Genomic DNA, 48975 nt, shown 5'->3' with positions numbered 1-48975 from the left:
CGCTCAGACTGGCAACCGAGGTTTTCTCCTTGATATATGCATGCAAAAAATAAACCCGACAGGTTTTCAAAACCTGTCGGGTTGCTATACTATAATATATATGTATATAAAATTACTTCTTATTTAAATCTTTCGCCTTTTGCTGCCACTTCTCTGATAGATCTTCATAATCTACAGGACTAGCTGGTTTCTGATTTACCAATCGGCCTGATTCAAATGCCCTAACTAAGATTGTTTCTATCAAATAGTCTTCGTTTACATCGTATGGCTTGTATTCTTCTTTTAAACTTATATCAAATAAATTGGCGGTTGTATTAGAAACAAAGGCTTTGAATCCACTTTTTAGAGTTTTAATCAACTCGTAAGTTGTAATTCCAGTTTGTCTATGAATTAACTTCACTAAAATCTGCCCTTGTTTTCTTGACAGTTTTTTTAGTCTTTCCTCAAATTCATTATTTAAATAGTCTTCTACTATTTTAAAATACTTCTTTTTTTCGCGACTAGTTTTCAAACGAGCCATTCCATTATTTAAAGCGGTTAATCTTTCTGAAGCTAATTTTGCATAAGGGTATACTTTATAAACTCTGTTTTGAAGAATTTGAAACTGTTTCATTTCTTCTGGACTCATCTTTTGTCCTTTTGTAATAATTATTTCGGGAAGCTGAATGGTATCACCCAAAATAGAATCTTTCTCAGTCAATATATACCCCATTTGTTCGTTCTCTTTTGGAGTAACTTGGGCTTTAGAAGAAAAACAGATTAATAATAAAAATAAAAAGGTGGTTAGTCTCATTGAATCATAATTTAAATGTAAAATTATATATTTATACACAACTCTGATACCAAATTTATATTTTAGCGAAAAAATATTTTTATGAGTACAAAATCTATCTTAAATGATACTTCTATAGCTTTTCTTGAAGGCTACCTAAATAACGCTTCTCCAACTGGTTACGAAAGTGAAGGACAAAAACTTTGGATGAATTATTTAAAACCTTACGTAGATACCTTTATTACAGATACTTATGGAACAGCAGTTGGAGTGATTAATCCTGACGCACCATATAAGGTTGTAATTGAGGGACATGCAGATGAAATTTCATGGTATGTAAACTATATTACGGAAGATGGTCTAATATATGTAATACGAAATGGAGGTTCTGATCATCAGATTGCTCCTTCAAAAAGAGTTAACATTCATACAAAGAATGGAATTGTAAAAGGTGTTTTCGGATGGCCTGCTATTCATACTCGTTTGCGTGACAAGGAAGAAATTCCTAAATTAAGTAATATTTTTATTGATTTAGGATGTGAAAACAAAGAGCAAGTCGAAGCGCTAGGCGTTCATGTGGGGTGTGTGATTACATATCCAGACGAATTTATGATTTTGAACGAGAATAAATTTGTTTGCCGCGCTATTGACAACAGAATGGGCGGTTTTATGATTGCTGAAGTTGCCCGTTTATTGCATGAAAATAAAAAGAAACTTCCTTTTGGCCTATATATTGTAAACTCTGTTCAGGAAGAAATTGGTCTTCGTGGAGCTGAAATGATTGCACATCGCATAAAACCAAATGTGGCTATTGTTACTGATGTTTGTCACGATACGACTACTCCAATGATTGATAAAAAGGTTGAAGGTGATCTTAAAATGGGTAAAGGCCCTGTTATTGGCTACTCTCCTGCTATTCAGAATAAATTACGCGATTTAATTGTAGATACTGCTGAGGAAAATAAAATTCCGTTTCAGAGACATGCTACTTCTCGTGCAACGGGTACAGATACTGATGCTTTTGCGTATAGCAATGGCGGTGTGCCATCTGCTTTAATTTCTCTTCCGTTAAGATATATGCATACTACTGTAGAAATGGTTCATAGAGACGATGTTGAAAATGTGATTCAGCTTATTTATGAATCTTTACTGAAAATTGAGAACAACGAGACTTTTTCTTATTTTAAATAATATACCTTTAATGTAAATCCGATTTGAGTTATTAAATCGGATTTACAAACTATAAAACCAAACATGAAAATATTACTGCTCGAAGACGATTTTACTTTATCAAAAGAAGTCTCCTCATTCTTTACTTCAAAAGAATTCGAGTGTGTTCCTTATTATGATGGTTCATTACTTTTAAAAAAATACTTTCCGTACGAGTATGATTTAATTATCCTCGACATCAATGTTCCAGGAATAAATGGAATTGATGTTTGTAAAGGCATTCGGGAAACTGATAAAAAAACTCCTATCATAATGCTTACAGCCTTTAGTGAAATTGAAGACAAATTATCGTCTTTTGATAATGGTGCCGATGACTATCTTGTTAAACCATTTCATTTTGATGAATTGTATGCACGAGTGCAATCACTTTTAAGGAGAAAAGAAGTTCCGCAACAGACAGAAAGTAAAATCGCTATTAAAGATTTAGAAATCTTTGAAGAAGATATGAAAGTTTTTAGGGCTGGAGGAGAAATTAAACTTACTCCAAAAGAATTTAAATTGATTTTGATTTTAGCACATGCTAAAGGAAAAGTGCTTTCTAAACAGTTTATAGCAGAAAAACTTTGGGATTATCATATAGAAACCAATCAGAATACTATTGAGGTTTATATTAATTTTTTAAGGAAAAAAATTGATAAAGATCACGACATCAAACTTCTTAGAACTAAAGTAGGTTACGGATATTATTTAAGCGATCAGGAATGACATTAAAAAATCGGATATCACTTTTAGTAAGTTTACTATTTACCATCCTTTTTGGATTGGCATCTACGGTGATATTCATTTTGTATTCTAATTACCGAAAAGAAGAGTTTCGGGATCGACTAGAAATCAAAGCTTTATCTAACATTAAGCTATTAGTTAATGTAAAACAAGTTGATAATCAGCTTTTAAAAATAATAGACCAAAATTCTATCAACAAATTGTATGATGAAAAGACTTTAGTTTTTGATTCTAATTACAAACTAATTTATAGCAGTATTGATGATGCAAAAATCAATTGGTCTGTTGATGATTTAAAATACCTTAAAAAGAATAAAACTTTTTTTAAACAGCAGGGAGATTATGAAGTTTATGGCGTATTCTACGACACAAACGACAAGGATTTTTATGCTTTAATTTCTGCCACCGATAATTATGGCAAGAAAAAGTTACTTTTCTTGAGGTATACTTTAATTATATCATACATCTTTTTTACTTGTGTTTGCTGGCTCTTAACTTCTTTTATGGTTAGAAAAGCTATGAATCCACTACATGCTTTTCATCAGAAAATAAAAAACATAAACGAAAATAATCTCGACACTAGAATTGAATCAAAGAGCACTAAAAATGAAATTGATTTAATTGCTGATGAATTTAATTTCATGATGGATCGCATTGAACTTTCGTATCAAAAGCAAAAGGAATTTACTGCTCACGCATCTCATGAATTAAGAACACCGCTTTCCAGAATAACTTCTCAGATAGAAAATGCTATGGCTGAACCAGAGCTTCAACAGAAAGATAAGTCATTCCTAAATTCAATTTTAAATGATGTCAACCATTTAAGCGAACTAATTAATTCTCTTCTTATACTTTCAAAAATTGATAACAGGAAAGCAGATCATCATGAAGAACAAAGAATCGATGAAATTTTATTTTCCTCGATAGAAAAAATAAATAGGGCTTTTCCTGATTTTGTTATTCTTTTTGAAATCGAAGAAAGTGATAATCTTGATACTGCTTTAGAAATAAAAGTAAATAAAAATCTTTTAGAAATAGCCTTAACTAATATTTTAAAAAATGCCTGCGTCTATTCAGATAACAAGCAGGCAAAAGTAAAAATAAGCACCGATCATTATCATCTTATTGTTTCTGTTTCAAATACTGGAGAGACTTTAAATGACGAAGAACAAAAGAACCTTTTTCAGCCTTTTATGCGTGGCCGTAACTCAAAAGGGACTTCTGGTTTTGGACTGGGTTTAAGAATCGTACAACGCATTCTAACTCTTCACAAAGCAAACATAACTTATTCAACTCCAAATATTAACACGAATTTATTTCAGTTATTTTTTAATTTGTAAGCAATTTTAAGCTATTTTTAAGGTAGATTTTAAGCTCTCTTAAAGCCTGTTGATAGCATATTTGTACAACTTAAAGATGATACAATGAAAAAGTTATTCGCATTGCTGTTATTTGCACTTTTAAATCAAGCTGCAATAGCACAAAAATCACTTACTCTCCAAGACTGTGAAAGTCAATTTTTGAAAAAAAATCTATTTTTATTGGCATCTCAATATAATATTGATGCCGCAAAAGCGCTCACTATTCAGGCTCGTATTTGGGACAATCCAATGATAACTGCAGAATTGAATGCTTATAATCCTGAAAGGGATAAGTTTTTTGATATTGGCAAAGAAGGTCAAAAAGCATTTAGCATTGAACAGCTCATTTATCTAGGCGGAAAGAAACGTAATGAAGTTAAGTTGGCGCAAACCAATACCCAGCTGGCAGAATTACAATTTAATGATGTATTACGTACGTTAAAGTTCCAATTACGTAAAAGCTTCTATACAGTATACTACAACACAAAAAATCTTGAAAACACTGATAAACAATTAGCCCACATCGAAAATTTAATTAATTCTTATTCTGTTCAGGCTCAGAAAGGAAATATTCCTTTAAAAGATGTTGTTCGATTACAGTCGTTATATCTGAATTTTAAAAATGAACGTCTAGAAGTTGTAAACAATAATATAGAAGAACAGGCTAATTTAAAACTTCTTTTAAATGAAACTGAAAATGTTATTCCTGTTGTAAGCAAAGATGATTCGAATAAATACTTAAAAATAATCGATTTTGACCTTAAAGGTTTTGAAGAACAAGCTATTGCAAATCGTCCAGATTACTTGGCCAAGCAAAAAGAAATTGATGCGAATGAATTGAATGTAAAATGGCAAAAATCACTTTCGGTTCCAGATCTTACTCTAGGCGCCAATTATGATCAGCGAAGCGGTGCTTTTAATAAAGAAGCCAATTTGAGTATTGGTATTCCGCTTCCTTTATGGAATAAAAACAAAGGGAATATTAAGTATGCCCAAACCATTTTAGAACAATCTAAAATTGAAAAGCAAAATTTTGAACTGCAGCTGCAAACAGAAATCACTTCGGCATGGACCAAATGGGACGAATCTAGACAAAACTATAGCGTAATCAAACCAACGGTAAATTCTGATTTTGAAGCAGTTTATAACGGAATGCTTACCAATTTTCAAAAACGAAATGTAAGTCTTTTGGAATTTACAGATTTTATGGAAAGCTACAATCAGGCGATAATTCAATTAAATGAATTAAAGAAAAAAGTAGTAATCGCAGGCGAAGAATTAAATAGTACCATCAACAAAGATTTATTTTAAAAAACTACAGAAATGAAACATATATTATTCATCGGAATCGCACTAGCAGGTTTATCTCTTACGAGCTGCAAAAAAGAAGTTGAAAATCCTGAGACAAATACCTCTTTTGTTTTGAGTGATAATATGCTTAAAAGCACTACAACAGCCGAAGCGAAAACTGAACCTTTAAAAAACGAACTTAGTTTTTACGGAAAGATCACTGCTGACAATAACAAAATGATTGATGTTTATCCGTTAGTCGGGGGAAATGTAATGAAAGTAAATGTTGAACTTGGTGATTATGTTAAGAAAGGACAAGTTCTAGCTACCATAAAAAGTACCGATGTTGCCGATTTTGAAAAACAATCCATTGACGCTAAAAGCGATTTGCTTGTAGCTAAAAATAACTTAAAAGTAGCGCAAGAATTATTTGATGGAAAACTGAATTCTGAAAGTGATGTGCTTCAGGCAAAATCTGAAGTAAATAAAGCGCAGTCACAATTAAGTAAAATTCAGGAAACATATAAAATTTACAACATCAAAGCGGGTTCAATCTATGAAGTAACGGCCCCGATAAGTGGTTTTATTATTCAGAAAAGCATCAATCAGGATATGCTTTTACGAAATGACCGTTCTGAAAACATATTTGACATTGCCGAAATCAGCGAAGTTTGGGCAATGGCTAATATTAATGAAATTGATATCAATAAAGTAAAATTGGGAACGAGTGCTACAGTAACCACTTTAAGTTATCCAGACAAAGCGTTTTACGGGAAAGTAGATAAAATCTACAATGTAATTGATCCAGAAACAAAAGCAATGCAAGCAAGAATTAAGCTAAACAATCCTGATTACATGCTTAAGCCTGATATGAATGCCAATATAAAACTTTCTTTTAACGAAAACCAGTCTATGATAGCCGTGCCTAGTAAAGCTATTGTATTTGATAAAAGTAAAAACTTTGTTGTGGTATTTAAAGACCGTAATAACATTGAAACCAGACAGGTTGAAGTTTATAGAGTGGTTGGAGATACTACCTATCTTTCAAGTGGTTTAAAAGAAAATGAAAAAGTAATCACAAACAATCAGCTATTTATTTATGGTGCTTTAAATAATTAAAATATGAACAAATTCATAAAAAATATTATTGCTTTTTCTCTAAAGAATAAAGCATTTACCTTCTTTTGGGTTGGATTATTGGCTGTTGCTGGATTTATTTCTTTCAAAAATATGCCTATTGATGCTTTTCCAGACGTTACCAATACACAAATCATTATCATTACACAATGGAATGGAAAAAGTGCTGAAGAAGTAGAGCGTTTTGTAACTTCTCCAATCGAAATTTCGATGAACTCCGTTCAGAAAAAAACGAGTGTACGAAGCATTACTATGTTTGGTCTGTCTGTAATTAAAATCATTTTTGATGATGGTGTAGACGATACTTTTGCACGTTTTCAGGTAAATAATTTACTGAAAAACGTTTCTCTTCCCGATGATGTTGAACCAGACGTACAGCCGCCATACGGTCCAACGGGCGAAATTTTCAGATATATTGTAAAAAGTGACAGCAGAGACAGTAGAGAATTGTTGACTTACCAAAATTGGGTTATCGATAAACAATTGCGTTCTCTTCCTGGTGTTGCCGATTTAAATGTATTTGGAGGACAAACTAAAACTTATGAAGTTGGGGTTGATCCAATCAAATTGGCAAAATACAACATTACACCTTTACAAGTTTATAATGCTGTAAATGCTGGCAACTTAAACGTTGGTGGTGACGTTATTGAGAAAAACGGACAAGCTTTTGTTGTTCGCGGTGTAGGTTTATTAAAGTCGAAAGAAGATATTGGAAACATTATTGTTGATGATGCTGGAGGAAACCCAATTTTGGTTAAAAATTTAGCTGATGTTTACGAAAGCTCAATGCCAAGAGTTGGACAAACGGGTATTGGAAATAATGACGATGCCGTTGAAGGAATTGTGGTAATGCGAAAAGGTGAAAATCCGCAGGAAACTCTTGCCTTAATCAAAGACAAAATCAAAGATCTTAATGATAATGTTTTGCCAAAAGATATTAAAATTGAAACATTTTACGATCGTGATAACTTGATGAATTTTACGACAGAAACTGTAATGCACAACTTATTTGAAGGTATTATTCTGGTTACTGTTGTTGTATTTCTTTTTATGGCCGACTGGAGAACTACTTTTACTGTTTCTATAGTTATTCCGCTTTCTTTATTATTTGCGTTCCTATGTCTTAAAATGATGGGAATGAGCGCCAATTTATTAAGCTTAGGTGCGGTCGATTTCGGAATTATTATAGATGGAGCCGTCGTGATGGTCGAAGGTTTATTTGTGGTTTTAGATCATCGAGCGCATCAGCTTGGAATGGAGAAGTTTAATAAAATTGCGAAAGGAAGTTTGATTAAGAAAACGGGAACAGAAATGGGTAAAGCTATTTTCTTCTCCAAACTTATCATCATTACAGCTTTACTTCCTATTTTCTCTTTCCAAAAGGTAGAAGGAAAAATGTTCTCTCCCCTAGCCTTTACATTAGGTTTTGCCTTATTAGGAGCGCTTATTTTTACCTTGACATTGGTTCCAGTTCTTTCTCATATCCTATTAAATAAAAATGTAAAAGAAAAGCATAATCCGTTTGTGAATTTTTGGGATAGAATTGTGGGCAAAGGTTTTAAATGGACATTCAAACATAAAGTACAAACTTTAATTGCGTCTTTAGGATTATTAGCAGCTGTTTTCTTTTCAGCTGGATTCTTAGGAACAGAATTTTTACCGCAATTAAACGAAGGTGCACTATGGGTTACAGCAGAATTACCAATGAGTACTTCACTTCCCGAAAGTGTAAAAACCGCAGCTATGATTAGAAAAGATTTGGAAAGTTTTCCTGAAGTCAAAAAAGTTTTATCTCAAACCGGACGAAGCAATGATGGAACCGATCCAAATGGCTTTGGATTTATCCAACTTCAGGTAGACTTGCTTCCAAAAAAAGAATGGAAACGTAAAATTTCTATGGATGATCTGATTAATGAAATGGATAATAAACTAAAAGTACATCAGGGAATTACATACAATTATTCTCAACCTGTAATAGATAACGTCGCAGAATCGGTAGCTGGATTTAAAGCTTCAAATGCCGTAAAAATTTATGGCGATGATTTGAATAAATTAGATCAGCTTGCCAATGAAGTTTTAGCCCAAATTAAAAATATTCCAGGAATAAAAGATGCCGGTATTTTGAGAAATGTCGGACAACCAGAAATAAGTGTAATTCTAGATCGTGAAAAAATGGCTGCTTACGGAGTAACTTTAAGCGATGCTCAAGCAGTTTTAGAATTAGCATTTGGAGGAAAAACAGCAACTGAAAAGTATGAAGATGAAAAGAAATTTGATGTTCGTGTTCGTTTTTCTAAAGAATACCGAAAAGACGAAAAAGATTTGGAAGAAATTAAAGTTCCAACAATTAGCGGAATCAAAATTCCTTTAAAAGAAATCTGCGATATTAAAACCATTACAGGGCCAGCGTTTATTTATAGAGATAATACCAAACGTTTTATTGGAGTAAAATTCTCTGTTCGCGATCGAGATTTAGGAAGTACAATTGCCGAAGCACAGCAAAAAGTAAATCAGCTTAAACTTCCTGCTGGTTACACAACTGGATGGACTGGTGAATTTGAAAATCAAGTTCGTGCAAGTGCGCGTCTGGCGCAAGTTGTGCCAATCAGTTTAATTGGAATTTTTGTGCTGTTGTTCATTTTATTTGGAAACTTTAAAGATTCTCTTCTTGTTTTAGCAAATGTACCTTTTGCAATTATTGGTGGTATTATAGCACTTCATATTACAGGAATGAATTTCGGAATTTCTGCTGGAGTTGGATTTATTGCTCTTCTCGGAATTTGTATTCAAAATGGAGTTATTCTAATATCCGAATTTCATCATAATCTGAAAGCGAAATATTCTCTCGAAGAATCCATTTTTAGAGGAGTAAAAGCCCGAACCAGAGCAGTTGTTATGACGGCATTAATGGCTTCAATCGGATTAATGCCTGCAGCAATTTCTACAGGAATTGGATCAGAATCACAGAAACCGCTTGCCATTGTAATTATTGGTGGACTTATGACAGCAACTGTTTTGACATTATTAGTATTTCCAATTCTATTTTGGATATTCAACAGAAAAAAACATGTGCCAATAGAATAAACATTTAAAATATTTAGTTTTAAATCAATTTGTTGGGATTTAAAAAAGAAGAAGCATCATTCTCGTAATGATGCTTTTTTTGCTTTAAAGTGGTTCCGCTCTAAACAAAAAAAATGACCTTTTGCTCAGAAAGGTCATTTTTACTAACTCAAAACTTTTAAACTGTTATTTCAAATCTTTCAAAAGCGCAATTGCTTCTGAAGCATTCGATCCTTGTGCATATTTTAATGCAGTATAACCTTTTTCATTTTTGACATTTGGATTTGCACCATTAGCCAATAAAATTTTTATGATTTCGTGTTTATTGTAAAGTGCGGCAGTCATCAAAGGAGTAAAATCTTCAGATAATTGGTTTACATCCGCGCCGTATTCAATAAATTTTTTAACGGTTTCAAGATCTCCTTTACTAATAGCAACGTTTAAAGGAGTTCCTACATAACTTTTAAGCTCAACTGGATTTTTAACAGTTGAATTCTCGTTTGAAGCCATTGCTACATTTCCAAATGTTACTAAGGCTAGTCCTAAATAAATAACTGATTTTTTCATAATGATTGATGTTTATTAAATGATTGATGATGATTTTAATTTGATGAAGTAAAGGTAATTTATTTCTTTCTATTATGCATTACAAAGTACCATGTTTTAACCAATTCTTAACAGTTACTTAATAAAACGATAATCAAAAGGCCCGAACGTTATCAAATTATTGATTTTACTATAATAGACTACTTAAAAGCAAAAATGTTACAACAAATCCTATTTTTTTTACTCTTTTTAAAACCAATATTCCCAAAACACATGAAATAATTTTTTAAATTTACTATATCATTAGAAATCAAAACGATAACATTATAGTTCTAAAACCTTATAATTCTGGACTTCACAAATAAAATCAACCAAAAAAAATACTAACCTCAAAACCACGAGTCATGATTTTTATTAAAAGAATTTTAGTTATTTTAATTTTGCTTATTTCGATTGTTTTAATTGCTGCTTATTTTATGCCGAAGGAATATTCGGTTGAAAGAGAAATTACAATCAATAAACCTGCTGATAGTATTTTTAAGTATGTCAGATCACTTAAAAATCAAAATGAGTTTAGCGTATGGGCCAATATGGATCCAAAAATGAAAGTTACATATAGAGGAATTGACGGTATGGTGGGTTCTGTTTCTTCTTGGGAAAGTAATGTAAAAGAAGTTGGTGTTGGCGAACAGGAGATAACAAAAATAACAGAAAACAGACGTTTAGATTTTGCACTTCGTTTTAAAAAGCCAATGGATGACACCGCTATCGGGTTTATGTCTACAGAACCTATTTCTGAAAATCAGACAAAAGTTAAATGGGGAATTAATGGTGTAATTCCATATCCAACAAATATTATGCTCCCAATGTTAAGAATGGATCAAATGATTGGAAATGATCTACAAAAAGGTCTTGAGAATTTAAAAGACAAAATGGAAGAAAATTAAATCTTCTCTTATAAAAAAAGCATCATTTTTTTAATGATGCTTTTCTTTTTCATAAAAGGTTTTCATCTCAACTTTTCCAGAATAGCTATGGATTCAGATGCTTTTGCATAATTAGCATAATCTAATGCTTTAAACCCTTGCTCATTTACAATTGACGATTTAGCGCCATTTGCCAACAAAATTTTAATGATTTCAACATGATTATAGCGAGCTGCCAACATTAAGGGCGTCATCTTTCTTGACATTTTATTGACATCTGCTCCATATTCAATACATTTTTTCACTTTTTCAATATCTCCACTACATATAGCTCTATGTAGAGGCGATGTCGAATAATCTGGATTTTCAATTTGATTTTTAATTGCCAACTCTTGATCAGAAACAGTGGCAAAACTTGCAAATACGACAAAAGCCGTCCCTAGAATAATTACTGTCTTTTTCATAATTGATTGTTTATTAAATGATTGATGACGATTTATTTATACTATAGACGACTGACAAATGAATTTGGTTGCAGATTTTTGAAAAAAAAAGAATAAAAAAAAGCATCACCCTTTAAAAAGATGATGCTTTTCATTTTTTTTCTCTTAAAAATTTTACCTAAGACCTTTTAAAATGGCCGCAGATTCAACTGCTTTTGCATATCTAGCATAATCTAATGCTCTAAGTCCATGCGCATTTTCAATTGAAGGTTTAGCTCCATTTGCCAATAAAATTTTTACAATTTCAACATTGTTAAAACGAGCTGCAAGCATTAAAGGAGTCATATTACGCACAATTTTATTTACATCTGCACCATATTCAATGCTTTTCTTTACGGTTTCAACATCTCCATTACAAACCGCTAAATGTAAAGGTGATTCTAAATCAAAAGGAAGTTCAATTTGATTTTTACTTTCTAACTTCAAATTCGAAGCTGTTGCAAAATTTGCAAATACGGCCAAAGCCGTTCCGAAAACGATTACTGTTTTTTTCATGATTGATTGCTTGTTTAATGATTAATGATTGTGATGATTACTTGTTAGACGCACATTATGCATAAAACGTTGCATTAAAAATGAAAAAAAACAATAAAATTCTGAAAATGCTCAATGAGAGAAGCAGAATTGTGTTTTTGTATAAATTTTAAGTTAGATTTTCTATTACAAATGATTTACATCAAAAGAAAATGCCCTACTGTAAGATATACAGCAGGGCATTTTTCATTATAAATTTTAAATCTTAAATTAGTTTAAATTCAAGTTTATTATTTTGAAGAAAGATATTCTAATACATTTTTTTCAATACGCTGATCAATATTGGCAATATCAGCTTTTACAAATTTCTCTCCTAAAATATTTTCATATAATTCAATATATCTTTCAGAAACTGACTCGATATATTCGTCTGTCATATTTGGAATCTGCTGTCCTTCTTGCCCTTGAAAACCATTTTCGATTAACCAACGACGAACAAATTCTTTAGATAATTGTTTTTGTTCCTCACCTTTTTCTTGTCTTTCAGCATAACCTTCAGCGTAGAAATAACGAGAAGAATCTGGAGTGTGAATTTCGTCAATTAGAACAATAACTCCATCTTTTGTTTTTCCGAATTCATATTTTGTATCTACTAAAATCAATCCGCGTTTTGCAGCAATTTCAGTTCCTCTTTGAAACAAAGCTCTAGTATATTTTTCTAAAACTAAATAATCTTCTTCCGAAACAATTCCTTTTGCTAAAATATCTTCACGAGAAATATCTTCGTCATGAGAACCATTATCTGCTTTTGTAGTTGGTGTAATAATTGGCTCAGGAAATTTATCGTTTTCTTTTAAACCTTCAGCCATAGTTACACCACAGATTTGTTTTCTTCCTGCTGCATATTCACGAGCTGCGTGGCCAGATAAATAACCGCGTATAACCATTTCAACTTTAAAAGGTTCGCATAAATGTCCAACAGCAACGTTTGGATCTGGAGTAGCAATCAGCCAGTTTGGAACGATATCTTGTGTCAATTCCATAAATTTTGTTGCAATCTGGTTTAAGATTTGCCCTTTATACGGAATTCCTTTTGGCAAAACTACATCAAAAGCCGAAAGTCTATCGGTAGCTACCATTACTAAAAGTTCGTCGTTAATATTGTAAACTTCTCTAACTTTTCCGCGGTAAACTGATTTCTGATTCGGGAAATTAAAATTTGTAGTTGTGATTGTATTACTCATTATCTAGTTGTGTTGTTTTTTTATGAAGGCAAATTTAAAACTATTTGGCAGAGCAAACAAAGAAAATATTACTTCAATTTTAGCGAATTATTTAAAACTCAAAATTCCTTTACCAAAAGATTTTATAGATGCATCAAGACTTCCAAGCGTCGTATCTGATAGTTTTTTAAAATCGGTCGATCTGACGATTAAAATTTGTCCTTGATCTTTAGCTGGCGCATTTGGAATAAAAATTACAGCTGAACCATTTTGATCTTCTTCAATTAAATGTGCGGGTTGCCAAAAATCTCCGTTTTTAAACAAAATAGGTAAATCTGTAACAGGTTTAGGCTCATGATTTCTTTTCAAAAGTTTTTCTTCTGCCTCTTTCTTATTTTTTTCATAACCTGGCAAAAAAATCATTAGCTTCTCATCTACCCAATTGGTAAATCTTTTTAAAATAGATAAACGCATCAAAAAGCCGCTTAAATAAATTAAAACCACCAAAATCATTCCGCCCACAATATCGGTCGCGTATTTTCCCAATATCAAATCCAAACGCAGGAAGTGCGCAAATTTTTCTCCATAATTCTGAAAAAACTTCCAGACTTTTCCCAATAGAATAAAAAAAACTAAAAGCGGTAATAAAACTAATGCTCCCGAAATCAAGTTTCGTTCAGCTTGAAGTAGAAATTTTTTCATGGTTAAATAATTAAGGTTAAAAAAATAAGAGCTAACTCTCTGTGAATTAGCTCTTATAAAAATAACTATTATTTAGTATTCAGCAACAATCTGAATGTAAAATACTATTAATTAACTTGTTGCAAATTCTTTATCTAAAATTTTAGACACAATATATTTTGCAACGCCATCTTCGGCATTTGTTTTAATTACCTCCAAATCTGGCAAAGCATCTTTTAAAATTGAAGGTGCATTTCCCATAATCAAACCTTTTCCGGTTGCAGACAACATTTGCAAATCATTAAAACCATCTCCAAACGAAATAGCTTCATCCAAAGTAAAGCCTTCTTTTTCTAACACTTTTTCAATTGCAACCGCCTTGTCTACAGACTTGTCCATAAATTCTAAACAAGTTGGCAAGCTAAAAGCGTGATGCAAATGTTCTGAAGAGTTTGCCAAAACAGCATCTCTAACTTTTACCAATTTTTCATGATTTTCACAAGAGAAGAAAATCTTGATCGCTTTAAAATCTTCTATTGTTTTGTAGTCGACCAATTCAGGGCGATATTTTAAATCGGCTTGAAAAGAGTTTAATCTTTCATTCCATTTATTAGTCTGCCAAACATTTTCTTTGAATAACACAACCGTAACATCTGGATCGATTTCTATATTTAATGCCGCTTTAACCACATCGCTGTCTAAATTAAAAGCAAAAAGTTCTTCTTTATTTGGCGAATGAATTCTTCCTCCATTAGAACTTACAAGGTAAACTGGCACTTCAAGTGTATCTATAATAGCCAATGCATCAAGATGATGACGTCCTGTAGCCACCACAATTAGATAACCTTGATTATGAAGTTCCTGAAAAACTGATTTGGTATATTCTGAAATTCTGTGTTGTGGGTTGAGTAAAGTTCCGTCAAGGTCACTTACAACCGCTTTTATATTTTTAAGTTTTGTCATATTAATTATCAAATTCGATGAAATGCAAATTTAAAGCTTTAAGACCGTTTAGCCAAAGATTACACGCTATGAAAGCTAGATTTGAGGTAAGTTTATTATTTATTTAACTATTCCGTTAAATTATACGTTTTAAACAATTAAATCTTAACAATTCCATTTTTATACAAATTTATCGCTTTCTGAATTACAGTTTCAATTTGTTTCAAAGGCAAATTTTCATTAACATCGAACATCATAATTTTCATTCTCGAACGATTCTCCTGAATTAGAAAAGATTCCTCAAAATGTTTTCCTTCAACAATTCCGATATAAGGTTGTTTGAGTTTTTTGTGAATCCATAAATAGCAGAACATTTTTCCTTTATAAGAAAAAAAAGGCATTCCGTATTTTAAAGTATTGGTTATGTCTTGATCTTGTTTTAAGATGATTTCTTTTAATGCGAGAAATATTCCTTTTATGGGTTCTTCTTGATTAAGGTAAAAATCATCTAGTTGTTTCATCTTCAAATATAAGTTTAATAATTAAACCCATCTTTCCAATCCATAATTTCTTTTGGGTGATTCTTATCATTTGGATAATTATTTTTGACAAATATGAATTGGTCTTTCGTTAACAATACAATTTTTCCATCATTTCCTGAACTAATTGGATAGAATTGATCATTACTACCTTGCAAATTAAGCTGATCGTTTAGCATTTCAATAAAATTTAAATAAGCTATCGTCCAATCATAATTTCCAAAATCATTATCGAAAGCGATATATTCTTTTCCATTTAATTTTATCTTATGCAGTAAATGTTTTTCCGTTTGAGATTCAAATTCTTCAGATATTACAAGTTTTAAATTTAACTTATCAAATAAAACTTTAACGGTTTCTAAATATTGAATTAATCCCTCTCCTTCAAACAATGTTTCAGAATCAATAATATAAAATCTATTATCTGTAAAACTTAAATCTTCTCTCATTTGACCTTCAAAGAAATTCAATTCATCATAAGATTTTTCAAATTCATCTCTTGTAATTTTCAAATCAATTTTATCGGTTAAATTGAAAAAATTCAATCTGTTTAACTCTTGAACAATTTCCTTCCCAGTTAATTTATTTATTTTTCTTTCTGTTTTATTTTCTTCTCTTTTTTGGGCATAACACTTAACCGCAAAAAAAAGTAAACCAACAATCAAAATAATTTTACTTTCCATTCTTTTTTAATCGAATAATTCTTTCTTCAATGATAATAAAAAAATATTCGTTTTGCACTTTTCAAAAGAAAACATACAAAACGAATATTAATAAATGTTAAAACACAATTCACGATTTACATTTAACATTTCACTAAAATTTATAATTAATCGTGGTTTTCTATTTGCTTGTAAGCATCGATTACCTTTTTAACCAATCTGTGGCGAACGATATCTTTATCATCCAAATAAATAATTCCGATACCTTCAATGTCTTTTAGAACCAAAAGTGCTTCTTTAAGACCAGAAATGGTTCTTCTCGGCAAATCGACCTGACCTGGATCACCAGTAATCATGAATTTGGCATTTTTTCCCATACGGGTCAAAAACATTTTCATTTGTGAGTGAGTGGTATTCTGAGCTTCATCAAGAATTACAAAAGCATTGTCAAGAGTTCGTCCACGCATGAAAGCCAAAGGAGCAATTTGAATAATTCCTTTTAGAATATAATCTTCCAATTTTTCGTTCGGAATCATATCTCGCAAGGCATCATAAAGTGGCTGCATGTAAGGATCAAGTTTTTCCTTCATATCTCCAGGCAAGAAACCTAGGTTCTCTCCTGCTTCAACTGCCGGACGCGTTAGAATGATTCTTTTTACTTCCTTATCCTTCAGCATTTTTACAGCCATTGCAACTCCTGTGTACGTTTTTCCTGTTCCGGCTGGACCAACTGCAAAAACCATATCATTCTTTTTAACAGTATCAACCAGCAATTGCTGATTTGGAGTCATTGCCTTCACAATCTTACCGCCAACACCATGAACTAAGATTTTGTCATGATCGTAAGCTCTCTTTTCGTCCTGACCATCACTCATTATTACACGCTCAATTACATTATCGTCAATATTGTTGTAACGTGTAAAGTGAAGCATTAATCTTTGAAATCTTTTTTCGAATTCGTCTAAAACTTCTTTTTCGCCAAATGCTTTTAAAGTTGTCCCTCGCGCTACGATTTTAAGCTTTGGGTAATACTTTTTAATTATTTCTAAATGGCTGTCTTGCGCGCCCCAAAATTCTTTGGGTGCAATATCTACTAGCTCGATTATTCTTTCGTTCAAATGAAGTAGTTTTAAATTAAAAATTCCTTTTAATATTTAGTGGTTGTCGGGTCTTTTTTATTTATCACAATAATCAAACTCAGCTTTCAATTTCATTCTCATAAAACTTAAATTAGTGTTTTTGAATATTGTAACTTGCAAATACTTTAAAAATCACAATTTGTCTTTTCTTTCTTTCAATTTGTGTTTACTATTATTAGCTTTGCATTTCTCAAATTTAATGAAAATTAGATTTAAATACTATCAATAGTTATAAACAAAAATATGTCAATAATTACCCTTACTACAGACTACGGCTTGAAAGATCACTTTGTGGGGTCGCTGAAGGGTAAAATACTATCTGAAAATCCAGAGGTTCAAATCATTGACATTTCTCATGACATTGATCCCTTTAATACTGCTGAAGCAAGTTACATTATTGGCGCAGCTTATATGAGCTTCCCAAAAGGCACTGTTCACCTTATTGGTGTCGATATCGAACGCAATAAAGAAAACCAACATATTGCTATGCAATGGAACGATCACTACTTTATTTGCGCCGATAACGGAATCTTGAGCATGCTAACACAGAAAATTGTTCCGCAAAAAATTGTGGCAATCAATATTCATGATCGTTTCCCGATTGAAGCTACAGATTTGGATATCTTCATTCAGGTCGCTTCTCACTTATCAAAAGGTGGTTTACTGAATGTAATCGGAAAAGAAATTCAATCTATTAAGGAAGCGACAGAACTTCAAGCTCTAGTTGCTGATGATGGAAATTCTATAAAAGGAAACATCATTTACATCGATCATTTTGGAAACGTTGTAACTAATATTTCTAAAAAACAATTCTTAGAAATTTCACGCGGACGTCCGTATGAAATTGTAATGAATCCAAAAAGCATCAAAACGATTCTTCCTAATTATTCGGCTATTGCAACTTCTGACAAGTATCCGATTAAAACTTATGAAGGAGAAAAACTGGCGATTTTTAATGAAGCTGGTTTTCTTGAAATCGCGATTTTCAGAAGCAACCCTTCTAAAGTGGGTTCTGCAAATAGTCTTCTTGGATTGAATTATCGTGATGTAATTACGATCAAATTCTCCTAAATTAATTTTAGATTTTAGAATTCAGATTTTTGTTTAATTCTCTCGCAGATTTTGCTGATTGAACAGATTTTTTATTGTTTTTAATTTGAAATATAGCCCGTGGTTTCAACCACGGGGACACAACGCATATCACTCAACGTTTCCCGTGGTTGAAACCACGGGCTATGTTTGAAAAATACTGTGAAAATAGAATCTAAAAATCGACATTTATAATATTTCATTTTTTATTTAAAACAACAATCTATTTTGGTATTTTTGCGCACCTGTAATGCTTTAGATAATTCAAAAAATCTAAGATCAACAGTCTAAATTTTTAAATTACAAACATGTTTGTTCGAATAGTAAAAATGAGTTTTCACGAAGAAAAAATTCCCGATTTTCTGGAGAATTTTGAATCGGTGAAAGAGAAAATACGAAATGCAGAAGGAAATCGTTTTTTAGAATTATATCAGGATAAAAATGATAAATGTATCTTCTTCACTTACAGTTATTGGGAAACCGAAGATGATTTAGAAAATTACAGAAATTCTGAACTGTTTAATACCGTTTGGAATTTTACAAAAAAATTATTCAACGCAAAACCTGAAGCTTGGAGCGTTGATAAATTGGTGAGCTTAAATTAGTTTCAGGTTTAAGGTTTCACGTTAAGCGTGCAGTCTGAAACTTGAAACGTGAAACAATAAAAAAACAAAAAACACGAATGAAATCAATCATTTTACGAGAAATAAAATCCTTTTTTGGTTCTCCTATTGGCTATTTGGTCATTGCAATATTCTTAATCAGCAACGGGCTCTTTTTATGGGTTTTCGAAGGAGATTATAATATATTAAATACAGGTTATGCCGATTTAACTCCGTTTTTTACATTAGCTCCTTGGATTTTAATTTTCTTAATTCCAGCCGTTACCATGAGAAGTTTCTCTGACGAAAAAAAACAAGGCACTTTAGAATTACTTTTGACTAAACCTTTATCAATTTGGGAAATCGTAAATGGTAAATTTTTCGGTTCGTTTTTATTGATCATTTTAGCGATTATACCAACTTTAATTTATGTAAAAGTAATTTCAGATTTAGGTTCGCCAGAAGGCAATATTGACATGGGAAGCACAATTGGCTCTTATTTTGGTTTATTGTTTTTAATTGCTTCTTATTCAGCAATCGGAATCTTTACTTCTACCCTTTCAGAAAATCAGATTGTGGCTTTTATTATTGCCGTTTTCCTATGCTTTTTCTTTTATTTTGGTTTTGAAGGCTTAGCTTCTTTAATTCCTAGTTCAAACAGTTTTATTTCGGTTTTAGGAATGCAAAATCACTTTAAAAGTATGAGCCGCGGTGTAATTGATACTCGAGATATTATTTACTTTTTAAGCATTGCAATCGCTTTCTTGTCTTTTACTGTTTATAAATTAAAATCTTTTAAAGCCTAATGAAACTATCTACAAAGCAAAATTTAAAGGCATTAGGCATCACTATTTTTATTTTAGTTGTTCTAAATATACTTGGAACCTTATTTTTTCACCGTTTTGATTTAACCAAAGACAAACGTTATACATTATCACCAACTTCGTTAGGAATTGTAAAACAGGTCCAGAATCCACTTTCTATAAAAATTTATATGGCTGGTGAACTTCCTCCCGATTTTAGACGTTTACAGCAGGAAACTAAACAGTTATTAGAAGAATTTCAAGCTTACAACAACAACATTGTTTTCGAGTTTGTTGATCCGTTAGAAAATGAAGATGAGAGTGAAGAACTGACAAAATCACTTTTCCAGAAAGGATTAACTCCTGTAAATATTACGGTTGACGATAAAGGAAAACAATCACAAGCTATGGTTTTCCCATGGGCAGTTGCAGTTTACAATAACAAAGAAGTTAATATTCCTTTATTGAAAAATATAATGGGATCTTCTACTACACAAAAAGTAATTGGATCAATTCAGCATTTAGAATATTCTATTGCTGACGCCATCAATAAAGTAACTAAAAACAAACAGAAAAAAGTCGCAATCATAAAAGGAAATGGTGAATTGAACGAAATTCACGTTGCGAAAATGTTAATGCAAATTCGCGAAAGTTATTTTATTGGACCTTTCACTTTAGATTCTGTTGCAAAAGATCCAAACGGAACTTTAAATGCGTTAAAAAAATATGATTTAGCCATTATTTCTAAACCAACTGAAAAATTCTCTGACGAAGAAAAAGAAGTTCTAGATCAGTTTATTATGAACGGCGGAAAAACCATTTGGCTTATTGACCAAGTGGCTGCCGATATAGACAGTCTATACAATGATATGGGTGCAACTTTGGCATATCCAAGAGATTTAAATCTAAACGATATGTTCTTTAAATACGGATTCAGAATTAATCCTGATCTAATTAAAGATGAGCAAGGAAGCCCAATTAAACTAGCAACTGGCGAGCAAGGAAGCGCAACACAATATCAGGATTTTATTTGGAAATTTGCTCCGCAAGTTTATCCAACTAGCACACATCCTATTGTTAAAAATCTGGGTGGAATTAAATTCGATTTTGCGAATCCGATTGACACTTTGAAAAATGGAATTAAGAAAACCGTATTATTACAATCTTCTCAATATTCTAAAACAATTGGTTCTCCTGTAGAAGTAAATCTGAATATGGTTACTGAGAAAACAACTCCGCAGGATTATTTAAACAAAGGAAATAAACCGCTTGCTGTTTTACTTGAAGGTTCATTTCATTCAGCTTTCGAAAATAGAATTCTGCCTTTCAAAGACAATTCGTTTACAGCAAAAGGAAAATCAAACAAAATGATTGTAATTGCCGACGGAGATATTGCAAGAAATCAATTGGACAAAAACATGATGCCAGTAGAATTAGGTTACGACCAAAGAACTGGCCAATTATATGACAACAAAGACTTCATCATGAACTGCATCAATTATCTTCTTGATGATACAGGACTTATTAACATTAGAAGTAAAGATGTTGAACTGCCTTTATTGGACAAAGAAAAAGTTTATGACAGCTATACCAAGACCCAATTCATAACTATCGGAGTACCAATTCTAATTTTAACAGTTTTTGGACTTGTTTTTACTTTTGTAAGAAAAAGAAAATACAGCAAATAGATGTTAATAAAAAAATGTAATACTTTAGATAGTTTAAGATATATTTGTAATCCGTATATTTAGCCCTTTATTTGCTAAAGCATCCATCAAAAAAATAAAATAAAACAGATGAAATTTATAGTATCGAGTTCGTACTTATTAAAACAATTACAAGTTTTAGGTAGTGTAATCAATAGCAATAATACGTTGCCTATTTTAGACAACTTTTTATTTGAACTAAACAGCAATGAGTTGACCGTTTCGGCTTCAGATCTTGAAACAACAATGTCAGCTACATTATCGATCGATTCTACAAGTAAAGGAAGTGTAGCTGTTCCAGCTAAGCTTTTGCTTGAAATTTTAAAAACTTTCCCAGAACAGCCGTTAACTTTTACAGTTGAAGATAACAATACAGTAGAGATTAGTTCAAACTCTGGTAAATATGCATTGGCTTACGCTGCAGGAGAAGAATTTCCTAAAGCAGTAAGTCTTGAAGATCCATCTGTAACACTTGTTCCTGCAGAAGTTTTGGCAACTGCAGTAAGTAAAACTATTTTTGCTGCTGGAAACGATGATTTACGTCCAGTAATGTCTGGAGTTTTCTTCCAGTTTTCGCCAGAAGGATTAATTTTCGTAGCTACAGATGCTCATAAATTGGTAAAATATGCACGTACAGATGTAAAAGCTTCTCAAGTAGCAGATTTTATTATGCCTAAAAAACCTTTAAACATTTTAAAAAGTATTTTAGGAACTTCTGATGCTGAAGTAAAAATTGAATATAACGATTCAAATGCGACTTTCTCATTTGACAATTACATCTTAATGTGTCGTTTAATAGATGGAAAATACCCAAATTACGAAGCGGTAATTCCGAAAGAAAATCCAAACAAATTAATGATTGACCGTTCTTTATTCTTAAGTTCAGTTAAACGTGTTGCGATTTTCTCTAACAAAACTACACACCAAATTCGTTTAAAAATTGCTGGAGCAGAATTAAATGTTTCTGCAGAAGATATTGACTACTCAAACAAAGCAGAAGAAAGATTGACTTGTGATTATCAAGGAGATGATTTACAAATTGGCTTCAACTCTCGTTTCTTAACTGAAATGCTGACTAATCTTCAATCTGACATGATTATGCTTGAAATGTCATTACCAAATAGAGCTGGTATTTTAACGCCAGTAGATGGTTTGGAAGAGGGAGAAACGGTTACCATGTTGGTAATGCCTGTAATGTTAAATAGTTAACATTAAAGTTTCTTTCTGTTACAGGGATATTTTTTAGTTTCAATATAAAGATCTATCATTGTAAAAAAAAAGATATCGCTATTAACCAACCATTTTTTATACCTAGAAACCGCAATTCTCCTAAAGAGTTGCGGTTTTTTATTTGAGGTTGTTTTTGTTTCAAGTTTCAGGTTTCACGTTGATATACTTTGTGCTTTTCTTAACGCAAAGAACGCAAAGATTTTACGCAAAGTTCGCTAAGATTCTTGCTTAGGATTGTTCTAGAATAATAAGAATACAAAGCTTTGTGAACTTATCTCCTTTATAAAAGGCTTTGGAGAAAACAAAACTTTGTGACCTTTGCGTAAAATCTTTGCGTTCTTTGCGCTATAAATTATATGCATAGTATATCAACTTGAAACCTAAAAGTTGAAACAACAATTTTCCGTATCTTTGCAATATGAAAATAGAAATTTGGTCGGACATCATGTGTCCGTTTTGTTATATCGGAAAAAGACAATTGGAAACTGCATTAGCAGATTTTCCAAATAATGAGTTTGAAATTGAATGGAAAAGCTTTCAGTTAGATCCAACTATTACTTCAGAACCTGATATGGACGTTTATACGTTTTTAGCAGAAAGAAAAGGCATGTCGATTGAACAATCTAAAGAAATGCACAAAGGCGTAGCAGAGCGCGCTAAAAGTGTTGGTTTGGATTATAACTTTGACAAAGCGGTTATCTCTAATTCCTTAAATGCCCATAGAATCATTCAATTGGCTAAAACCAAAAATATGGGTGACAGAATGGAAGAGATATTCTTTAAAGCTTATTTTACAGACGGAGAGGATTTAAATAACGGTCTTACTTTAATTAAATTAGGAATTGAAGCTGGCTTAGAAGAAAAAGAAATCAGAGAAGTGCTAGAGAGCGATTCTTTATTCTTAAAAGAAGTTCAGTCAGATATTAAAGAAGCAGGCGAAATTGGTGTTCAAGGCGTTCCTTTCTTTGTGTTTGACAGAAAATATGCTGTTTCGGGTGCTCAGCCTGTTGAAACATTTGTAAAAACAATTCAAGAGGTTTTAAAATAAGCTTTAATCTTATAAAATTTAAAAGCGTGCTGTTTATATATAGACAGCACGCTTTTATTATTTAGTCTTTTCAATAAACTAAAAAATTAATGACCTGCTCTACCTTTTGAATCTGTTGATTTTGTTGTAGTGCTTTTTCCTCTAGAACCATTCATAGATTTTTGAGTTTTTCCAGAATCTTTCATTCCAGATTTCGAATCTTTTCTTGAAGTTTCCATAATGTTATAATTTTTTAAATTATTTAGTTATACAAAGTTGCAAAATACGTAAGTGTTTATTTTACAGAATCATACTTGAATTTTACAAAATGCGACTTAACTTAAAATTTCTTTGCAAACAAATCATGTAAGATTAAAAGTAAATCTTATAATTTTTTTTAACAGCTTATTTCCAAACTTTGTATATATTATTTTGAAACATTTACTAATTTAAAATAGCAGCCATGAGAACAGATGCCCAAAAAAGAGAAACTGCAAGATTAAATGATTATAAATGCAGTAAACCCAATCATATTGATACAGCTCATGAAAATGAAGCTATGGATCAAGAATTTACTTCAGGACAAGATCAAGATAATCATTACAGAAATCAATGCGATCATTTCTCTGATGATTCTTATGAAATCATAGAAAGCGGACTAAATCTGGCTGAGGATAATACGCCTTATTCTTCTTATGATAACACAAATCCCTATAACAGTTACAATTTAGATAATGAGGATGATAAATATAACTATCTTCCTCACTACAGAAATTTAGAATACTAAAATTCCATAACAACTACGTCGACAAAAAATGATCCCGAAATTATGAGTGAACACTTATCTAATGAATCCTTCTATTTTAGTTATTGACGAAAATGAAATTTTTTTAATAAATAAAAACAATTGAAGAGAATATATTACCTCAATAACAATCCTTTAAAAACTATTATTTAAAGAAAAAATAAAACCCCAGTAAAACTAAATTTACTGGGGTTTCTTGTTTAACTCTAAATTGTAATCAGAAAATAAACATTATTGTTCGTCATTATTCATGGCAGACATCAGTAAAGTGTAAGCATTCTTTATAACTACTTTTGAAGAACTAGAAATGGCCTCAGAAATAATCTGGTTATAACCTTCGTTCCTCACTCCAGACTTCACTTCTATTATTTGAAACTGATTATTTCCAAGTTCTGTAAACACATAAAATTTACCTTCCCAACGTACTACAGCATCTTCTGGAACTGTCAATGCTTTTTGGTTCTCAATTTCAACTTCCGCATTCACAAACAAACCAGGCAAAAGTGCCGGATTATATGTATTCACTTTACAAATAATTTCAGCTGCACGGTCTCCATTTAAACTTTGATTTATAAAAGCAATTTTTGCTCCGTATTTCTTAGTGTCAGAAGCATTTGCATAAACCATTACATTCTGTCCTACCGAAAGTGAAGCAACATCTTTTTCGAATGCATTTAAAGTCAATACAATGTCTTTTTTATCGATTAATTCAAAAAGCATATCAGTTGGATTTACATATTTTCCGATATTGACATTTACTTTAGAAACCAAACCATTAATAGGCGAAATGACTTTTATGGTTTTACTTATATTATTAACGTTTAATGTTTTAGCATTAATTCCTAATAAGTTTAATTTTTGTTCTAAAGAAGACATTGTGATGCGTTGCGTACGCATTTCGGTTGTAATCTGCTCCAAAACCTTATCACTCGCAGCCTTGTTTAGATTAAGTTCTTTTTGTCTTTTGTGTTCGTTTTGTGCCAATTCAAACTTTTCTTTAGCCATAAGATAATCTTGCTGCAATTCGATGAACCGCATATCTTCTAAAACGGCCAAAACTTGTCCTTTCTGCACATTCATTCCAGCAATTAAATTGGTGCTTTTTACATAACCTCCCAACGGAATACTAATACTTATCACGCTTTTTGGCGGAACAGTTACTGTTCCTTGCAGTTGCAAAATCTCTTTTACATTTTTCAAAGTCGGATTACCGCTTACTAATCCAGCGTTTTTAACCTGTTCAGTACTTAATTTAATGATATTAATGCTTTTAGTTTCAGCATCTTTATTTTCTTCCGTTTTCTTATTTCCGCAGGACAATAGAAATATAGCGCCTATAAACGCTGCAATATATTTTTTCATTTTAAATGTTATTTAGATTTTGAAGAGTTACAACTGCTTTATTGTAAGCATTAAGTGCGTCAAGATATTCGCTTTTGATTGTAATAGCTTGATTTACTACTAAAACCCATTGCAGATAATCAATATCACCATTTTGCAACTGACTGCTTGAAGCCTCAATAATGGTCTGAGCATTTTTTAAACCTTCTTTTTCGTAGTATTCTAAACTTTCCTGATATTTTTTCACTTCTCGATCAGCGTTTTCCAGATTGGTTTTCATCTCAATTTTAGCTGCTTCGGAAAGCTCAACATAACTCTCATATTCTGCCTTTGCTGCACGCTTTCGTTCTGTCTGACTTGTAAAGAAAATCGGAATTGAAAGCCCAGCATTTATATAATTAAATCTTTGTGAACTATCATAATACACTTCCTGACCAGAAGCATTAGTTTGAGCACCAATAATGCTTAAATTATTATACCCTAAAGTAATTTCTGGAAGCAGTTTAGCACTTTCTGTTTTCCATCTCCATTTTGCAGATTCCGATTCAAATTGTGAACGCTGAACAGCTGGAAGATTCTCTGTTTTTATATTTTCAATTAGTGACGAATTCAAGACCGCTTTTATTTTTTCGCTTTTCGGAGCATAGACTACTTTATCTTGAAGAACAGAATTAAACAGATTTAAGGCAATTTCAATGTCTCGGTTTACCATTACCAATTGATTGCTATAAAATTGTCTAGCAGACTGCGAAGCACTTTTTTCCAAAACATTGGCTTCACCAGCTTTAAATCGTAAATCAGACTTTTTCTCCATAATTCTATAAATCGAATCAGCATAAACCAAAAGTTCTTTTTTGCTCTCGAGCCATAAATAATCGTAATAACTGTTACGAACTCTGGTTTTAATTTCCTGAGAAGTCAGTTGCACTTCGGCTTTAGCTTTATTAAAATCAGCTTGTAGTGCTTTCTTCTGATTGCTGTAAACAGTAGGAAAAGCAAAAGTCTGACTAATTCCAAAACGAGTATCTTTCTGCGCGCTATTAAATTGTCCATAATCGGCATCTATTTGTGTCTGCGGAAGATTATAAGCCGTTTTCTGCAAATGGCTTTTAGACTGTTCGTTTAACTTAGCCGATTTAATTGTTCTGTTATTCTGAATCGCAATTGAAATTGATTCGTCTAACGAAATTGGTAATTGTTGTGCATTTGCCGTATTACCAATAAAAAGAAAGCCTAATAAAATGGTCAGATTATTCATGTGTTTTTTTCTTTTTTTCGTAAAAACTTTAGCGTGGTATGTCATTAAATAAATCGCTGGAAGTACAAACAATGTTAAAAGAGTTGCTGTCACCAATCCGCCGATTACAACGGTTGCTAGCGGACGCTGTACCTCTGCTCCTGCTCCGTTGCTTAATGCCATTGGCAAAAATCCTAAAGAAGCTACAGCTGCGGTCATTAAGACCGGACGCAATCTATTTTTGGTTCCTAATAGAATAATATCAAATGGATCTGTGATTTCGCCATGTTTTTGAATTCGGTTGAATTCAGATATCAAAACGATTCCGTTTAATACAGCTACTCCAAAAAGCGCAATAAATCCGACTCCTGCAGAAATACTAAAAGGCATATCTCTCATAACTAATGCGAAGACACCTCCAATTGCGGAAAGCGGAATTGCGGTAAAAATGATAATTCCTTCTTTAAAGGATCTAAAGGCAAAATACAACAGAGCAAAAATCATTAATAAAGCAGCGGGAACTGCAACTCCCAATCTTGCTTTGGCTTGCTGTAAGTTTTCAAAAGCACCACCATACGTAATATAATAGCCTGGATCAAACTTAATTTGTTGATTTACTTTTTTCTGCAATTCTTCTACAATCGATTGTACGTCTCTACCTCGAACATTAAATCCGACGATGATTCTGCGTTTTGCATTTTCTCTCTGAATCTGATTTGGCCCTTCTACTTCATCTACTTTTGCTACTTGATAAAGCGGAATCTGCATTCCAGATGGTGTTGCAATTAACAGATTTCGAACATCTTCGATACCTCTTCTTCCGTTATCTTCCACACGAATCACCATATCAAAACGTTTTTCACCTTCATAAATACTTCCAGCAACAGCACCTGCAAAAGCGGCATTAATCGTAGCATTTACATCTGCAACACGTAAACCATATTTGGCCATTTCTGCCCAATTGTAATCAATTACGATTTGAGGCATTCCGGTTACTTTTTCTACATATAAATCGGCCGCACCTTCAACAGTTTTGCTAATAGCTCCCAGTTTTTCGGCATATTCTGAAAGTTTCTGAAGATCTTCTCCGTAAATTTTACAAACTAAATCTTGTTTAGCTCCTGTCATTAATTCGTTAAAACGCATTTGAACCGGAAACTGAAATCCTGTTGTAACTCCAGGCGCAATTCTTTTAACGGTCTTCGTCATTTTATCAGCCAATTCAGGGAATGAAGAAGCGCTTGTCCATTCTGATTTGTCTTTTAAAACAATAATCATATCTCCACCTTCAATTGGCATAGGATCGGTTGGAATCTCGGCGCTTCCAATTCTTGAAACTACTTGCTGCACCTCTGGAAACTCCTTTTTAAGTTCCTTAGAAATTTTTGTAATTGTTTCTGTAGTTGTTGAAAGATTAGTTCCTAAAAGCAAACGCGTTTCTACTGCAAAATCACCTTCTTCCAATTGTGGAATAAATTCTCCTCCCATTCTTCCAAACAATAAAACTGCAATTCCAAAAAGCACAAATGCTCCAATGACAATTGCCTTTCTAATGCTTAAAGCTTTTGTAAGCCATCCTTCATAAACATTTTCTAATCTTTCCATAATACGGTCAGAAAGATTCTTTTTATGGCTGATTTTTTTGCTTAAAAACAAAGCACTAACCATTGGAACATAAGTAAGCGACAAGATGAAAGCTCCTAAAATGGCAAATGCAACCGTCTGCGCCATTGGTTTGAACATTTTGCCTTCAATTCCTTGTAAAGAAAGAATTGGCAAATACACAATTAGAATAATGATTTGTCCAAAAACTGCTGCATTCATCATACGCGCAGCCGATCCTGTTACTTCTTTGTCCATTTCGTCTTGAGAAATATTCGAAACCGACTGGTATTTTTTTGAACTATGAAGATGGTGCAGAATGGCTTCTACAATAATTACGGCTCCGTCAACAATTAATCCGAAATCTAGAGCACCAAGACTCATAAGGTTTCCGCTTACACCAAAAGTATTCATCATAATAATGGCAAAAAGCATTGCGAGCGGAATAACCGAAGCTACAATAAAACCTGCTCTAAGATTTCCGAGGAATAAAACCAGAATTAGCACAACAATTAAAGCACCTTCAATTAGGTTTTTTTCTACTGTTCCAATGGCATTATCAACCATTTTTGTTCGATCCAAGAAAGGTTCAATCTTTAAACCGTCAGGAAGGATTTTTTCTATTTCGGCAATTTTATCTTTTACATTGACAATAACATTGTTGGCGTTTTCACCTTTCAGCATCATTACAATTCCGCCGACAGATTCTCCGTATTCATCTGTTGTTAAAGCACCATAACGAATTGCCGAGGAAATCTTAACATCAGCAACATCTTTAACTAAAATCGGGAGACCTCCTTGTGTGCTTTTAACCACAATGTTTTCAATATCTTTAATACTTTTAGCTAAACCAGTACTTCTAATATAAGATACCGTTGGTCCTTTCTCAATATAAGCTCCTCCTGTATTTTCATTACTACTATTTAGAGCAGTAAAAACTTCACTAATCGTTAAGTTTTGTGCTTTCAATCTTGCTGGATTTACAGCAATTTCATATTGTTTTAATTTTCCACCAAAAGTTGAAACATCGGCAATTCCAGCAGTTCCTAAAAGTTGCCTTCTAATTGTCCAATCTTGGATTGTTCTGAGATCTTCTAGAGAATATTTCTCTTCATAACCAGGTTTTGGTTTTAGAACATATTGATATATTTCTCCCAAACCAGTAGTTACTGGAGCCATTTCGGGTCTGTTGGCATTTCTATCGATCTCTACTTGCTGCAGTCTTTCTGTAATTTGCTGTCTAGCCCAATACACATCGGCATCGTCTTCAAAAACAACACTTACTAATGAAAGTCCGAATCGCGAAATACTACGGCTTTCTTTAAGATGTGGAATATTGCTAATAGCCTGTTCGATCGGGAAAGTGATTAATCTTTCTACGTCTTCAGCTCCAAGAGATGACGCTGTGGTAATAATTTGCACTTGATTGTTTGTGATGTCCGGCACGGCATCAATCGGCAATTGGGTAACCTCATACACACCATAGACAATCCACAGCAGTGTAAAGATTCCAATTGCCAGTTTGTTCTTAACTGAGAACTGAATTACTTTATTAAGCATAATGTATTTATTAAAAAATAATAGATGAGCCACTAGAAACCATGTGTTTCAGCGACTTCAATAAAAATTTTAAAAAATATTTATGCTACCGGTGGTCGGAATAAAGAAAGCAGATTGGGATCTGAATGAAGATTAGATCTGTAAGTTGGAATTTTTAATTGCGGTAATTCTAGATTAAAAGGAATAGGAAGTAAATCTTTGTCATCTAAAATAAAAACAAAGTGAAACGAGCTGCTGCTAATTGTTTTAAAAGGAAGCTTCATATCGCGATCTGCGTCATTATCCTTTAAATCTTCTCCCCAGTAATGCATAGACAAGAAATCGATGAAACTTAAATCCATCAGCTTTTTGTGCTCTTGAAAATGCTCAATCAGTATTGGCAGTTTATAAAACTGCTGTACAAAACTGCTGTTTGAAGCTATTAGAAAGATAAATATGTAGACAATTTGTTTTCGCACAAGGCAAATTTAGCCCAAATAATATAATTTTTCACTATGAAAAATAGGTTGAATATATTTTTTAACAATTTAGATTTATTGGGATAATCCTTCCAATTGCTGAAAAACAGGAATTAAAGCTTTTCCTTTCTCGGTCAAATTATATTCAATGTGAAGCGGTTTTAGTTTAATTGTAATTTTTTCCAAAAGCCCTTCTTCTTCCAACTCTTTTAATGCCGTAGCTAAAGATTGCTTGTTTGAACCTTGAATCTGACGCAATAAATTATTAAAACGCAAAGGCGATTCTACAGCCAAACGGAAAATTTCTGCCTTCCATTTTCCAGATAACATTTTTAGCAGTCTTTGCGCTGGACAAGTTTCTTTTTCTTCCATAATGGTTTTGGGTAGTCAAAAAAATCTGACTTATTGTTTGGGAAAGTTTTTTAATTAAAATTTGTTGTTATTCTAAAGTAAAAATAGCAAATGAAAACAAAGAAACCAAGCGAAATGAGCATCGAAGAGCTCTTAAAAATGCAGAAAACTATTAAAGCAACAATCAAAATTTTGATATTAATTGCCATCTTATTGCTAATCATTATTGTATTTGTGTTCCTCGAAAAGGGATTATTAAGTTTAATGATATTTCCTTTCTCAATGGCTTTTCTTATTACATACTCCAGTTTTCTTAAAGAAATCCAGCAGGAAATTGCTTCGAGGAATTTGGTATAAAAAACCTCTGATAAATATTCAGTTATAGTTTTTAAATTTAATTTTTCTTAACTGAAAGTCTACTAAAAAAAATTAATTTTGGGACCACAATATAAGCCCCAAAATTATGATTATACAAAAAAGAACTTTTTATTTTTTCTCTCTATTTTTACTTCTTTTCTTCTCACAGCTTAATTACGCCCAGCAGCAAAAAGCAGTTAAAAAAGAAAACCGCGGAAGGTTATTTAATGACACCACAGCTACAGACAGCGATTACTTAATGGCAATCGAGAAAGCAGGTGAAGTATTAGAATCTGCTTATAATGACATTGATTTTGCAGGCGATACCCGTCATCTTTTTGGCGATATGAAACGTACAGAAAGCAAATTAGATTTAATTTTAGCCAGCTTAAAAGGAGCCAATCCTAATGTGCGTAATCAGCAGATGTACCGCATTGTGCTTCAAGAAATTCAACAGGAATTAGAAGAACAAAACAAAGCCATCAATGACCGAAATCAAAATCTTGAAAACATCAAGAAACGTGTAATTGATCTTCGTAAGGACAAAACATTAATTACTTTATTAAAAGATACTATACGTCGTAAGCAATTTCAGAAAGAATTCGGAAATCTTAGAAAAAGGTACCTTGCTACTGATAGTCTGATGACTAAAAACCAGACTACTTTAAACAACAAAAAAAGACTTACAGTACAACGTAAAATTTCGGTTTCTAATGCTTTAGCAACTGTTGAAAGCAAACTAGAAAAGTCCGGAATCAGTATATTCAAAAAAGAATATCCATCTTTATGGCAGATTAACGACACTGCTGCTAAGAAAAGGGTAACTCACAACATTAAAGCAAAAATTATAATTGAAGAAAATGTCGCAGCTTACTATCTAAGCTATAAAGCAGGCGGACTTATAACTCTGTGCTTCTTTATGGGACTTTTGTTTTGGTATATTTCCCGAAACATTAAATACCTTAAAACAAATGGCTACGCCGAAAACCTTTTGCTTTTAAATTTCAAATACTTAAATCGCGGTGCTTTGCTTCCGGTTTTGGTTATCGCATTAAATATTGCTGTAGTCACTAATCTGTATGCTCCTGCTCTATTCTTAGAATTAATTCAGCTTTTCTTACTTGGAGTTTTAATCTTCCTTTTCAAGAATCAGTGGTCTGGTGTTGCTATGAGAAACTGGCTTTTCCTTTTAGGATTATTCTTTGCGCTTTGCTTTTTGGACTTATTTATCACAATCGGATTATTGCAGCGTTTTGCTTTTGTTGCGATCAATATTTTAGGAATCCGTTACGGTTTAGTTCAGATCAAAACACTTAAAGAAGAACTTTATATAAAAGGCTTTTTTAAATGGGCAAGTATCATTTTTATTGGGTTAAATATCTTGTCGATTCTTTACAACTTATTCGGAAGAGTTTCTCTTTCTAATATGTTAAGTCTTACTGCTTTTATTTCGCTTACTCAAATTGTTGCTTTAAGTGTTCTTTTGAAGATTATTTTGGAAATTATTTTACTCCAAATTTATACCACTAGAGTAAAAAGAGGAATTGAAAAAATGTTTGATTATGAAAGTTTATCAGACACTCTGAAAAGGCCTTTTATTATTGTAATTAGTTATATGTGGCTTATCGTGATTGCTTCAAATTTGAATATTTGGGAATCGCTTCGTGCTTCTTTAACTAAACTGTTAAGTCATCCAAATACGATTGGAAGCATTACATTTACGCTTGGTAATATCGTTTTATTCTTTGTTATTATTTGGGCGGCGCATTTGCTTCAAAAATATGTTGCTTATTTCTTTGGTGAAATTGATGATGAAAATGAAGAAAATATTAATAAAAGACAGCATTCAAAATTGCTAATTACACGACTGGTAGTCCTTATAAGTGGTTACCTTCTTGCTGTTGCGGCTTCTGGAATGCCTTTAGATAAATTGAGCATACTTTTAGGTGCTTTAGGTGTCGGTGTTGGACTTGGGCTTCAAAACATTGTCAACAATTTTGTGTCGGGAATTATCTTGATTTTTGACAAACCAATTCAAGTTGGCGATGTTGTTGAAATTAGTTCAGAATCTGGCCGTATCAAATCGATGGGATTGAGAACAACTAAAATAAATGCTCCAAACGGCGCCGAAATCATTATTCCGAACGGTAATTTATTATCTCAAAATATTACCAACTGGACTTATACAGACAATTTTAAATTGGTTGAAATTACTTTTGAAATCAATGGAGAAACCATTCCAGAGGAAATAAATACGGTAGTAAATGACACACTTTCGAACCTTCCTCTAGTAAACAATTCAAAACCATCACAAATATATTACAGCTCAATTTCTGATGAAAAATATAAACTCTTAATAAAGTTCTGGTGTAGTATTTACAGAACGGAAGAAACCATAAGTTCCGCAAGACAAGAGCTTTATCTAAGCTTCAAAAATAAAGGCTTGACATTTTCAAGTTAAAACACAAAAAAAGGCAGTAACGAGTTACTGCCTTTTTTATTGCGCAAAACTTTCTTTTTTCACTTATAATATTGAAATTATTTTCTTACTTTTAAAGTAAGATGTTAAATAATAGCATTTTAGCAAAAACACGTATAAACCCGTGTACCCACAATTTAGTTATAAAGTAATTTAGCACTTAAGTAAAACACGATCAAAAACTAATACTAACTTATTAAATCTTAAAAAAATTATGGAAGGAACAGTTGGAGAAATTCGTCATCTTGCCGCAAATTTTGCACCCAGAAATTGGGCATTTTGCATGGGACAAACCATTGCCATACAAAGTAATACAGCATTATTTTCTATAATTGGCACTATATATGGCGGAAATGGCACTACAAATTTCAAATTACCCGACTTTGGAGGTAGAGTGGCTATTGGCATGGGAAACGGAAACGGACTAACACCTTATACACTTGGCGAAGCCGCTGGCGTTAACCAAACTTCATTGCTAACTTCAAATATGCCAGCGCATACACATACTGCTTCTGCTGTTGTTAAAATTCCCGCTTATTCTGATACTGGTGATTCTAGTACTCCAAACGGCAATATCTTAGCTGCTAAGGCCTCTATGTACTCTACCGTTCCAAGTGATACGACTATGAAAGCAACAAATTTTACTGTCACAACTGGTATTTCTGGTCAAAGTCAACCGTTGTCTCTTATGCAACCAACTATTGGAATGAATTACATCATATGCTTGTTTGGTGATTTTCCACAACGTAATTAATCTTCAAAAAACAATCAATTTATAACCTAAAAATACATATATAATGGAAGGATATTTAGGAGAGATTCGCTTATATGGTGGAAATTTTGCACCAAGAGGCTGGGCCCTTTGCAATGGAACAACTTTAAGTATTGCTAACTATGACGCACTCTATGCCTTAATTGGTACTATATATGGAGGTGATGGCATAAATACCTTTAAAATTCCTGATCTTCAAGGCAGAGTTCCTGTCGGTGCAGGTACTGGTCAAGGCTTACCAAATATAGCACTTGGACAAGCTAGCGGTACAGAAAATGTCACCATGACAATTAATCAAATGCCAGCACATAATCATGTTGCTACAGGTTCACTGGCTATTCCCGCTGATAATGCAGCAGGAGAGTTAGCCTCCCCTACGGGTAATATATTAGCAGGGTTAGCTGAAGCTTACTCAACAGCAGCTCCAGACACAGATCTAAAAACTGAAAATGCTACAGTGTCGTTTCAGAGCGCTGGAAGCACAGTCCCTTTTAGTATTATTCAACCTTACCTTACTACAAATTACATCATTTGTATAGAAGGTATTTTTCCAAGTCGAAACTAACTAAAAAAGAAAATAGCCATGGATGGAACAATGTCCGAAATTAGATTATTTGCACCAAACTTTGCGCCTAAAAATTGGGCATTTTGTAGTGGTCAATTACTTAACGTAAGTACAAACCAAGCTTTATTTAGTCTTTTAGGCACAACATATGGCGGTAATGGTGTTAATACTTTTGCTCTACCAGATTTTCGAGGGAGAATTCCTGCTGGAACTGGTGCGGGTCTAGGTGTTACACAATTTCCACTTGGAGCTGTAATGGGCAGTAATAATGTAACCGCTCTTTTATCTAATTTGCCTATGCATAATCATGCTGCAACTGGATCATTTACAATGTCATCATATTCAGATACAGGAGACAGCTCATCAGCAACAAATAACAATCTTGCAATTTTACAGGGGCTCTATTCAGATAAAGCCGCTAATGCGTCATTAAAATCCATTGTACCTACAATAACTGTAAATCTAACTGGTAATACTCAGCCAATATCAGTTCAACAACCTTATTTGGGGTTGAATTATATAATATGTCTTCAAGGAGTTTATCCTTCACGAAACTAACATTTTATACCCATTAGATTTTCTAATGGGTATCTTTTGTTAAAAAAAATATTTATGAAAATAGCTTTACTTTTACCCAGATCGGTCATTTATCCTTCTATGTCATTTGACATAGTGGATGGTCTTAAATCTTCCCTAAAAAAAATGGGGCAAGATGAAAAACATGAAATTCTAACGGCAAGCATAGGTGTTGGCTCGAATAATAAAGAAATTTATTCATGCAGTGAACAACTACTGCTTAATAATGTTGATATTATTATTGCCTATATCAATCCTGAAGCAGCAGAATATATACAGCCTCTTTTTGAAAGTTCTGGAAAATTACTTATTGTATTAGATAGCGGTTATCATTTTCAAAATTTTGAAAAGAAAATATCTAATGTCAATTTTATTTCGCTACAGGGAAGCTTATGTTCACGTGTAATAGTAAATAAGGCTATTGAAGATGGACAAAATGATTTTGCGATAACCTGTTCTTTCTACGATGCAGGATATCGCCCTTCATATTCTTTTGCGACTGCAATCGAAGATAAAGGAGCAAGAATTAGCTATAATCATGTGACTGCACTTCAAAAATCTGACTTTAATCTGGGGCCCCTAGAGGAATTTCTTGAAAATAATAACGATACATCTATACTAGCATCATTTTGTGGCGATATGGCAGAAGATTTTTTTAAAGGATCTGCTAAACTAAAAAATATCGCATCATGTAAAACTTACGGAAGTGGTTTTACTGCTGAAGAATTGTGGATGGGAAAAATTCCATACCCTGGATATGATTGGAGCTGTGCAATACCTTGGTCAACAAATATAAACTCTGAAGAAAATGAAGTTTTTAAGACCGCTTTAAATGGTATTAAAGAGCAAAAAGCTAATGTTTTTTCTCTTTTAGGGTGGGAGGCTGCTTTATTCATAATCAACTCAAATGGTCAAACATTAGATAATATTACGATTGATTCACCAAGAGGTAAAGTTTATATGAACCCTAATACAGGATTCTCTGAAGCTCCAATATATTACGCTACAGTAACTAAAAATGAAGAAACGGGAAACTGTATTTTAACAGATATAATAGAAGTTACTAATTTGGAGGAAGAACGTAATCGTCTTCATTATCATATTCTTGCGCTTCAAAATACTACTACAAATTCATGGTTTAACTCTTATGCCTGTCTAGATTCATGAGCACAATACAAGACATAGCAGTATTATGTAACAATAGAATGGCATTTTCGGCTATTCAGACTTTGTACAGCCTTGGAAGGCTTCACACAATTGGCGCACCTCTTGAAAATGAAGAAGTAAAGGCTTTTTGTTCTGTTTTTGCTGAAAAAACAGGCATTAATTTAATATGGTTAGAAAAAGCAAAACTAATATCTCAAATAAAAGAAATTATTAAAATAAATAATTTAAAATGTGTTTTTACGATGACTTTTCCTTGGAAAATTCCAGAAGAAATCATTGATCAAAATCCTAATTTATTCTATAATTTCCATTATGGCCTTTTACCGGAAATGCGTGGTGCTGATCCAGTTTTTGAATCAATTAGAAGCCAAAAAAGTGAAACCGGAATTTCTGTACATGCTATTGAAAAAGAAATAGATAAAGGAAAAATTATTTTGAAGAAAACTCTCCCTCTTCATGCAGATGTAACTCACGGAATGCTTTGTACTCATCTATCTTATCTGGCTTCTTACCTTTTACCTGAACTTTTTACTCGGTTAAATTTAAATGACAAAGGAGATTCTCAGGATGAGACTTTAGCCCAATACTATAAAAAACCTATAATAACCGACGTATCCATACAATGGGAAAAACAAGATTCTAAATCTATACAAGCTTTGGTAAATGCTTGCAATCCTTGGAATAAAGGAGCTTATACGCAATGGAACGGTTTAAATATTCGGTTTTTGGAAGTTTCACAGATCCAAAAAAGTCAAGATAATACCAAAACGCCAGGAACAGTTTTAGAAATAAATGAAAATAACGGTCTAATTATACAATGTTATAATGATACACAATTACGTATAAATACGATTTATACGGATGAAGGTTTTATGAGTGGGCATAAATTGCTCGCTTTTGGTCTTAAAAACGGCGAGCAATTTGCCTCTTTGTAATTTAACAATCTAATTTATGAAACATTTTTACTCTCAATTTAAAAAAATCTTAAATGTTGCCTTGTTTTTAGGGATATTTTTGCAAAGTTTCTTAGGTAATTCTCAAACTACTTTAGTCCCAGGAGATATTGCCTTTACTGGTTATGATGCGACTCAGAATGCAACATCTGCTGCGACAAGTGACACATTCTCATTTGTTTTACTTAAGGATATTTCGGCAACTACAACAATTAGTTTTACAGATAGAGGATATACTGGATCTGCCTGGTTTGTCATTCCCAATACCAGTACAACAGAAGGCACTATCACATGGACCTGCTCAAGTGCACTTGCTGCTGGAACAGAAGTCACTATCAATGGATTAAGTGCTTCTGCATTCAATACAACTACTTCTACTTCAAATGCTAATGGAACTGTTACATACAATAGTGCGGAAAGTAATATCCCTTTTGGATTATCATTATCAACGGGCGGCGATCAAATTATTGCCTTCCAAGGAGGTGGAGGTTCAATCACTGGTGGAGTCGTAACTTTAATTTCTGGTATTTCCTATTCCAGATGTAATGCAAACACGACTGAAGCCGGCTGGGACGATACAGCATCTTGCTCAATAGGGCCAACTTCTTCTACTCTTCCTCCCGGACTAATAAACGGTACTAGTGCATTTTATACAGGAACTGTGAGTGGTACAACTATAGCAACATCATCTAAATTTAATGGTACAGGAACACCTTTTCTTAATGCAGCATCAGCCAGAACCGCTTTAATGAATCAAGCGAACTGGATAAAAGCAACAACTGCACAAACACTGCCAACTGGATATATTTATATTGGCACTATACCAATAATAAATATACATCCAACCAACAAAACAATATGTACTTCAACGAATACTTCTTTTGCTGTTACTGCCCTTAATGCTACAAGTTATCAATGGCAGGTTAACACAGGCGGAGGTTTTGGAAATATTTCTGATAACGCTACTTATTCTGGCACTAATAATTCAACACTTTCAATTATAGGAGCAACATCTGCAATGAATGGGTATCAGTATCGCTGTGTTGCAACAAATTCATCAGGGTCTGTAAATTCTAATGCTGCAACATTGACAGTGCCAACTGTTATTTCACCTTCGGTTACAGCTAACATTCCTAGTGTTTATGGGGCAAACAATGGTACTGCAACAGTTACTGTATCTGGAGGCACTTCACCTTATACTTATTCTTGGTCACCTGCAGGAGGATCATTAGCTACATCAACCCCACTTGCTCCAGGAAATTATATAGTTACTATTACAGACAATACTCCAAACGGATCTGGAGGATGCTCTGTAACACAACCCGTTACAATAACAGAATCTCCTGGGTCTTCTACTAGTGTAAGTTCGTTAAGCGGATTTACAACTTGTGCGGGTTCTACCTCTACTCCACAGAGTTTTGCTTTAACCGCTGGCCAATTAACCGCAAATTTAGATTTATCTCCTCCTACAGGATATGAGATATCGACAACTTCTGGCGGACCTTACTTTACTAATTTATCATTAACACCTTCTTCAGGTAATATAAATAGAACCATATATGTGCGTCTGGCAGCAACTGCTACAGGAACACCAGCTGGAAATATAACTATTTCTTCTACAGGAATACCAACAAAAAATGTGGCATTATCTGGAACGGTAAATCCACTTTCTGCAATAACATCAGAGCCTTCTTCAAATACAACTTGTATAGGTGGCAATGCTACTTTTAGTATAACTGCATCTAATGCCACTGGATACAAATGGCAAGTAGATCAAGGAGGAGGATTCAATGATGTCCCAAATAATGCTCCTTATTCTGGTGTCACTAGTTCTACTCTTACGATAACTGGAGCAACAGCTGCAATGAACGGATATTTATACAGAGGTATAGCAACTGGAAATTGTATTCCTGCTATTTCTAATAATGCTTTGTTGACTATAAATCCTGCTCCAGCTATAACAGCACAACCTTCATCAACATCTGTTTGTTTGGGAGATAATGTCGCTTTTTCTGTTACCGCATCTAATGCAACAGGGTATCAATGGTATGTAGATAAAGGGGCAGGATTCAATTCCATATCGAACGATGCTCAATTTTCTGGCGCCACTACCGCTACTCTTACTATAACTGGAGTAACTGCTCAACTAGGTGGCTATTTATATCGAGTGGTAGCGACTGGAGGATGTTTCCCTAACGCAACTTCAAATAATGCAACATTAACAATAAATTCTGCACCTTCTATAACTGCACAGCCTTCAGCAAGCTCAGTATGCCAAGGAGCAAACACTACTTTTACTGCCACTGCCTCTAATGCTACAGGATATCAATGGCAGGTAGACCAAGGTCTAGGATTTATAGATATATCAAACAATGCTACTTATTCTGGAGCTACTGCCGCAACTCTAACAATAACTGGAGCAACAGTTGCAATGAGTGGATATATATACAGAGCTATTGTATCTGGAACATGTACTCCAACGGCTACTTCAAACAGTGCAAGTCTTACTGTAAACTCTGCTCCTGCTATTACCGCAAATCCTTCATCAATATCAATCTGCTCTGGTGGCACAACTGCTTTTTCAGCAACGGCATCAAATGCGACAGCATACAAGTGGCAAGTAGATCAAGGGGGAGGATTTATTGATGTCCCAAATACTGCACCTTATTCTGGTATAACTACTTCTACTTTGACTATAACTGGAGCACCAGCAGGATTTAACGGATATAAATATAGAGCTGTTGCAAGCGGATCATGTACTCCGTCTGCTACTTCAAATACTGCAACTCTAACTGTTAATCATATTAGTATAATCATGTCCAAAGTTGATGTAGCCTGTTTTGGTGATACTACTGGTCAAGCAACTGCGACTCCAAGTGGAGGAACTGGCAACTACACATATTCATGGTCTAATGGGGCAGATACTGCCACTATAACAGGGTTAGCAGCAGGAACAACTTATACTGTAACTGTAACTGATGAAAACTTATGTTCTAATACAGCAAATGTAACAATAGGGCAGCCAGCAAGTGCACTCACGCTCACAAAAGGTACTGTAAATAACACTTCTTGTCATGGTGGAGGTAATGGAACAGCTCAAGTGATTGCTTTAGGCGGTACACCAAATTATTCTTATTCTTGGAATACTACTCCTATCCAGACAACTGCAACCGCAAGTGGGCTTTCTGCTGGAACTTATACTGTAACTGTAAAAGATGCAAACCAGTGTGTCAAAACATTAGAATTCACTATATCTGAACCACCTGCATTTACAATAACTCCTAGTCAAACCAATATTTCTTGCAATGGAGGATCAAATGGTTCTGCTACAGTATCTGTCACAGGTGGTACTGGTGCTTATACTTATAACTGGAGTACTGGAGCCCATAGCACAACGATAAGTGGTCTTATGGCTGGTACTTATACCGTAACAATAATAGATGCTAACAACTGTCAGGCTTCACAAAGCTTTACATTTATAGACCCACCTATTTTAGATGCAACACAATCTCAAACAGATGTTTTATGCAATGGCGGAGCGACTGGAACAGCAACTGTTACCGCTTCTGGTGGTTCTGGCAACCTTACCTATTTTTGGTCTCCATCTGGAGGAAGTGCAGCTACGGCTACTGGCCTTTCTGCTGGTACTTACACTTGTAAAATTACAGATGCTAACAGCTGTTTTATTACTAAAACTTTTATCATTGGGGAACCATCTGCACTAAATGCAACTACAACTCAAGTAGATGCCACTTGTTCAACAGGTGGTGAAGCTACTGTAACACCATCTGGAGGTGTGGGAGGTTATAGTTATTCTTGGTCACCTTCTGGAGGGATTGCTGCTACTGCAAGCGGTTTAGTAGCTGGCACTTATAACTGTACGATTACAGATGGCAATGGTTGTTCTATTTTGAGAAGCGTTACCATCAATACAACCAATACTCTAGTCGCTAATACTGGTAAAACTGATGTACTTTGTAATGGAGCAAGTACAGGATCTGCTTGGGTTATTCCATCAGGAGCTGCTGGACCGTTTACCTACGAGTGGACTCCTAATGTAGGAAACACTGATACAGTCAATGGCCTTACTGCAGGAAGTTATTCTGTAAAAATTATTGCAGGGAACGGATGTTCTATTATAAAAAACTTTACAATCACTGAGCCATCAGCTATTGTAATAACACCAGGCGCAAAAACAAATGTTAGCTGCAATGGCGGAAACAATGGTTCTGCAAGTGTTTCAGCAATCGGAGGAACTGGCGCATATACGTATTCATGGGATACAACACCTGCTCAATCAACCGCTACTGCAACTGGTCTTAAAGCAGGAACTTATACTGTAACTGTAACAGATGCTAACTCATGTTCTAAAACACAGAGTATTACCATAACAGAACCTGATGCACTTATTGCTACAACATCTCAAACTGATGTTTCTTGCAACGGAGGTTCTAACGGAACTGCAACAGTAAATGTAACTGGAGGAACAGGACTTTATACATATTCTTGGTCACCATCAGGAGGAACTAATGCAACCGCAAGCGGATTATCTGCAGGAACTTATACAGTAACTATAAAAGATGCTAACCTATGTCAGACTACGGCAAGCGTAACTATTACTGAGCCGTCTGCTCTTACAGCAACAATAGCAAAAACAGATGTTTTATGTAATCAAGCAAATAACGGAACAGCAACTGTAACTCCTTCTGGAGGAACTGGAACTTATACCTATTCTTGGTCACCATCCGGAGGAACAGCTGCAACAGCGACTGGATTAAGTCCAAACACTTACACTGTAACTGTAACCGACGAAAACGGATGCTTTGTTACAAAATCTGTACTAATTACAGAACCTACAGCACTTTCTGCAACAGATACACATACAAATGTATCGTGCAAGGGTGGCAATAATGGTACTGCATCTGTAATTGCTACGGGAGGAACTGGAGCTTATACTTACTCTTGGGCTCCATCTGGAGGAAATGCAGCAACTGCAACTGGTCTTATAGCTGGAACTTATACTGTAACTGTTACAGATGAAAACTCATGTTCTACTACAAATACAATTAGTATTACAGAACCTGATGCTTTAACTTTAAATGCAACTCCTGTAGCTGTATCATGCCATAACGGAAATAACGGATCTGCTACAGTTAGCGTAACAGGCGGTACAGGGGCTTACTCTTACTCTTGGGCTCCATCTGGAGGAAATGCGGCAACTGCAACTGGTCTTGTAGCTGGAACTTATACTGTAACTGTTACAGATGATAATTCTTGCTCGGCTTCTGCAACTGTTGAGGTAACTCAGCCTACTAATCCAGTTAATTTAAATACTGCAGTTGTATCTGGAATAACGACAACTAGCGCTTCATTATCTGGTACGGCATCTTCTAACGGAATAAACACTGACAGTGGATCTTGCTTGACAGAAGTTGGATTTGTATATGCACAACATGCTAACCCTACTACAGCTGATACAAAAATTAATATTACTGCTGCATTAGGAACATTTACAAATTCTTTATCTGGATTAAGAGGAAACAGAACATATTATGTTAGAACATATGCTATAAACAACAATGGTTTTATTAATTATGGAAACGAAGTAAGTTTTACCACACAAAAATATACTCTTACTATAGCTGCTTCTGCAGGACATACCAAAGTGTATGGCACAGTAGATCCTGTATTCAATTACACAGCTTTAGGTTTTGCTAACGGAGATACAAACTCAATACTTACAGGTCTGCTTACGAGAGATGCCGGAGAAAATGTTGGAAAATACAACATTAAACTAGGAACAATTAATGCTGGTGCAGATTATACAATTGCCTTTACTGGTGCAGAATTTGAAATTACTAAAGCCAATCAAACCATTACCTGGAATCAGACTTTAGAATTCGGCTGTGCAGATTCAAACAACGTTGCTTTAACTGCTACCACAGATAGCGGATTGCCAGTTTCTTATGCCATTGCAAATGCAGCATTGGGAACAATCTCTGGATCAACTTTAAACATCACAGGTTCGGGAAATTCTACCATTACCGCAACGCAAAATGGCGACCAGAATCATAATGCAGCAACAGCAGTTATCAAACCAATAGAAATAAGCCAGTCTGGACTTGTTATACAGCAGTGGGCAAATGTTCTATTCTTTGACAATAGATCTAATAATTTTGTGGCTTGGCAATGGTATAAAAACGGAACAGCTATTTCTGGTGCAACCCGTCAGTATTATAGCGAAATTCAGCCTTTAAATGGTACATATCATGTAATTGCAAAAGATAAAAACGGAAATTCAATTAAATCCTGTCCAATTGAGACTTCTGGAACGGTTTTCAGCAAAAAAATCAAAATCTATCCAAACCCAGTTAAACCAGGAGGAGAATTTACTTTAGAATGTGATTTTAGCGAATCTCAACTAAGCGGATCTGAGGTAGTTATTTATGACATCGCAGGAAAATTAGTGCAGACTATTTCAAATGTAAAAGCCAAAAATCAAATTATCGCTCCTTCGCAAACAGCCTTATACATTGTTGTTCTTAAACTGGCTGATGGTCAGTTAAAAACAATAAACTTATTGGTTAAATAAAAATGAGATTTAATTTAAAATTACGCGCAATGAAGATTAAAACGACCATAGCTATACTAACACTGTTTAGCGTCACGATAAAAGCACAGGAAATTAATTTTAAAATCAACGGCGGTCCGTCTGGAATTCTTTATGATAGCAATATCGGAGACGGTAAATTAAAATTTGGTGGAGGAATAGGTGTTGGATACACCTATTTCTTCAGCGATCACTGGGGAATTTCCACAGGAGTTGATGTTACTTACAATCAAAATAGTTTTAAATTAAATAACGGAACGACAATCTCAACTTATGAAGTTGACGACCAGACTTCTGCATTTGAGTATCAAGTCACTCCTACCAACTACAAAGAAGATCAGCATTTTATTGGTTTTGCTATTCCATTAATGATGCAATACAGAACTTCAATTGCCTCTCAGACGCAATTGTATTTTGGATTCGGAGGGAAAATTATGTTTCCAGGAAAACAGACGGTAAAAGCTTCTGCTTCAGAACTGCAATTAAGTGGTTATTACCCAGACACAAATCTTCTGGTTGATGATCTGCCTTCTCACGGATTTGGAAAAGTATCCAACTGGCAAGATAAAACCACTGTAAGTTTAGATCCTGCTTTTATGTTAAGTTTTGAAACTGGTCTTACATTCAAATTAGCAGAAAAAACAAAGCTTTACACAGGTTTGTATGTTGATTATGGTCTAACTGATTTGGCAAAAGAAACTGCAAATACTAATATTGTAGCTTACAATCCTAACGGGCTTGACAATATTCAGGCAAACGGTACAATTGGAAACAGCAAAATAGTTCAGGAAAGCCGTTATTTATCTGCTGGAATTCAACTGAAATTAGGTTTTTCATTAGCTAAAGACAGGTCTGAACCTGTTCAGCAAAAAGCAGAACCTATACAACCGCAAGCAGAAACAGCTCCAGTTCAGAAAGAGGCTCCTGTTCAGCAAAAAGTTGTAGAAACTCCACCTGCTAAAAAAGAACTGACTACAGAGGAACGCAATTATATCGAAAAACAGCCTCTTGCATTTCAAGAAGTTGGAAACACGAGCGTAACTCCAGAATTGGCTTCAAGATTAGATGAAATTGCTAAAATTCTAAAATCAAATAAAGACACAGACTTGAATATCACAGGATATACTTGTGATATAGGCACGGAAAAGCGCAATCTTGAAATTGGAATGAAAAGAGCACAAGCAGTTTCAGATTATTTACAGAATAAAGGAATAGAATCTAATCGTATGCATTTGTTTTCAAAAGGAGAAAGCGAACCTTTAGTTCCAAATACCCCAGCAGAGAATAAACCGCTAAACAGAAGGGTTTCACTTATTCTGATAGACGCAAAATAATTTTTTTAATTCTACAATTGCATAAAGCATGATAAAGAGCTTAGTTCTCTTTATCATGCTTTTTCTTTTAAAAACAATTCAATCTCAATCCATTTTCTAAACCTTCACGCGAGATATCTGAATAAAATTATATTACAATCATAAAAATCTGTAACCGCGTAATATAATAAAATAAAAATTTGACAGTATGATTAGAATCATGTTTTGAAAAAAATGATGATAATATATTTACCCTATTAAAATTATGTGTTTAAATATATTTTAAAAACAGGTTTAAGACACAAATACCATAAGCTTTTATCAAGTCAAGCATAAATTCAAGAATTAACTATGACCAAGAACTTTTTAGTACAGGAGATAATCCGATTGAAAAAAGAAAAAAATGCCGTTATCCTAGCTCATTATTATCAAGATGAAAACATTCAGGAAATAGCAGATTTTATTGGAGATAGTCTTGAACTGGCAAAAAAAGCTCAAAATACAAATGCTGATATTATTGTTTTTGCAGGAGTTCATTTTATGGCAGAAACAGCAAAAATTTTAAACCCAAATAAAAAAGTGTTATTGCCCGATTGGAATGCTGGTTGTTCGCTTGCTGACGGCTGTCCTCCAGAAGATTTTAAATTATTTAAAGAAAAGCATCCCGATCATATTGTGGTCACTTACATCAACTGTTCTGCCCAAATAAAAGCTATGAGTGATTTAGTCTGCACATCGGCGAATGCCAAAAAGATAATCGAATCTATTCCTGCAGAACAAAAAATCATATTTGCTCCAGATGAAAATTTAGGCAAGTATCTACAGAAAGAAACCAAACGCGAACTGGTCTTATGGAAAGGCTCTTGTGTAGTGCATGAAGCCTTTTCATTAGACAAACTAATTGAAATATATAACAACAACCCGACTGCAAAAATTGCAGCACACCCTGAATCTGAAGATCATATTTTAAAAGCAGCACATTATATTGGCTCAACTTCGGGAATTATTAATTTCATTAAAACGGATCCTGCTGCCGTTTTCATTGTGGCCACAGAAGCCGGTATCCTGCATGAGCTTACAAAAGCTGTACCTGATAAAACGCTGATCCCGGCTCCTACCACAGAAGACAACAGCTGTGCGTGCAGTGAATGTGCTTTCATGAAAATGAATACACTCGAAAAATTGTATTTGTGCCTTAAAAATGAAAGACCAGAAATGCTGATTACAGAAGAATTGAGAATACAAGCATTAAAACCTATTGAAAGAATGCTTGAACTATCATAAAAACGCAATAAACTTAAATCAAAATAACATGCTTAAAACAGATATATTGATCATCGGTTCTGGTATTTCGGGATTATTTTTTGCTATGAAAACGGCAAAAAGGCGTCCAGATTTATCTATTGTTATAATGACGAAAGAAACAGCCAAAAATACCAATACACAGCTCGCTCAAGGTGGTATCGCTGTAGTGACAGACCTTATAAAAGACAGCTTTAATAAACACATTCATGACACGCTCCGTTCTGGAGGCGGTTTGTGCGATAAAGAAGTCGTTGATATGGTCATTAAACAAGCTCCCGAAAGACTTCAGGAATTAATCGAAATTGGTGCTTCTTTTGATAAAAATGAAAAAGGCCAATGGGATTTAGGTTTAGAAGGTGGACATTCACAGCATAGAATATTACATCATAAAGATAGCTCCGGACAGGAAATCGAGCAAAAACTGCTCAAAATGATCAAGAAAATGCCCAATGTTGAACTTTTAGAGAATCACATGGTCATTGACTTAAATACCGAAACAAAAAAAGCTAAAACTACTTGTACCGGAGTCTTTTTCTTTGAAAAAAAACATAACCGAATTAAATACATTCGAGCAAGAACAATTGTTTTATGCACAGGTGGATGCGGTCAGCTTTTTGAAAACACAACAAATCCTAAAATAGCAACAGGAGACGGATTGGCAATTGCAGCTCGTGCAGGTGCAGAAATTGTCGATATGCAATACATCCAATTTCATCCAACAGCATTATTTACAGGAAAAGAGAATCCGTTGTTTTTGATTTCTGAAGCTGTTAGAGGTTTTGGTGCTCATATTGTAAATGATGAAGGAAAAAGATTTTTGTTTAAATATGATATTCGAGGCGAATTGTCTACGCGCGATATGGTTTCAAGTGCCATTAGTAAAGAACTTCAAATAAGCGGAAAAAGTCATGTTTATTTAGATTGCAGGCATTTAGATCCAAAAGCTTTTTCAAATCAATTTCCTGTAATCACGGCACATTGCAATGAGTTAGGAATTAAACCAGAGAAAGATTTAATTCCAGTTGTTCCAGCTGCTCACTATCAATGTGGCGGAATTAAAGTGGATCAAAATGGAGTAACCTCAATAAAAAATCTTTACGCAATTGGAGAATGCGCTAGAACAGGTCTTCATGGTAAAAATCGTCTCGCATCAAACTCTCTTCTTGAAGGTTTGGTCTTTGCACATCAGGCTTCAGAAAATGTAGATAGAACTATTGCCGAATTTATTTTTTCATCTCAAATACTAATTCCAAAATTTCCAAAAGCTCATAATGTCGATGATTACCTTGCTTTTGAAATTCTTAAAAAAGAATTGCAAAAATTGGTTACTTCATTTTATACCAGTGAAGAACGTGATGCCGACTTAGCTTTTGAAAAAATAAAAGAGCTTCATAATTATGCCGTTTCACTTACAGAAGCGCACGAAATTACGATTCCGTTTATCGAATTTTCGAACATGATAGCCGCTTCCTTGTTAATCATTAAACAATGTAAAGCTGCGACGGACCAAAAAATATGCTGAAACCAAAAATAATCTATACCCCCAACCATTATGAAACTAACAGGCAAAACAACCATTGGTGAAATCGTAGCAGATGATTTCAAAACAGCGTCCATTTTTACAAAATTCCATATCGACTTTTGTTGCAAAGGACATCGAACTATCGAAGAAGTCTGCAAAAAAAGAGATATAGAAGAAAGCGATCTTATTGAACATATTGAAAAAGCAAGAAGCAGTTCTGCCAATCAGTCTTTTGATTATAAAAGCTGGTCTCCTGATATGATTGCAGATTATATAACTAAAACTCATCATAGATATGTTGCAGAAAAATCTCCTGTTATATTGGAGTATTTAA

The 48975-nt window shown here is 33.7% G+C and carries 41 protein-coding genes (1 of these 41 only partly in view); 26 read left to right on the top strand and 15 right to left on the bottom strand.

Features of this window, described 5'->3' with window-relative positions; genetic code table 11:
• Positions 1 to 112: 112 nt before the first annotated feature.
• Entirely contained in the window at positions 113 to 793 is a 681-nt protein-coding gene (locus DMA14_RS04080; RefSeq protein ID WP_111423336.1) for a DUF4294 domain-containing protein, read from the bottom strand.
• Between the two features lie 81 nt (positions 794 to 874).
• Here DMA14_RS04080 and DMA14_RS04075 point away from each other — a divergent pair, with 81 nt between their 5' ends.
• From DMA14_RS04075 to DMA14_RS04050, 6 genes are all read left to right on the top strand, one after another.
• Positions 875 to 1963, top strand: a complete 1089-nt coding sequence (locus DMA14_RS04075; protein ID WP_111423335.1) for a M42 family metallopeptidase — start codon at positions 875 to 877, stop codon at positions 1961 to 1963.
• Between the two features lie 63 nt (positions 1964 to 2026).
• On the top strand, positions 2027 to 2707 hold the full coding sequence (locus DMA14_RS04070; RefSeq protein ID WP_111423334.1) for a response regulator transcription factor: 681 nt from the start codon (positions 2027 to 2029) through the stop codon (positions 2705 to 2707).
• Positions 2704 to 4065: a sensor histidine kinase gene (locus DMA14_RS04065; RefSeq protein ID WP_111423333.1), complete on the top strand. Its 1362-nt coding sequence runs from the start codon at positions 2704 to 2706 to the stop codon at positions 4063 to 4065. The genes DMA14_RS04070 and DMA14_RS04065 overlap by 4 nt, the downstream gene beginning before the upstream one ends.
• Positions 4066 to 4149: 84 nt before the next feature.
• The gene (locus DMA14_RS04060) at positions 4150 to 5397 is read left to right on the top strand and encodes a TolC family protein (protein WP_111423332.1); all 1248 of its coding nucleotides are present in this window, start codon (positions 4150 to 4152) and stop codon (positions 5395 to 5397) included.
• A 12-nt stretch (positions 5398 to 5409) separates the two neighbouring features.
• A complete protein-coding gene (locus DMA14_RS04055) occupies positions 5410 to 6495 on the top strand; it encodes an efflux RND transporter periplasmic adaptor subunit (RefSeq protein WP_111423331.1) in 1086 nt (361 codons plus the stop codon).
• Positions 6496 to 6498: 3 nt separating this feature from the next.
• Complete coding sequence (locus DMA14_RS04050; protein WP_111423330.1) at positions 6499 to 9597, top strand: efflux RND transporter permease subunit; 3099 nt, start codon at positions 6499 to 6501, stop codon at positions 9595 to 9597.
• Between the two features lie 165 nt (positions 9598 to 9762).
• Here DMA14_RS04050 and DMA14_RS04045 read toward each other — a convergent pair whose 3' ends face one another.
• On the bottom strand, positions 9763 to 10143 hold the full coding sequence (locus DMA14_RS04045; RefSeq protein ID WP_111423329.1) for an ankyrin repeat domain-containing protein: 381 nt from the start codon (positions 10141 to 10143) through the stop codon (positions 9763 to 9765).
• 383 nt (positions 10144 to 10526) lie between these two features.
• Here DMA14_RS04045 and DMA14_RS04040 point away from each other — a divergent pair, with 383 nt between their 5' ends.
• The gene (locus tag DMA14_RS04040; protein ID WP_111423328.1) at positions 10527 to 11069 is read left to right on the top strand and encodes an SRPBCC family protein; all 543 of its coding nucleotides are present in this window, start codon (positions 10527 to 10529) and stop codon (positions 11067 to 11069) included.
• A gap of 62 nt (positions 11070 to 11131) precedes the next feature.
• Here DMA14_RS04040 and DMA14_RS04035 read toward each other — a convergent pair whose 3' ends face one another.
• The 8 genes from DMA14_RS04035 to DMA14_RS04000 form a co-directional block, all read right to left on the bottom strand.
• A complete protein-coding gene (locus tag DMA14_RS04035) occupies positions 11132 to 11512 on the bottom strand; it encodes an ankyrin repeat domain-containing protein (protein WP_111423327.1) in 381 nt (126 codons plus the stop codon).
• Positions 11513 to 11665: 153 nt separating this feature from the next.
• Entirely contained in the window at positions 11666 to 12046 is a 381-nt protein-coding gene (locus DMA14_RS04030; RefSeq protein ID WP_111423326.1) for an ankyrin repeat domain-containing protein, read from the bottom strand.
• A gap of 269 nt (positions 12047 to 12315) precedes the next feature.
• Positions 12316 to 13269 (bottom strand): phosphoribosylaminoimidazolesuccinocarboxamide synthase, encoded by a 954-nt coding sequence (locus DMA14_RS04025; RefSeq protein ID WP_111423325.1) that lies wholly within the window; start codon positions 13267 to 13269, stop codon positions 12316 to 12318.
• An 87-nt stretch (positions 13270 to 13356) separates the two neighbouring features.
• Positions 13357 to 13950, bottom strand: a complete 594-nt coding sequence (locus DMA14_RS04020; protein ID WP_111423324.1) for a hypothetical protein — start codon at positions 13948 to 13950, stop codon at positions 13357 to 13359.
• Between the two features lie 111 nt (positions 13951 to 14061).
• Positions 14062 to 14892, bottom strand: coding sequence for a Cof-type HAD-IIB family hydrolase (locus DMA14_RS04015; RefSeq protein ID WP_111423323.1), 831 nt, complete (start codon positions 14890 to 14892; stop codon positions 14062 to 14064).
• 137 nt (positions 14893 to 15029) lie between these two features.
• Entirely contained in the window at positions 15030 to 15392 is a 363-nt protein-coding gene (locus DMA14_RS04010; protein ID WP_111423322.1) for a DUF1801 domain-containing protein, read from the bottom strand.
• A 14-nt stretch (positions 15393 to 15406) separates the two neighbouring features.
• Complete coding sequence (locus DMA14_RS04005) at positions 15407 to 16093, bottom strand: hypothetical protein (protein ID WP_111423321.1); 687 nt, start codon at positions 16091 to 16093, stop codon at positions 15407 to 15409.
• A gap of 146 nt (positions 16094 to 16239) precedes the next feature.
• Complete coding sequence (locus DMA14_RS04000) at positions 16240 to 17190, bottom strand: PhoH family protein (protein ID WP_008469028.1); 951 nt, start codon at positions 17188 to 17190, stop codon at positions 16240 to 16242.
• Positions 17191 to 17454: 264 nt separating this feature from the next.
• On the opposite strand from DMA14_RS04000, the gene DMA14_RS03995 reads away from it, so the two are divergent.
• From DMA14_RS03995 to DMA14_RS03970, 6 genes are all read left to right on the top strand, one after another.
• On the top strand, positions 17455 to 18282 hold the full coding sequence (locus DMA14_RS03995; RefSeq protein WP_111423320.1) for an SAM hydrolase/SAM-dependent halogenase family protein: 828 nt from the start codon (positions 17455 to 17457) through the stop codon (positions 18280 to 18282).
• A gap of 326 nt (positions 18283 to 18608) precedes the next feature.
• Positions 18609 to 18905, top strand: coding sequence for a putative quinol monooxygenase (locus DMA14_RS03990; RefSeq protein WP_111423319.1), 297 nt, complete (start codon positions 18609 to 18611; stop codon positions 18903 to 18905).
• A gap of 77 nt (positions 18906 to 18982) precedes the next feature.
• Positions 18983 to 19708, top strand: a complete 726-nt coding sequence (gene gldF, locus DMA14_RS03985; protein ID WP_111423318.1) for a gliding motility-associated ABC transporter permease subunit GldF — start codon at positions 18983 to 18985, stop codon at positions 19706 to 19708.
• Positions 19708 to 21393 (top strand): gliding motility-associated ABC transporter substrate-binding protein GldG, encoded by a 1686-nt coding sequence (gldG, locus tag DMA14_RS03980; protein ID WP_111423317.1) that lies wholly within the window; start codon positions 19708 to 19710, stop codon positions 21391 to 21393. Before gldF ends, gldG begins: the two co-directional genes overlap by 1 nt.
• 108 nt (positions 21394 to 21501) lie before the next feature.
• Positions 21502 to 22620, top strand: coding sequence for a DNA polymerase III subunit beta (gene dnaN / locus DMA14_RS03975; protein ID WP_111423316.1), 1119 nt, complete (start codon positions 21502 to 21504; stop codon positions 22618 to 22620).
• A 439-nt stretch (positions 22621 to 23059) separates the two neighbouring features.
• Positions 23060 to 23689: a DsbA family oxidoreductase gene (locus DMA14_RS03970; RefSeq protein WP_111423315.1), complete on the top strand. Its 630-nt coding sequence runs from the start codon at positions 23060 to 23062 to the stop codon at positions 23687 to 23689.
• An 86-nt stretch (positions 23690 to 23775) separates the two neighbouring features.
• On the opposite strand, the gene DMA14_RS23060 is transcribed toward DMA14_RS03970, so the two are convergent.
• Positions 23776 to 23907, bottom strand: a complete 132-nt coding sequence (locus tag DMA14_RS23060; protein ID WP_260402254.1) for a hypothetical protein — start codon at positions 23905 to 23907, stop codon at positions 23776 to 23778.
• A 224-nt stretch (positions 23908 to 24131) separates the two neighbouring features.
• On the opposite strand from DMA14_RS23060, the gene DMA14_RS03965 reads away from it, so the two are divergent.
• Positions 24132 to 24455 carry a hypothetical protein gene (locus tag DMA14_RS03965; RefSeq protein ID WP_111423314.1) on the top strand — a complete coding sequence of 108 codons (324 nt, stop codon included), beginning with the start codon at positions 24132 to 24134 and terminating at the stop codon, positions 24453 to 24455.
• A 249-nt stretch (positions 24456 to 24704) separates the two neighbouring features.
• Here the strand turns inward: DMA14_RS03965 and DMA14_RS03960 are convergent, their stop codons facing one another.
• From DMA14_RS03960 to DMA14_RS03945, 4 genes are all read right to left on the bottom strand, one after another.
• Positions 24705 to 25835, bottom strand: a complete 1131-nt coding sequence (locus DMA14_RS03960) for an efflux RND transporter periplasmic adaptor subunit (RefSeq protein WP_111423313.1) — start codon at positions 25833 to 25835, stop codon at positions 24705 to 24707.
• A gap of 1 nt (position 25836) precedes the next feature.
• Positions 25837 to 30213, bottom strand: a complete 4377-nt coding sequence (locus DMA14_RS03955; protein ID WP_111423312.1) for a CusA/CzcA family heavy metal efflux RND transporter — start codon at positions 30211 to 30213, stop codon at positions 25837 to 25839.
• A gap of 80 nt (positions 30214 to 30293) precedes the next feature.
• On the bottom strand, positions 30294 to 30671 hold the full coding sequence (locus DMA14_RS03950) for a hypothetical protein (protein WP_111423311.1): 378 nt from the start codon (positions 30669 to 30671) through the stop codon (positions 30294 to 30296).
• 75 nt (positions 30672 to 30746) lie between these two features.
• The gene (locus DMA14_RS03945; protein ID WP_111423310.1) at positions 30747 to 31043 is read right to left on the bottom strand and encodes a winged helix-turn-helix transcriptional regulator; all 297 of its coding nucleotides are present in this window, start codon (positions 31041 to 31043) and stop codon (positions 30747 to 30749) included.
• 90 nt (positions 31044 to 31133) lie between these two features.
• Between DMA14_RS03945 and DMA14_RS03940 the strand changes: the two genes are divergently transcribed.
• The 12 genes from DMA14_RS03940 to ric form a co-directional block, all read left to right on the top strand.
• Positions 31134 to 31379: a hypothetical protein gene (locus DMA14_RS03940; RefSeq protein ID WP_111423309.1), complete on the top strand. Its 246-nt coding sequence runs from the start codon at positions 31134 to 31136 to the stop codon at positions 31377 to 31379.
• Positions 31380 to 31485: 106 nt separating this feature from the next.
• Positions 31486 to 33840 carry a mechanosensitive ion channel family protein gene (locus tag DMA14_RS03935; RefSeq protein WP_111423307.1) on the top strand — a complete coding sequence of 785 codons (2355 nt, stop codon included), beginning with the start codon at positions 31486 to 31488 and terminating at the stop codon, positions 33838 to 33840.
• Positions 33841 to 34072: 232 nt separating this feature from the next.
• Positions 34073 to 34612 carry a phage tail protein gene (locus DMA14_RS03930; RefSeq protein ID WP_111423305.1) on the top strand — a complete coding sequence of 180 codons (540 nt, stop codon included), beginning with the start codon at positions 34073 to 34075 and terminating at the stop codon, positions 34610 to 34612.
• Positions 34613 to 34655: 43 nt separating this feature from the next.
• On the top strand, positions 34656 to 35195 hold the full coding sequence (locus DMA14_RS03925; RefSeq protein ID WP_203418253.1) for a phage tail protein: 540 nt from the start codon (positions 34656 to 34658) through the stop codon (positions 35193 to 35195).
• A gap of 18 nt (positions 35196 to 35213) precedes the next feature.
• Positions 35214 to 35753 carry a phage tail protein gene (locus DMA14_RS03920; protein ID WP_111423302.1) on the top strand — a complete coding sequence of 180 codons (540 nt, stop codon included), beginning with the start codon at positions 35214 to 35216 and terminating at the stop codon, positions 35751 to 35753.
• Positions 35754 to 35807: 54 nt separating this feature from the next.
• Positions 35808 to 36938 carry a type 1 periplasmic-binding domain-containing protein gene (locus tag DMA14_RS03915; RefSeq protein ID WP_157957665.1) on the top strand — a complete coding sequence of 377 codons (1131 nt, stop codon included), beginning with the start codon at positions 35808 to 35810 and terminating at the stop codon, positions 36936 to 36938.
• Positions 36935 to 37873 carry a formyltransferase family protein gene (locus DMA14_RS03910; protein ID WP_111423299.1) on the top strand — a complete coding sequence of 313 codons (939 nt, stop codon included), beginning with the start codon at positions 36935 to 36937 and terminating at the stop codon, positions 37871 to 37873. Before DMA14_RS03915 ends, DMA14_RS03910 begins: the two co-directional genes overlap by 4 nt.
• A gap of 16 nt (positions 37874 to 37889) precedes the next feature.
• A complete protein-coding gene (locus DMA14_RS03905) occupies positions 37890 to 44483 on the top strand; it encodes an MBG domain-containing protein (protein ID WP_111423297.1) in 6594 nt (2197 codons plus the stop codon).
• A 29-nt stretch (positions 44484 to 44512) separates the two neighbouring features.
• A complete protein-coding gene (locus DMA14_RS03900) occupies positions 44513 to 45835 on the top strand; it encodes an OmpA family protein (RefSeq protein WP_162536274.1) in 1323 nt (440 codons plus the stop codon).
• Between the two features lie 330 nt (positions 45836 to 46165).
• Positions 46166 to 47098: a quinolinate synthase NadA gene (nadA, locus tag DMA14_RS03895; RefSeq protein ID WP_111423294.1), complete on the top strand. Its 933-nt coding sequence runs from the start codon at positions 46166 to 46168 to the stop codon at positions 47096 to 47098.
• 28 nt (positions 47099 to 47126) lie between these two features.
• On the top strand, positions 47127 to 48641 hold the full coding sequence (nadB, locus tag DMA14_RS03890) for an L-aspartate oxidase (RefSeq protein WP_111423352.1): 1515 nt from the start codon (positions 47127 to 47129) through the stop codon (positions 48639 to 48641).
• A gap of 30 nt (positions 48642 to 48671) precedes the next feature.
• Positions 48672 to 48975, top strand: the start of a protein-coding gene (gene ric / locus DMA14_RS03885; RefSeq protein WP_111423292.1) for an iron-sulfur cluster repair di-iron protein. 428 nt of this gene lie beyond the right edge of the window; the window shows 304 of its 732 coding nt (coding positions 1-304); it begins with the start codon at positions 48672 to 48674; its stop codon lies off the right edge, out of view.

It is taken from the genome of Flavobacterium sharifuzzamanii (genome assembly GCF_003254585.1).
Lineage (GTDB): Bacteria > Bacteroidota > Bacteroidia > Flavobacteriales > Flavobacteriaceae > Flavobacterium > Flavobacterium sharifuzzamanii.
This window is presented reverse-complemented; position numbering and strand designations above follow the sequence as displayed.

Coding starts and splice junctions, on each gene's coding strand:
- DMA14_RS04080 (WP_111423336.1), bottom strand. CDS start 793: ATGAGACTAACCACCTTTTTATTTTTATTATTAATCTGTTTTTCTTCT.
- DMA14_RS04075 (WP_111423335.1), top strand. CDS start 875: ATGAGTACAAAATCTATCTTAAATGATACTTCTATAGCTTTTCTTGAA.
- DMA14_RS04070 (WP_111423334.1), top strand. CDS start 2,027: ATGAAAATATTACTGCTCGAAGACGATTTTACTTTATCAAAAGAAGTC.
- DMA14_RS04065 (WP_111423333.1), top strand. CDS start 2,704: ATGACATTAAAAAATCGGATATCACTTTTAGTAAGTTTACTATTTACC.
- DMA14_RS04060 (WP_111423332.1), top strand. CDS start 4,150: ATGAAAAAGTTATTCGCATTGCTGTTATTTGCACTTTTAAATCAAGCT.
- DMA14_RS04055 (WP_111423331.1), top strand. CDS start 5,410: ATGAAACATATATTATTCATCGGAATCGCACTAGCAGGTTTATCTCTT.
- DMA14_RS04050 (WP_111423330.1), top strand. CDS start 6,499: ATGAACAAATTCATAAAAAATATTATTGCTTTTTCTCTAAAGAATAAA.
- DMA14_RS04045 (WP_111423329.1), bottom strand. CDS start 10,143: ATGAAAAAATCAGTTATTTATTTAGGACTAGCCTTAGTAACATTTGGA.
- DMA14_RS04040 (WP_111423328.1), top strand. CDS start 10,527: ATGATTTTTATTAAAAGAATTTTAGTTATTTTAATTTTGCTTATTTCG.
- DMA14_RS04035 (WP_111423327.1), bottom strand. CDS start 11,512: ATGAAAAAGACAGTAATTATTCTAGGGACGGCTTTTGTCGTATTTGCA.
- DMA14_RS04030 (WP_111423326.1), bottom strand. CDS start 12,046: ATGAAAAAAACAGTAATCGTTTTCGGAACGGCTTTGGCCGTATTTGCA.
- DMA14_RS04025 (WP_111423325.1), bottom strand. CDS start 13,269: ATGAGTAATACAATCACAACTACAAATTTTAATTTCCCGAATCAGAAA.
- DMA14_RS04020 (WP_111423324.1), bottom strand. CDS start 13,950: ATGAAAAAATTTCTACTTCAAGCTGAACGAAACTTGATTTCGGGAGCA.
- DMA14_RS04015 (WP_111423323.1), bottom strand. CDS start 14,892: ATGACAAAACTTAAAAATATAAAAGCGGTTGTAAGTGACCTTGACGGA.
- DMA14_RS04010 (WP_111423322.1), bottom strand. CDS start 15,392: ATGAAACAACTAGATGATTTTTACCTTAATCAAGAAGAACCCATAAAA.
- DMA14_RS04005 (WP_111423321.1), bottom strand. CDS start 16,093: ATGGAAAGTAAAATTATTTTGATTGTTGGTTTACTTTTTTTTGCGGTT.
- DMA14_RS03995 (WP_111423320.1), top strand. CDS start 17,455: ATGTCAATAATTACCCTTACTACAGACTACGGCTTGAAAGATCACTTT.
- DMA14_RS03990 (WP_111423319.1), top strand. CDS start 18,609: ATGTTTGTTCGAATAGTAAAAATGAGTTTTCACGAAGAAAAAATTCCC.
- gldF (WP_111423318.1), top strand. CDS start 18,983: ATGAAATCAATCATTTTACGAGAAATAAAATCCTTTTTTGGTTCTCCT.
- gldG (WP_111423317.1), top strand. CDS start 19,708: ATGAAACTATCTACAAAGCAAAATTTAAAGGCATTAGGCATCACTATT.
- dnaN (WP_111423316.1), top strand. CDS start 21,502: ATGAAATTTATAGTATCGAGTTCGTACTTATTAAAACAATTACAAGTT.
- DMA14_RS03970 (WP_111423315.1), top strand. CDS start 23,060: ATGAAAATAGAAATTTGGTCGGACATCATGTGTCCGTTTTGTTATATC.
- DMA14_RS23060 (WP_260402254.1), bottom strand. CDS start 23,907: ATGGAAACTTCAAGAAAAGATTCGAAATCTGGAATGAAAGATTCTGGA.
- DMA14_RS03965 (WP_111423314.1), top strand. CDS start 24,132: ATGAGAACAGATGCCCAAAAAAGAGAAACTGCAAGATTAAATGATTAT.
- DMA14_RS03960 (WP_111423313.1), bottom strand. CDS start 25,835: ATGAAAAAATATATTGCAGCGTTTATAGGCGCTATATTTCTATTGTCC.
- DMA14_RS03955 (WP_111423312.1), bottom strand. CDS start 30,213: ATGCTTAATAAAGTAATTCAGTTCTCAGTTAAGAACAAACTGGCAATT.
- DMA14_RS03945 (WP_111423310.1), bottom strand. CDS start 31,043: ATGGAAGAAAAAGAAACTTGTCCAGCGCAAAGACTGCTAAAAATGTTA.
- DMA14_RS03940 (WP_111423309.1), top strand. CDS start 31,134: ATGAAAACAAAGAAACCAAGCGAAATGAGCATCGAAGAGCTCTTAAAA.
- DMA14_RS03935 (WP_111423307.1), top strand. CDS start 31,486: ATGATTATACAAAAAAGAACTTTTTATTTTTTCTCTCTATTTTTACTT.
- DMA14_RS03930 (WP_111423305.1), top strand. CDS start 34,073: ATGGAAGGAACAGTTGGAGAAATTCGTCATCTTGCCGCAAATTTTGCA.
- DMA14_RS03925 (WP_203418253.1), top strand. CDS start 34,656: ATGGAAGGATATTTAGGAGAGATTCGCTTATATGGTGGAAATTTTGCA.
- DMA14_RS03920 (WP_111423302.1), top strand. CDS start 35,214: ATGGATGGAACAATGTCCGAAATTAGATTATTTGCACCAAACTTTGCG.
- DMA14_RS03915 (WP_157957665.1), top strand. CDS start 35,808: ATGAAAATAGCTTTACTTTTACCCAGATCGGTCATTTATCCTTCTATG.
- DMA14_RS03910 (WP_111423299.1), top strand. CDS start 36,935: ATGAGCACAATACAAGACATAGCAGTATTATGTAACAATAGAATGGCA.
- DMA14_RS03905 (WP_111423297.1), top strand. CDS start 37,890: ATGAAACATTTTTACTCTCAATTTAAAAAAATCTTAAATGTTGCCTTG.
- DMA14_RS03900 (WP_162536274.1), top strand. CDS start 44,513: ATGAAGATTAAAACGACCATAGCTATACTAACACTGTTTAGCGTCACG.
- nadA (WP_111423294.1), top strand. CDS start 46,166: ATGACCAAGAACTTTTTAGTACAGGAGATAATCCGATTGAAAAAAGAA.
- nadB (WP_111423352.1), top strand. CDS start 47,127: ATGCTTAAAACAGATATATTGATCATCGGTTCTGGTATTTCGGGATTA.